Source organism: Actinospica durhamensis, assembly GCF_018139695.1.
GTDB lineage: Bacteria > Actinomycetota > Actinomycetes > Streptomycetales > Catenulisporaceae > Actinospica > Actinospica durhamensis.
Map to the genome: position 1 here is coordinate 1 of NZ_JAGSOG010000039.1, position 44,032 is coordinate 44,032.

General features: G+C 69.9%; 42 protein-coding genes. 28 read left to right on the top strand and 14 right to left on the bottom strand.

Going from position 1 to position 44,032, the window contains the following annotated elements; translation table 11 throughout:
* On the top strand, nt 1–606 hold a 606-nt coding region (locus tag KDL01_RS10795), incomplete at its 5' end, for an SDR family NAD(P)-dependent oxidoreductase (RefSeq protein WP_212528274.1).
* A 28-nt stretch (nt 607–634) separates the two neighbouring features.
* Here the strand turns inward: KDL01_RS10795 and KDL01_RS10800 are convergent.
* Nucleotides 635–1,285 carry a TetR/AcrR family transcriptional regulator gene (locus KDL01_RS10800; RefSeq protein ID WP_212528275.1) on the bottom strand — a complete coding sequence of 217 codons (651 nt, stop codon included), beginning with the start codon at nt 1,283–1,285 and terminating at the stop codon, nt 635–637.
* 153 nt (nt 1,286–1,438) lie between these two features.
* Between KDL01_RS10800 and KDL01_RS10805 the strand changes: the two genes are divergently transcribed.
* Nucleotides 1,439–2,413, top strand: a complete 975-nt coding sequence (locus KDL01_RS10805; RefSeq protein WP_212528276.1) for a quinone oxidoreductase family protein — start codon at nt 1,439–1,441, stop codon at nt 2,411–2,413.
* A gap of 45 nt (nt 2,414–2,458) precedes the next feature.
* Here the strand turns inward: KDL01_RS10805 and KDL01_RS10810 are convergent, their stop codons facing one another.
* A complete protein-coding gene (locus KDL01_RS10810; protein WP_212528277.1) occupies nt 2,459–2,701 on the bottom strand; it encodes a hypothetical protein in 243 nt (80 codons plus the stop codon).
* A 105-nt stretch (nt 2,702–2,806) separates the two neighbouring features.
* On the opposite strand from KDL01_RS10810, the gene KDL01_RS10815 reads away from it, so the two are divergent.
* Both KDL01_RS10815 and KDL01_RS10820 read left to right on the top strand, forming a co-directional pair.
* Nucleotides 2,807–3,508, top strand: a complete 702-nt coding sequence (locus tag KDL01_RS10815; RefSeq protein ID WP_212528278.1) for an RNA polymerase sigma factor — start codon at nt 2,807–2,809, stop codon at nt 3,506–3,508.
* Between the two features lie 61 nt (nt 3,509–3,569).
* Nucleotides 3,570–4,187: a hypothetical protein gene (locus KDL01_RS10820; RefSeq protein ID WP_212528279.1), complete on the top strand. Its 618-nt coding sequence runs from the start codon at nt 3,570–3,572 to the stop codon at nt 4,185–4,187.
* Between the two features lie 92 nt (nt 4,188–4,279).
* Here the strand turns inward: KDL01_RS10820 and KDL01_RS10825 are convergent, their stop codons facing one another.
* Nucleotides 4,280–4,984 carry a hypothetical protein gene (locus KDL01_RS10825; protein ID WP_212528280.1) on the bottom strand — a complete coding sequence of 235 codons (705 nt, stop codon included), beginning with the start codon at nt 4,982–4,984 and terminating at the stop codon, nt 4,280–4,282.
* A 264-nt stretch (nt 4,985–5,248) separates the two neighbouring features.
* On the opposite strand from KDL01_RS10825, the gene KDL01_RS10830 reads away from it, so the two are divergent.
* From KDL01_RS10830 to KDL01_RS10850, 5 genes are all read left to right on the top strand, one after another.
* A complete protein-coding gene (locus KDL01_RS10830; protein ID WP_212528281.1) occupies nt 5,249–5,758 on the top strand; it encodes a SigE family RNA polymerase sigma factor in 510 nt (169 codons plus the stop codon).
* Nucleotides 5,759–5,770: 12 nt separating this feature from the next.
* Nucleotides 5,771–5,998, top strand: coding sequence for a hypothetical protein (locus tag KDL01_RS10835; protein WP_212528282.1), 228 nt, complete (start codon nt 5,771–5,773; stop codon nt 5,996–5,998).
* Nucleotides 5,995–6,450 (top strand): hypothetical protein, encoded by a 456-nt coding sequence (locus KDL01_RS10840; RefSeq protein ID WP_212528283.1) that lies wholly within the window; start codon nt 5,995–5,997, stop codon nt 6,448–6,450. Before KDL01_RS10835 ends, KDL01_RS10840 begins: the two co-directional genes overlap by 4 nt.
* Before the next feature lie 434 nt (nt 6,451–6,884).
* On the top strand, nt 6,885–8,132 hold the full coding sequence (locus KDL01_RS10845; RefSeq protein WP_212528284.1) for a DUF2079 domain-containing protein: 1,248 nt from the start codon (nt 6,885–6,887) through the stop codon (nt 8,130–8,132).
* Complete coding sequence (locus KDL01_RS10850; RefSeq protein ID WP_212528285.1) at nt 8,116–8,286, top strand: hypothetical protein; 171 nt, start codon at nt 8,116–8,118, stop codon at nt 8,284–8,286. The genes KDL01_RS10845 and KDL01_RS10850 overlap by 17 nt, the downstream gene beginning before the upstream one ends.
* 23 nt (nt 8,287–8,309) lie before the next feature.
* Here KDL01_RS10850 and KDL01_RS10855 read toward each other — a convergent pair whose 3' ends face one another.
* Complete coding sequence (locus tag KDL01_RS10855) at nt 8,310–8,939, bottom strand: TetR/AcrR family transcriptional regulator (protein WP_212528286.1); 630 nt, start codon at nt 8,937–8,939, stop codon at nt 8,310–8,312.
* Nucleotides 8,940–9,029: 90 nt separating this feature from the next.
* On the opposite strand from KDL01_RS10855, the gene KDL01_RS10860 reads away from it, so the two are divergent.
* Complete coding sequence (locus KDL01_RS10860) at nt 9,030–10,574, top strand: MFS transporter (RefSeq protein WP_212528287.1); 1,545 nt, start codon at nt 9,030–9,032, stop codon at nt 10,572–10,574.
* 36 nt (nt 10,575–10,610) lie between these two features.
* Here the strand turns inward: KDL01_RS10860 and KDL01_RS10865 are convergent, their stop codons facing one another.
* Both KDL01_RS10865 and KDL01_RS10870 read right to left on the bottom strand, forming a co-directional pair.
* Complete coding sequence (locus KDL01_RS10865; protein ID WP_212528288.1) at nt 10,611–11,621, bottom strand: glycosyltransferase family 2 protein; 1,011 nt, start codon at nt 11,619–11,621, stop codon at nt 10,611–10,613.
* Nucleotides 11,614–12,033: a MerR family transcriptional regulator gene (locus tag KDL01_RS10870; protein WP_212528289.1), complete on the bottom strand. Its 420-nt coding sequence runs from the start codon at nt 12,031–12,033 to the stop codon at nt 11,614–11,616. Before KDL01_RS10870 ends, KDL01_RS10865 begins: the two co-directional genes overlap by 8 nt.
* A gap of 65 nt (nt 12,034–12,098) precedes the next feature.
* Between KDL01_RS10870 and KDL01_RS10875 the strand changes: the two genes are divergently transcribed.
* A complete protein-coding gene (locus tag KDL01_RS10875; RefSeq protein ID WP_212528290.1) occupies nt 12,099–13,331 on the top strand; it encodes an MFS transporter in 1,233 nt (410 codons plus the stop codon).
* Nucleotides 13,332–13,337: 6 nt separating this feature from the next.
* On the opposite strand, the gene KDL01_RS10880 is transcribed toward KDL01_RS10875, so the two are convergent.
* Nucleotides 13,338–15,842: a glycoside hydrolase family 2 protein gene (locus KDL01_RS10880; protein ID WP_212528291.1), complete on the bottom strand. Its 2,505-nt coding sequence runs from the start codon at nt 15,840–15,842 to the stop codon at nt 13,338–13,340.
* 114 nt (nt 15,843–15,956) lie between these two features.
* Nucleotides 15,957–17,414 carry an MFS transporter gene (locus KDL01_RS10885; RefSeq protein ID WP_212528292.1) on the bottom strand — a complete coding sequence of 486 codons (1,458 nt, stop codon included), beginning with the start codon at nt 17,412–17,414 and terminating at the stop codon, nt 15,957–15,959.
* A gap of 560 nt (nt 17,415–17,974) precedes the next feature.
* On the opposite strand from KDL01_RS10885, the gene KDL01_RS10890 reads away from it, so the two are divergent.
* From KDL01_RS10890 to KDL01_RS10915, 6 genes are all read left to right on the top strand, one after another.
* Nucleotides 17,975–18,949 (top strand): LacI family DNA-binding transcriptional regulator, encoded by a 975-nt coding sequence (locus KDL01_RS10890; protein ID WP_212528293.1) that lies wholly within the window; start codon nt 17,975–17,977, stop codon nt 18,947–18,949.
* A gap of 241 nt (nt 18,950–19,190) precedes the next feature.
* Entirely contained in the window at nt 19,191–21,467 is a 2,277-nt protein-coding gene (locus tag KDL01_RS10895; RefSeq protein WP_212528294.1) for a glycoside hydrolase family 3 C-terminal domain-containing protein, read from the top strand.
* Between the two features lie 145 nt (nt 21,468–21,612).
* Nucleotides 21,613–21,768, top strand: a complete 156-nt coding sequence (locus tag KDL01_RS10900) for a hypothetical protein (RefSeq protein ID WP_212528295.1) — start codon at nt 21,613–21,615, stop codon at nt 21,766–21,768.
* A 281-nt stretch (nt 21,769–22,049) separates the two neighbouring features.
* Nucleotides 22,050–22,928, top strand: a complete 879-nt coding sequence (locus KDL01_RS10905) for a hypothetical protein (protein ID WP_212528296.1) — start codon at nt 22,050–22,052, stop codon at nt 22,926–22,928.
* Between the two features lie 52 nt (nt 22,929–22,980).
* On the top strand, nt 22,981–23,169 hold the full coding sequence (locus tag KDL01_RS10910; protein ID WP_212528297.1) for a hypothetical protein: 189 nt from the start codon (nt 22,981–22,983) through the stop codon (nt 23,167–23,169).
* On the top strand, nt 23,166–23,693 hold the full coding sequence (locus KDL01_RS10915) for a transposase family protein (RefSeq protein ID WP_212528298.1): 528 nt from the start codon (nt 23,166–23,168) through the stop codon (nt 23,691–23,693). The genes KDL01_RS10910 and KDL01_RS10915 overlap by 4 nt, the downstream gene beginning before the upstream one ends.
* Here the strand turns inward: KDL01_RS10915 and KDL01_RS10920 are convergent.
* A complete protein-coding gene (locus tag KDL01_RS10920) occupies nt 23,677–24,609 on the bottom strand; it encodes a S1 family peptidase (protein WP_212528299.1) in 933 nt (310 codons plus the stop codon). The two genes, KDL01_RS10915 and KDL01_RS10920, sit on opposite strands and share 17 nt — an antisense overlap.
* A gap of 271 nt (nt 24,610–24,880) precedes the next feature.
* On the opposite strand from KDL01_RS10920, the gene KDL01_RS45880 reads away from it, so the two are divergent.
* Entirely contained in the window at nt 24,881–25,318 is a 438-nt protein-coding gene (locus tag KDL01_RS45880) for an SMI1/KNR4 family protein (RefSeq protein ID WP_212528313.1), read from the top strand.
* Nucleotides 25,291–25,500 carry a hypothetical protein gene (locus KDL01_RS10930; RefSeq protein ID WP_212528300.1) on the top strand — a complete coding sequence of 70 codons (210 nt, stop codon included), beginning with the start codon at nt 25,291–25,293 and terminating at the stop codon, nt 25,498–25,500. The genes KDL01_RS45880 and KDL01_RS10930 overlap by 28 nt, the downstream gene beginning before the upstream one ends.
* A gap of 43 nt (nt 25,501–25,543) precedes the next feature.
* Here the strand turns inward: KDL01_RS10930 and KDL01_RS10935 are convergent, their stop codons facing one another.
* Nucleotides 25,544–26,098: an acetylxylan esterase family protein gene (locus KDL01_RS10935; protein ID WP_438801956.1), complete on the bottom strand. Its 555-nt coding sequence runs from the start codon at nt 26,096–26,098 to the stop codon at nt 25,544–25,546.
* A 472-nt stretch (nt 26,099–26,570) separates the two neighbouring features.
* Between KDL01_RS10935 and KDL01_RS10940 the strand changes: the two genes are divergently transcribed.
* The 5 genes from KDL01_RS10940 (at nt 26,571) to KDL01_RS10960 (ending at nt 30,000) form a co-directional block, all read left to right on the top strand.
* Nucleotides 26,571–26,720 (top strand): hypothetical protein, encoded by a 150-nt coding sequence (locus KDL01_RS10940; RefSeq protein WP_212528301.1) that lies wholly within the window; start codon nt 26,571–26,573, stop codon nt 26,718–26,720.
* Between the two features lie 51 nt (nt 26,721–26,771).
* Complete coding sequence (locus KDL01_RS10945; RefSeq protein ID WP_212528302.1) at nt 26,772–28,394, top strand: amino acid permease; 1,623 nt, start codon at nt 26,772–26,774, stop codon at nt 28,392–28,394.
* Between the two features lie 91 nt (nt 28,395–28,485).
* On the top strand, nt 28,486–29,394 hold the full coding sequence (locus KDL01_RS10950; protein ID WP_212528303.1) for an acetamidase/formamidase family protein: 909 nt from the start codon (nt 28,486–28,488) through the stop codon (nt 29,392–29,394).
* Between the two features lie 82 nt (nt 29,395–29,476).
* Nucleotides 29,477–29,746, top strand: a complete 270-nt coding sequence (locus tag KDL01_RS10955) for a type II toxin-antitoxin system Phd/YefM family antitoxin (RefSeq protein WP_212528304.1) — start codon at nt 29,477–29,479, stop codon at nt 29,744–29,746.
* Nucleotides 29,743–30,000 (top strand): type II toxin-antitoxin system RelE family toxin, encoded by a 258-nt coding sequence (locus tag KDL01_RS10960; RefSeq protein WP_212528305.1) that lies wholly within the window; start codon nt 29,743–29,745, stop codon nt 29,998–30,000. The genes KDL01_RS10955 and KDL01_RS10960 overlap by 4 nt, the downstream gene beginning before the upstream one ends.
* A gap of 142 nt (nt 30,001–30,142) precedes the next feature.
* Here KDL01_RS10960 and KDL01_RS10965 read toward each other — a convergent pair whose 3' ends face one another.
* Both KDL01_RS10965 and KDL01_RS10970 read right to left on the bottom strand, forming a co-directional pair.
* Nucleotides 30,143–30,835, bottom strand: a complete 693-nt coding sequence (locus tag KDL01_RS10965) for an ABC transporter ATP-binding protein (RefSeq protein ID WP_212528306.1) — start codon at nt 30,833–30,835, stop codon at nt 30,143–30,145.
* Between the two features lie 32 nt (nt 30,836–30,867).
* Entirely contained in the window at nt 30,868–32,349 is a 1,482-nt protein-coding gene (locus tag KDL01_RS10970; protein WP_212528307.1) for an FtsX-like permease family protein, read from the bottom strand.
* 356 nt (nt 32,350–32,705) lie between these two features.
* Here KDL01_RS10970 and KDL01_RS10975 point away from each other — a divergent pair, with 356 nt between their 5' ends.
* The 3 genes from KDL01_RS10975 (at nt 32,706) to KDL01_RS10985 (ending at nt 36,597) form a co-directional block, all read left to right on the top strand.
* Nucleotides 32,706–34,766, top strand: coding sequence for a SpoIIE family protein phosphatase (locus KDL01_RS10975; protein WP_212528308.1), 2,061 nt, complete (start codon nt 32,706–32,708; stop codon nt 34,764–34,766).
* Between the two features lie 249 nt (nt 34,767–35,015).
* Nucleotides 35,016–36,110 (top strand): hypothetical protein, encoded by a 1,095-nt coding sequence (locus tag KDL01_RS10980; RefSeq protein WP_246576264.1) that lies wholly within the window; start codon nt 35,016–35,018, stop codon nt 36,108–36,110.
* A 115-nt stretch (nt 36,111–36,225) separates the two neighbouring features.
* Nucleotides 36,226–36,597 (top strand): hypothetical protein, encoded by a 372-nt coding sequence (locus tag KDL01_RS10985; protein WP_212528309.1) that lies wholly within the window; start codon nt 36,226–36,228, stop codon nt 36,595–36,597.
* Between the two features lie 133 nt (nt 36,598–36,730).
* Here KDL01_RS10985 and KDL01_RS10990 read toward each other — a convergent pair whose 3' ends face one another.
* Both KDL01_RS10990 and KDL01_RS10995 read right to left on the bottom strand, forming a co-directional pair.
* Nucleotides 36,731–37,273: a nucleotidyltransferase domain-containing protein gene (locus tag KDL01_RS10990; protein WP_212528310.1), complete on the bottom strand. Its 543-nt coding sequence runs from the start codon at nt 37,271–37,273 to the stop codon at nt 36,731–36,733.
* 615 nt (nt 37,274–37,888) lie between these two features.
* On the bottom strand, nt 37,889–38,035 hold the full coding sequence (locus KDL01_RS10995) for a hypothetical protein (RefSeq protein WP_212528311.1): 147 nt from the start codon (nt 38,033–38,035) through the stop codon (nt 37,889–37,891).
* 1 nt (nt 38,036) lies between these two features.
* On the opposite strand from KDL01_RS10995, the gene KDL01_RS11000 reads away from it, so the two are divergent.
* On the top strand, nt 38,037–43,940 hold the full coding sequence (locus tag KDL01_RS11000) for an RHS repeat domain-containing protein (protein WP_212528312.1): 5,904 nt from the start codon (nt 38,037–38,039) through the stop codon (nt 43,938–43,940).
* Nucleotides 43,941–44,032: the final 92 nt, after the last annotated feature.

Sequence of the window (44,032 nt, forward strand, 5' to 3'; positions counted from 1 at the left end):
GTCGGGGAGGGCGGGGCGACGGTGGACGTGCCGGCGGACAACATCCGCCACCAGTTCGAGGTCAACGTGGTCGGGCCGCTGCTGCTGACCCAGGGGATCGCCAAGCAGATGGTCAAGCGCGGTTCCGGCCGGATCGTGTGGGTCTCCTCGCGCGAGGGCCTGAACGTGAACCCGTTCACCGGGATCTACTCCGCCTCGAAGCACGCGATCGAGGCCATCGCCGAGAGCATGGCCGATGAGCTGCAGGAGTTCAACATCGAGGTCGCGACCGTGAACCCGGGCCCGTTCCTGACCGGATTCAACGACCGGATGTTCCAGACGTGGGAGAGCTGGCAGGACGACCCGTCCGAACGGCTCTACGACTACGCGAAGCTCGCCTTCCCCCGCGCGCAGTTCGATCCGGAGCCGGTCTACGCCACGCTGACGGCGGTCGCCGCGGGCGAGGTCGACACCTACCGCAACCTCGAGCCCGCCTCGATGCTCGAGGAGACCAAGAGCCTGATCATGGCGCCCTGGGACCGCAAGACGAAGGCGAACCTGGGGAAGCGGCCGGACAAGCTGCAGGCGTCGTTCGAGATGAAGCCAGAGACGCCCGTATCGAAGTGACGCGTGCGGCTTCGAGCCCACGCCGCGGTCAGCTCAGGCCGTCGATCAGGGCGGTGGTCAGGCGGGTGAGCGTGGGTTCGAAGTCGACACCGCCGTGCGCCATGGAGGGCTCTTCGGCGTAGAGGCGGGTGACGGTTTCGGCCGGGTGGCCGGCCTGCCACAGCGGTGCGGCCATCGCGATGATCCCGACGATCAGATCGTTGGCTTGTGCCTCCTGGAGCGGGCCGGCCGCGGCGACGGCCGCGGTGAGGTCCTTCACCGCGGCGGTCGCGACGCTTTTGAAGGCGAGTACGCGCTCGTAGGAGACGTCGCGTTCGAGGCTGAGCGTGACGTGGGTGAGCAGGTCGCAAAACAGCGGGCGCTCGACGAGCGAGGCAGTCAGGATGCGGGCCAACTCCGCCGAAGCGACTTCGCGAAGGCCCTCCAGACGTGCGGATACGTCATCGGCCCACTCGGCGTATCCCTCCTCGGCGAGGGTGAGCAGGATCTCCTCGCGCGAGGCGTAGTAGCGGCGCACGGCGGAGGAGTGCACGCCGGCCTGGGTGGCGATCGCGATCAGCGTGACCGCACGGACGCCGTCCCTGGCACCGAGGGTACGGGCCGCCTCCAAGAGGTCCCCGGCCCGCTGCTCCTTGTGCAGGCGCGAGTAGGCCCGCTGGAAGGTGCTGGCTTCAGGCATAGGGCGAGTCTAGCAACGCACTTTCGTTGCGTTGAGTAACGCAATGGCGTTGCGTTGGACAACGCAACGCCATTGCGTTATCTTCGAGGAAGCTCGGGGCGCGGGGGCGCCCGAAGAGAACACGGCACCCGAAGAGAACACGTGGGAGTTTCCATGCATGCGATGATCATCAGTGCGTTCGGCGGGCCCGGGGTCCTGGTCTCGGCGCACCTTCCCGACCCGAAGCCGGGCCCCGGACAGATCAGCATCGACACCAGCCACGCCGCGGTCGGCCTGGTCGACGTCTTCTTCCGCCGCGGCGACCTGGCCCGCCCCGGGTTCCCCGAGCCGCCGTTCGTGCCCGGCCTCGAGGTCGCCGGAACCGTGCGTGAACTGGGCGAGGGCGTCACCGGATTCGAGATCGGCGAACCCGTCGTGACGCTCTCGCAGATGTCCCTGGGCGGATACGCCACGGTGACCCTGGCCGACGCGGCGATGACCGTGTCGCTCAAGGGCGGCGGCGTGGACCCGGCTCAGGCCGTCGCGGTCCTGCCGAACGCCACCACGGCGTATCTGGCGCTCACCCGCGTGGCGCACCTGATCGAGGGGGAGAGCGTGCTGGTGCACGGCGCGGCAGGAGGCCTCGCGGCCGCCTTCCCCGCGGTCGCGCGCTCACTGGGCGCCTCGCACATCATCGGCACCGTCTCCTCGCAGGCCAGGATCGCCGACACCACACACCTGGACTACGACGAGGTGTTCACCAGCGACCGGTTCCTGCAGGGGCTGGACGGCCGCCGGATCGACGTCGTCGTCGACCCGGTCGGCGGCCGGGTCCGCACCGCGACCCTCGACGCGCTCGCGCCGCTCGGCCGCATCCTGCTGGTCGGCCACGCCGCCGCCGACCCGGACCTCCCGCTGACCGGCGACGAACTGTGGCGCAGGAACGCGGGCATGCTCGGCTTCTCGGTCGGCCCCTTCCTCCAGGCCGATCCCGCCGCCGCCCGCCCGGCGGCCGAACACGTCGTCCCCCTGCTCGTCACGGGGCGGCTGGCCCAGCGCGTGGACGAACTCCCGCTCACCGAGGCGGCGGAGGCGCACCGCCGGCTCGAGGCGCGCGAAGTGCCCGGCCGCATCGTCCTGGCCGTCTGACCAACCGGTGCGACCGGCCGCCGCGGCGCCGCATGCGGGTCCTGCTCAATCCGGGCGCGTCGCCAGCGGCGCGTCGGGGTGGTCCCTGTTGTAGATGTCCGTGCACTCGTCGTGCCGGGGGAAGGTGTCCTGCGCGCCCCAGCTCGCGCCCTGCAGCTCGAGTTCGACCGGGAAGCCGCACACGGCCAGGCGCTCGCCGCCCCCGGTCTCCATCTCCACCACATGCCACTCGTCGTCGTTGAGCGGCACCGAGCCGTATGACCAGCGGTAACGTCGCGCGTTCTCCATTCGGCCATTATCACCAGGGTGCTCACATGCCGCGACCGGACGGGTCCCGCGCGGATTCGGCGGGATAATCGGGAACCGCCCGACCGCCGCGGACATAACGAGGGTATGAGCTTGCCCCGAGAGGGACCCGCCGAACAGGTGCTGTGGCGCGACGCGCTGTCCGGGTCGGTCGACGCCTGGAACGAGCTGTTCGTCCGGCATCATCAGGCCATCTACAACTTCTGCTTTCGGCGCGTCGGCTCCTGGACCGCGGCGGAGGACCTCGCCTCGACGGTGTTCCTCGAGGCCTGGCGGCGCCGAGGCGAGGTGGCGCCGGAGATCGTGACGGCCCTGCCCTGGCTCTACGGCATCGCCACCATGCTCACCCGCAACCACTACCGCACCATGCGGCGCTACCGGGAGGCCCTGGCGCGGATCCCGCCGCCGGAGCCGGAGAACGACCCGGCCGAGACCGTGGCCCTGCGCGTGGACGCGGAACGCCGGGCGCGCGTGCTCGTCTCCGTGCTCTCCCGGCTCGCGCGCGAAGACCGCGAGGTGCTCGAACTCGCCGCCACCGAGCGGCTGAGCCACGCCGAGATCGGCATGGCGCTCGGAATCCCGGTGGGAACCGTCAAGTCCCGGCTCTCCCGGGCCAGGCGGCGGCTCGCCGAGCGGATGGAATCAGAACCGGAACGCGGGCCGCGCCGAGGCGGGCGCCGCACCGACAGCGTCGAAGGAGGTCCCGATGAACACCGAGACATGGTCGCTTCCCGAACTGCCGATGCCGCCCGGCCGGTTCGAGGTACGCCGGCAGGCACTGACACGTGAACTGACACGCGACCAGTTCGCGGTACCGGCCCGGCAGCCTTCACGTCGTCTCCTTCGTCGTGTGGCGATCCCGGCCCTGGCCGGGGCAGGCGTGGTGATCGCCTTGATCGCCGCGCCGAGGGGCGGTGGCAGTACGTCGGTCTCCTCGTGGACCGCGATCCCGACCCCGCTGTCGGCCAGCGCGCTCTCCGCCGCCGAACAGGCCTGCCAGGCCAAACTGGCCGGTGAGCACTGGCCGATCTCGGTCTCGGCGATGGAAGGCGTACTCGGCGAGCGGCGGGGCAGCCTGACCGCCGTGATGCTGCGCGGCGCCGATCAGTACGGCATGTGCGTCGGTGACACGGCGGACCCGATCTTCGTCGGAGTGGGCACGACCGGGCCGTTCACGCCGGCGCAGCTCCTCGTCCTGGACGGCGATCCGGGCAAGCTCAACGGCTCCACCCCGTTCCGGCTCGTCTACGGCCAGGCCGCCGCGTCCGTCCACGACGTCGTCATCCAGACGACGGACGGGTTGCAGGTACACGCCTCGCTCGTCGGCGGCCGGTACTTCGCCTGGTGGCCCTCCGGCGCGGACCCGGCCTCGATCACGGGGTACGCCGCGGACGGGCAGATCCTCAAAACCCTGAGTCCGACGCCGACCGACGCCACCCCGGCGGCGAGCCGCGAGGGGCGTGGGTGAGCACCGAGGCGATGCACCTGTGCCTCGACACGCCGCGGCGTGTCGAGGCACAGGGCCGGCTGAGTCAGGTCAGCTCGGGCACGGACCCGGGATCAGGAGCCGCCGCCGTTGTAGTCGATGACGCCGCTGCCGAGGAACTGGTACTGCTCCCACGGGAAGTCCTCAGCCACGCAGCTGCCCCACACGGGTACCCATGCGTAGCAGAGCAGATACTGGGTCTTCACCTGGTAGAGGTTCCAGCCGACGCCGTAGTTCGGGTAGTTGTTGCAGCCGAGGTATTGGTAGGTCGGGTAGTTCTGGTAGCCGTAGCAGTTGGACGTCGCGTAGGTCACCCACGTCCCGCCGCCACACCAGGTCACGTCGGTCTTCCCCCACAGTTGGAGCCCGGAGAAGGTGCCGTAGCCGAACCAGGTGGACCAGCAGCCGGAAGCGGCCGGGCTGATCGTGCCGGCCGGGCGCTTGACCGCGGTGGTGGAGCCCACCGCGACCGCCTGGCCGGTGGCCGTGGTCGCGATCCGCGGCGTGGTCACGGCCAGGTTGTTCACGTCGACGTACTTCGTGAGCCCGTCGGCCTTGATCTGGGCCGCGGTCAGCGCCTGGGCGTGGAACACGCGCCCGGACCCGTCGGTCCAGGTCACGACCGTCGGCGCGGTCTGCGCCGCGGCGGCGGCGGAGTGGGTGGCGGAGGCCTGGGCCGCGGCGTTCGCCGGCCCGGCCAGGGTCAGCCCGAGCAACACCGCGGCGAGTACGGCCAACAGGCCGAGGGCGCGGTGCGAGCGAGTCGGGGTGGGTCTCATCTCGAGGTTTCCTCCAGTCGTGGAACTTCTGCGTCGCACTCGGTCCGGAGCCGCGGACGCGCGGAGCGCGGGACTCAGGGTGCTGCTAGGTTGGAGCAGAACCGGATTTCTCATGATTCACACCGAGAAATCGTGATCTCGAACTACTCGCGGCTCTCGTAGCTATACATGCGGTGGGTCGGCGGTTTCGCTGCATCGCCGCCGCGGTGATTTCTCCGGGCCCCACGGCTCGGTGCGGTAAGGGGGGAACAGGGGGAGGCAAGGATGGACGAGGACAAACCCGGGGAAGATAAGGACGACGGTTTCGCGCAGTTCGTGTCCGAGGTCCGGCCCGGCCTGCGCAGGCACGCGTATCTGTTGTGCGGCGACTGGCATGAGGCGGAGGACCTGGTGCAGAACACTCTTCTCGCGGTGCTGCTGCGGTGGGACCGGCTGCTGTGGCCCGAGGCGGCGCGCGGGTACACCCGCACCACCTTGTACCGCACCTTTCTCAGTGAACGCAGACACGCGCGCTGGAGCACCGAGACCTCGCGGGCCGAGGTGCCCGAGCGCGCCGCGGACGAGCAGTTCGACGCGGTCGGCGACCGCCTGATTCTGGCGGCCGCGCTTCGGGAGCTGCCTGCGCGTCAGCGGGCTGCGGTGATGCTACGTTACCTGGAGGACCTCGACGTCACCCACACCGCTCAGATCCTCGAGTGCGCGCCGGCGACGGTCAGAAGCCAGACCACCAGGGCTCTCGCCTCAATGCGGGCATCCCTGAGCAGACAGGGCTAGAGCTGGACGGACATGGCCGACGAAGAGCCGGAGACAGTACACGAACTGCGCAGGCACTACCACGCCTTCGCGGCGCGAGCGCTGCCGGATCCACCGCTCTCGGACGAGGAACTCGTGGCCGAACTGCGCGCCAGGGCGAAGTCCGAGGCGGGCTCGGGACGGGAGCGGGCGCGGGAGGAACCGCAGCCGACCCAACAGGCGAACGGCCCGGAGACCGGGCAGAGCGGGGTGGGAAGTTGAGCGGACACCTGATACACCGACATCGGCACCGGGCCGTCGCGGCCGGGATCGCCGTGCTCGCCTCGGCCACCGCCGGCGGCTGCGCGGCCGGCGCGTCGGGCGGGGCCGGCCCGACGGGTTACGCCGCGCCGACCAGCACCGCGCGCGCGGGCGCGGTCACCGAGCCCACGCCGAACCTCGATCTCAAGACCCTGCTTCAGCAGCCGGCCACCGCCGGCAGCGCCGAGGTGGGCAGCTTCGTCGCCGCGAGCGGCCAGGTGTGGATCGACTTCAGCTGCGTCGGCAACGGCACCGCGAAGCTCTCCTACCAGCCCGTCGGCTCGCTCGACATCCCCTGCGCCGACGGCGCCGTCAACGCGACCCGCAACCAGGTCGCCTTCCCGGCCGGCCAGGTCACCCTGAAGGTACAGACCTCGGACACGGTGCAATGGAGCATCCTGATCCAACAGTAGGCGCAGCGTCGGCCCGGAGCCCGGCCGGCCGAGCCTAGGCGGCGCTCCGGAACCGGGCGCGGGCGGCGGCAGTGGCCGCCAGGACGGACCCGTTGGGGTGATTCCGCGGGGTGTCGAGATGTGCTCCCGTCTGCATGCTTCTATCGTCGGCTGCGTTGAGCTCGCCGTGAGTGCAGGTACCGGTTGAGAAGGTGCGCGGGGGCGGTTGGGGATCGACAGCACTCGCACAACCGCTGTACTCGACCCGGACAGGACCCCTCGTGCCCGTTCATCTGACATCACGACGCCACCTCGCACCGGGTTCCGTCCAGGCTGCGCCCCCGTCAGCGGTCGGCCCCGCCCGTCTGCTGTCGCCGCTGGATCCGACTCGGTACTCGTCTTCGCTGCGCTGCCTCGTCGCGTCGGCGTTGCGCAGTCCGTGTACGTACCTGGTGGTGGCGGCGATCCTTGGCTACGGCGTCTTCGCCACGGTCGAGTACGAGCGGCTCGGTGGTCTGGTGGGCGCTCTGGACCTCGGCATCTTCTACGAGGCGGTGTGCGGCTGGGCCTTTCACGCCGACCCGTACGTGGCGATCAAGGGGTCGTCTCAGCTCGGTGATCATTTCACGCCCGCCTGGGTGCTGCTCGCGCCGTTGCTGCGGATTCGCGATTCGCCGTACATGCTGGTGCTCGCGCAGTTCGTCCTGCTGCCGCTGTCCGGGATCCCGGTGTACGTGGCGGTGCGCCGGATGGTCGGAAGGTGGCCCGCGACCGGGGTGACCGCGGCATACCTCGCCAGCAGCGGCCTGCAGCACGCGATCGCGTTTCCGGTGCACGAGGTGATGTTCGCGACGCCACTGATCGCCTGGGCCCTGGAGCGGATACTGGCCGGACGGTGGACCTGGGCGACGGTGCTGATGTGCAGCCTGTGCCTGGTCAAGGAAGACCTCAACCTGATGACGGCCGCCTTCGCCGTGGTCGCGCTCTGCCACCGCCGATGGCGCCGCGCGGCGTTCCTCGCGGTCTGGGGTCTCGCCGCGTACCTGATCACGGTCAAACTCGTCATCCCCGAGTTCTGCCCCGCGGGCTACACCTACCTCGACCAGTACGCCTCCACGCTGCAGGCGACGAACTCGGTCCAAGACCTGATGCACATCGTCGAGCACCCCCTGCGCGTCCTTCACCTGCTTTACGACAACCAGACCAAGCGCGCGCTCTGGCACCTGTTGATCGTCCCCGTGCTAGGCCTCTGCTTCGCCTCGCCGCTCCTGCTCCTGGCGGCGCCCAACCTGCTCTCCCGGCTGCTGTCGTCGGATCCGAATGTGTGGACCTCGCACTACCACTACGACGCCCCACTGATGCCGATCATCTTCATCGCGGCCGTCGACGGGCTGATGCGGATCTGCCGCTGCGTCGGTTTCCTCATCGATGAGCGGGCCGTGCTGGCTGGACAGGGTCAAGCCTGCCCTCCGGTACGCAGGCGCCGGCTTCGCCTGCTTGTCTCTGCTGATCACCTTCCAATACATGGCCAAGTTGCCGATCGGCGAATGGATCAAGAAGCCTGCCGCGTACGAGGCGAGCGCGAGCTGGAACAAACAGGTCGAGGGAGCCGTGCAGGCCGTGCCGAGCGGCGTGACCGTCGAGGCGACCAACCGCCTGGCCGTAGCACTCCTGGAACGCGACACCGTGACGCTGACCTCTGACGATCCGCCCGGCACCTGGGCGGTACTCGACCTCGCGGCCGAGGGCGGCAATACGAACGCGCACGCGGTGCCGTACGTCCAATCGCTGCTGTCCGACGGATGGAGACTGGTGAAGCAGGACGGCTCGATCGTCGTACTACACGAAGAACGCTGACGCGGGCCCGGAAGCGTGTCCGGCTACCTCCGGCCGGTGTGGGGGAGCGCTGCGCGGCCGGGGTGCGGGCCGAACAGGACGGCGCGCAGGGCCGGGGCGTACATACGGACGATCTCCTGGGAATTCATCGAGGCGATCGGTTCGAGGCGCAGCAGGTAGCGGGTGAAGATAAGTCCGCCCATCTGTGCGCCGAACAGCGCCGCCCGGCGCCCGCCCTCGACCCCGCCGAGGCGCTCGGCCAGGTGGGCGAGCAGCTCGCCGTGCATCGCCTCGCGCACGAGGTCGCTCATCCCCGGGTCGAGCACGACCCCGCGCAGCATCGCCACCAGCGGCTCGCCGGTGCGTGGATCGTCCCACGCCTGCAGCAGCGCGGTCAGCGCCCGCTCGGGCAGCGTGGCCAGGTCGCCGGGAAGTTCCTGGCGGGCGACCTCGAGCGGGTTGGCCGTCAGCGCGAGTGTGGCGCCGAACAGCCCGCGCTTGGAGCCGAAGAAGTAGCTGATCAGCGCGGCGTCCACGTCCGCCGCACCAGCCACGGCGCGCATCGTGGTGCCCTCGTATCCGTTGGCCAGGAACAGGCGCCGGGCCGCGTCGAGGATCTGCTCGCGGGTGTCCGGGGCCCCGGCCCTACGCCCGCGCCCGGAGGATTTATTCATCACGGTTGAAATGGTGGGCCCGTAGGCGCGAGCGTTCAAGTGCGGCCCGCACCGGGCCGGCACCGAGCCGCCCCACCCGAGGAGACCGCGATGCCCTCCGCGACCGTACCGATCCCCGCACCCGCGTCCGGCCCCCGGGGCTTGGAGGGCGGTGGGCGCGCCGGCGCACGTCCGGCTCGGCACGGCCCGGTGCTGGCGGTGACCTGTCTCGCGTTGGGCACCGTGGTCGCGGCGATGGCGTCGCTGAACGTCGCGCTGCCCTCGATCGCCCGCGAGACGCACGCCGGGCTGACCCAGCTGACCTGGATCATCGACGCCTACAGCCTGGTGTTCGCCTCGCTGCTGCTGCCGGGCGGCGCGCTCGGGGACCGGTTCGGGCGTCGCAGGACCCTGTTGATCGGCCTGACGGTGTTCGGCGCCGCGTCGGCGGCGGCGGTGTTCACGGCCACCCCGGCCGTGCTGATCGCGATCCGCTGCCTGCTCGGCCTCGGCGGGGCGCTGGTGATGCCGGCCACCCTGTCCACCATCACCAGCACCTTCCCGCGCGAGCAGCGGGCCCGCGCGGTGAGCGTGTGGGCGGCGGTGGCCGGGGCGAGCGCGATCGTGGGCGTGCTGACCACCGGCGCGCTGCTGACGGAGTGGTCCTGGCGCTCGGTGTTCCTGCTCAACGTGGTGCTCGCCGCGGCCGCGATCGCCGGCACCCTCGCGGTCGTGCCCGAGTCGGCCGACCCGCAGGCCCCCCGCGTCGACGTGGTCGGCGCGCTGATCTCGGTGGTCGGCCTGTGCGCGCTGGTCTACTCGGTGATCGAGGCGCCCGGGCGCGGCTGGGCCGGCGCGGCCACGCTGGGCGGGCTCGGCGGCGGGCTGGCGGTCATGGCCGTGTTCGTGGTCTGGGAACTGCGCCGGAGCGACCCGCTGCTGGACCCGCGACTGTTCAAGAACCCCGCGTTCGCGGCCGGTACCGCCTCGATCACGCTGCAGTTCTTCGCGTTCTTCGGCTTCATCTTCGTGATCATGCAGTACCTCCAGCTCGTACGCGGGGACAAGCCGCTGCTGGCCGCGGTCAGCGTGCTGCCGATGGCGGCGGGACTCATCCCGGCCTCGCGCCTGGCCCCGCGGGCCAGCGAGAAATTCGGCACCCGCGCCTGCTGCGCGCTGGGGCTCACGCTCGCGGCGCTCGCCCTGGCCTGGCTCGCGCAGATGGACGGGACCTCCGCCTACTGGCACCTCGCCGTGGGGCTCGTACCGCTCGGGGCAGGGATGGGGCTGGCGATGACCCCGGCGACCACCGCGGTCACCGACGCCCTGCCGCCCGCGCTCCAGGGCGTGGGCAGCGCGGCCAACGACCTGTCCCGCGAGGTCGGCGGCGCCGTGGGCATCGCCGTGCTCGGCAGCGTGCTCAGCGCCGTCTACCGGGCGAACCTTCCGCTGCCCGGCGTACCCGTGGCCGCGGCGGATGCGGCCCGCTCCTCGCTCGCGGTGGCCGCGGGCATGGGCGGCCAGGTCCGCGCCGAGGCTCAGGGCGCCTTCCTCGACGGAATGCAGGCCGCACTACTCGGCGCGAGCGCGGCCGCGCTGTGCGGCGCACTCGTGGTGGGCGTGCTGCTGCGTCGGCGCAGCAGCACGGCGGATTAGCCGCGAGCCGGCCGGTGCGGCCGCCGCCGATACCCGTCAGGACTCGAATTCAGCGTCCTTGGTGGACTCCGCGCGGCCCCAGCCGGGCGTGCCGCGCAGGCCGCGGTAGCGACGCAGGAGGTCCTGCTGGGCGAGGCGGTAGAAGATCAGCAGGAGGAGCCTTCGAGGGGTGCGACAGTGTGCGCGGACGCGTGCGTCCTTGTTGTGGGAGTACGCCCACGCGAAGACCTCGCGGATGCGGTCGGCGTGGTCGGGGAAGAGCGCCAGGGTGCGCTCGACCCCGGCGAGGATGCGCAGCTGCTGCCCGATCCACTCCCGGTAGCCGCAGGCCACGTTGAAGTAGACGACCGAGCCGGGTGGCTGGAGGATCTCGCCGCCCTGCGCAACGGTCCAGTAGTTGATATAGGCGTCGTCCGTGATGCCGGAGTCGTCCGCCGGGAGCTCGGGGTAGTCCTCGACGCGCAGCGCCGAGCAGGGGCCGGGGGTGAAGAGGAAGAACTCGGAGGCCGGTTCGTACGGCAGCCGGAAGACCGACTGCCACCACCAGGCCCACAGCGCACTCGGCAGCCGGGCGTCCCGGCGGAACGCGCGCAGCGGGCGGGTCGGGGCCAGGATCCTGGCCCCGACCACCACGATCCTCTCGCGGTCCGCCCGGACCAGCGCGTCGATGTTGCGGGCGAGGGTCCCCGGCTCGAAGAGCACGTCGTCGTCGACGACGAGGAAGGAGGCGGCGCCGATCCCGCGCGCGTAGCCGATCAACTCGCCGAGGGCGGCGTTCTTCCCGGCCGGTCCGCGCACCAGCAGGTGAGTGCCGAGCCCTGGTGCCTCGGCTGCCAGCTCCTCCAGCGCAGTGGTCAGGCTGCTTCGATGGTGCCCGTCGGGATCGGGGCCGTTGAGGCAGGCGACGAGGACGACGTCGTGGGCCGCGGCGAGCGCGCGCAGCTCGGGCGCGATCCGGTGCAGCGAGCGGGAGATGTAGCGCCCGCTCGCGGTGGTCGGGAGCGCCACGACGACCGTGCCGGGCGGCCGGAGGTCATTTTCAGCCATCAGAGCATTGGTACCACAATGCCGGTGAATCCGAGTCGTTCGAGGTGTCTGCCCGTTTGCGCCGCACCTCGTCGAGGTATTCGGACACCGCATCGCGGTTGCGTTCCAGACAGTGGATGCGTTGGGTCATGCGGTCTCGCTCGTCCTCGAGGGCGGCGAGCATCTCCGGCGTGGCATCCTCGAAGTGGATGGCGCGGGGCTTGTTCAGGCAGGGCAGGATCTGCTTGATCAGCCGGGTGGGCAGCCCGGCGTCCAGCAGTCCACGGATCTGCAGGACTCGGTCGACGAACGCTTCGTCGTAGATCCGGTATCCGTTGGCCTCCCGGCTGGAGACGATCAGCCCCTGATCCTCGTAGTAGCGCAGCAGACGCCGCGACGTCCCCGTGCGCTGTGACAGCTCCCCGATACGCATGACGCCATCGAACCACGTCGCCCGCCTTGACATTCACATAGATGGCAAGGTTTCAGCATTCCCTCATGCGAAGTACCGAGACACCTGCCGTGACGCCCATGGCACCGTCCGCGGCCGACGCGCCGCCGAAGACCGGGCTGCCCATGGCCGCACTGCTGGCGCTGGCCCTCGCCGTGTTCATCACGAGCCTGACCGAGACCCTTCCGGCAGGGCTGCTGCCGGCGATGAGCGCAGGCCTGCACGTCGGCGAGTCGGCCGCCGGTCAGACCGTGACCGTCTACGCGCTCGGCACGGTGCTCACGGCCATCCCGCTCGCGGCCGCCACCGCCACCTGGCGCCGCAAGCGCCTGCTGATGACCGCGATGCTCGGCTTCGCCGTGGCGAACGCCGTCACCGCGATGTCCGCGAACTACCCGCTCACCCTGGTCGGCCGCTTCGTCGCCGGGGTCGCGGCCGGCGTGGCCTGGGCGCTGCTGGCCGGCTACGCCGCCCGCATGGTCGCACCCCGACTCGAAGGCCGCGCGATCGCCGTCGCGATGGCGGGCATCCCGCTCGCCCTGTCCCTGGGTGTGCCGGCCGGGACTCTGCTCGGCCGGCTCGAGGCCTGGCAGGCCGCGTTCCTCACCATGAGCGGGCTCACCCTGATCCTGCTGCTGTGGATCTCCGCCGTCGTACCCGACCACCCGGGCCAGAAGCAGGGCGGCCGGATCCCCGTGCTCCAGACCCTGCGCGTGCCCGGCGTCGCGCCCGTCCTGTTCGTCACCCTCGTCTTCGTGCTGGCCCACACCGTCCTCTACGCCTACATCGCCGCGTTCCTCCAGCACATCGGGCTCGGCGCCCAGACCGACGTGGTCCTGCTGGTCTTCGGCGTCGCCTCCCTGGTCAGCATCTGGGTCGTCGGCGCCCTCATCCACCGCCACCTCAGGGCCCTCACACTCGCCGCCACCGTGCTGGTCGGCGTCGCCGCCGCCCTGCTGGGCGCCGTGGCCGGGCTCCACGCGATGGTCTATGTCGCCGCGGCGCTTTGGGGATTGGGCTGGGGCGGCGTCCCGACCCTGCTGCAGAGCGCGGCAGGCCGCGTCGGCGGACGATCCGCCGACGCGGTTCAAGCCATGCTCGTCACCCTGTGGAACGCGGCCATGGCCGCCGGCGGCATCGTCGGCGGCGGCCTGCTGTCGCTGGCAGGGGTCGGCGCCATCCCATGGTCGGTTCTGATCCTCCTCGTTCCAGTCCTGATAGCCGTCATCGCGTCACGCGAACACGGCTTCCCCACGGAAGGGACCACCGGCGCGAGCTGACTCACACTAGGCGGTGATGACCGTGATGACGGCGTGCACCGGTTCGCAGTCCGGCGCCACGGCGGCGACGCGGATCTTGCCGGGGCCGGTGGGGCGCAGCACGGCGAGGGCGCGTCCGTCGTAGGTGAGCTGTTCGGCGGTGCTGAAACCCTCCTCGGGCGCGGGGTTGGCGCTGCCGAAGCCGACGAGCACGCCGTCGCCGGTCACCTCCAGGGTCACGGTGCAGTCCGCACCGACGTGGCGTACGCCTTGTGCGTCGGTGAGGGTGAGGCTGAGGAAGACCAGTTCGCCGTGCCGGTCCTGCACCTCCACGCGGTCGGGCGTGAGGGCCAGTTCGGCCGGGCCGCTGGCGGAGGCGAGCAGTTCGCGTCCGGTCTCCTGCCCGTTCCGGTAGGAGACGGCGAGCAGTTCGCCGGGTTCGTAGACGGTGTCGAACTCGGTGCGGAAAAGGTGTTCCTGTCCGGCGGGCCGGCGCCCGAGTGAGCGGCCGTTGAGGAGCAGTTCGACCTCCTCGGCGGCGCTGTAGACCTCCACGGTGACCGGCGCGCCCTCACTGCCAGGCCAGGTCCAGCTCGCGATCGCGTCGTGCCAGGCCCACGGGCTGCCGATGAACCGCTTGCCGTAGGTGTGCGGGCGGCGTACCGCGATGTAAGGGTTCTCCCGCAGGCCGAAGACGATCTCGCGGTAGTAGGAGGCGGGGCGGCGCTCGCCGGTGATGTCGATGTCGCCGCAGTCGGCGAGCAGGTGGGGATAGGGCCCGGCGGTGGTGGGGCGGGTGGTCTCGTCGTCGGCGTACTGAGGGCGCCCGAGTCCGGCCTCGCCGAGGTAGTCCCAGCCGGCCCAGGTGAAGTCGCCGAGCAGGTGGCCATGGCGCTCGACCAGCGGCCAGTACCGGCCGATGCGGGTGGGGAACGTCTCGGTGCCGAGGATGACCCGGTTCGGGAACAGTTCCCGGTCCAGCTCGTAGCGGCTGTCGCTGTAGTTCATCCCGGCCACGTCCAGCACGCTGTAGGACTCGGCGGTGCGGTGCGTGACGAGTTCGGAGGCGGCGATGGCGTTCATCGCGTCGCCCGCGTCCGCCATGAGGGTGTTGATGCCCTTGCCGTCCTCGGCCCCGTTCTCGGACGCGTTCTCGGCCCCGTTCTTGGCTTCGGTGGCTTCGGCGGCCTGTTCGGCTCCGGCGCGCAGGCTGCCGAGCTCGGCGATGACGGCGAGCATGTTGTTGACGGCGTTGGTGACGTAGCGGGTCGGGTCCAGGGCCCGGACCTTCTCGGCCAGGCGCCGGCCCCAGGCCGCGCCGGCGGGTGAGCCCGCCTCCGGGATCTCGTTGCCGATCGAGTACATCAGGACGCTGGGGTGGTTGCGGTCCTTGGCGACCATCGCCTCGATGTCGCGCTCCCACCACTCCGGGAAGTCCAGGCTGTAGTCGAAGCCGCTCTTGGCCGAGGTCCACATGTCGAAGGCCTCATCGACGACCAGCACGCCGAGCCGGTCGCAGGCCTCGAGCATGGGGACGCTCATCGGGTGGTGGGACATGCGGATCGCGTTGAAGCCGGCGTCCTTGAGCAGGCGCACGCGGCGTTCCTCGGCCGCGGCGTAGGTCGCCGCGCCGAGCACGCCGTTGTCGTGGTGGACGCAGGCGCCGCGCAGCTTCACGGTGCGTCCGTTGATCCGCAGCCCGTGCTGCGGGTCGAGCTGCAGGCGGCGGATACCGAAGGTGGCCTCTGCGTCGTCGATGCGCCCGTCCTCATCCAGGCTCAGTACGGCGCGATAGAGGTGCGGGTTGTCGGTGTCCCACAAGGCCGGTGCGGAGATGTAGAGACGCTGACGTACGGTCGCGGGCTCGCCCGGCAACACGGTGACCGTGGCGGTGTCCGAGGCGACCGGGGCGCCGTCGGGCCCGTGGACCTCAGTGGCCAGGCGCACGGTGCGGATCGCGATCGAGTCGTTCTCCACCCGGGTGGTGATCTCGACGACGGCGCGGTCGGCTTCGATGTCGGGCGTGGTCACGGTCACCCCGTCGGCCGCGATGCGCACGAGGTCGCCGACCAGCATCCAGGTGTCGCGGTAGATGCCGGCGCCGGTGTACCAGCGGGCGTCCTGGTGTGCGCGGGATTCGACGCGGATCTCGTTGTCCTGCCCGTAGCGCAGATAGGGATCCGCGGTGACGGTGAAGCCGGAGTAGCCGTACGGGCGCTGTCCGACGAAGGCGCCGTTGACGTGCACGACCGCGTCGCGGTAGATGCCCTCGAACTCGAACAGGACGCGCTTGCCGCGCAGGTCTTCGGGCACGAAGAAGCTCTTGCGGTACTCGAACACGCCGCCCGGGAAGTAGCCGCCCGCGCCGCCCTCCATCGTGGGTTCGCCGTCCGGCGCGATGCGCTGTTGTCCGATCATCGCGTCGTGCGGAAGGGTGACCGGCTCGAACGGGACGACGGTGCCGGAGAGTTCGGCGAACGGGTTGACCTTGGGGCGGGTGCGCCAGCGGTCGTTGAAGGACGTGCGGATCATCGGTTCTGCCCTGTCTTTCCCTGGATGGCGGGCGGCGGAGGAACGGGCCGGCCCCGGGTGCCGGGGCCGGCCTTACGCGGTGCGCTGTGTCGGAGCGCGCTGGAGCGGCACGGGTCACACGGCCGAGGAGGCCTCCAACTGGTCGGCGGCACGGGCCTTCGGGATGATCAGCGTGAGCAGGGCGCCGAGGACCATGCAGCCGATGACCAGGTAGTAGCCGTGGGTGAACCCTGAGTCGTGGTAGAACTGCGTGCCCTGCAGCACAGTGCCGCCGTGGGCCATCACCACGAAGATCAGCTGGGAGGCCAGGGTCTGCGCCACGCCCTGGATCAGCCATTCCGTGCCGTTGGCCAGGGCCTGCTCCTGCGGTGCGACGGACTCGACGATCATGATGGGCATCACCGACAGGACCAGGCCCATGCCCGGGCCGGAGACCAGGCCCATCACGATGAACTCGGCGACGGTGTAGTGCCAGTGCGAGCCGATCGCGTATCCCACGGCCATCAGGACCGTGCCGAGCGCGAGCATCAGGCGCGAGTCGAAGCGGCGGGCGAGCTTCCCGGCGAAGACCGCGACGACGATGACCAGCGCGCTGGTCGGGGCTCCGGCCAGAGCGCTGCGCGAGACCGACCAGCCGAGCCCGTCGGAGACCATCGGGATCTTCGGCATGAGCGTGAGCAGCTGCACGACCGTGCCGACCGCGTAGGCCGCGCCCGCCGCGAGTCCGGTGGCCACCAGCACCGTCCACACCCGGCGCCGCCTGATCAGCGCCAGCGGCACCAGCGGATGGGCGATGCGGCTCTCCACGAACACGAACACGATGACGGCGACCAGGCCCGCCCCCACGTAGGCCAGCAGCTTGCCGCTGCTCCAGCCCCAACTCGAGCCCTCGCCGATCGCGTAGACCAGGGCGGTCAGACCGCCGCCGAGCAGGATGCCGCCGAGCCAGTCCATGCGCGCGTCGCGCTCACGCACCGGGCTCTCGGTCAGCCCGAAGACCTGCAGCAGCAGGCACGCCCCGGTGGAGATCACCAGGAACCACAGCGCTCCCCGGAAGCTCCAGGAGTCGATCAGCCAGGCCGACAGGAACGGCCCGGCCACGCCGACCAGGCCGATGCTGCCGGCGAGCAGTCCGCTGGCCGTCTTGACCATGCGCTGCGGGAAGGCGTCGCGCGCCATCGCGTAGGAGACCAGCGCGCTGGTGACGTAGACGCCGGTGAGGAAGCGGCCGGCGAGCATCACCGAGTAGTTCGTCGCGAGCGCGGCGATCACGTCGCCGACCAGGCCGACCGCGGTGCACACCACCATCGTGCGCTTCTTGCCGTACGCGGCGGCGCACTTCATCGTGAACGGCGTCAGGAACGTGCCGACCAGCACGGGCCCGAGGGTGAACCAGGCGATCTGGGTGGTGCGGAAGTGGATCGCGACGGAGGCCTGGGCGTTGCCGAGCAACAGGCCCGCGATCGGGTTGAGCGCGACGTTCCAGACCAGTGCTATCAGGACGACGATATGGCGCGCGGATATCGGCGCGCTCTCGGACTGCCGTTCCGGGGCGATGCTGACGGCTGACATGAGGGCCTTTCGGACAGTGGCGGGCAGGAGGTGAGCTGCGAGGTCGGCGGGGTGCGCGTCGCGGCGGGAGCGCACGGGACGCGGGAGGCGGGCGACCGGAGGGTCATCCCGTGCGGGCTCCGGCCGCGTCCGCCCCTGGGACCGGGTGCGCGAGTTGGCGCGCGGGCGGGCGGGAGGCGGTGCCGACGTCAAACTCTGTGGCCACGAGACTCTCCTTCGAGTCGTGTCAGAAGGCTGCGGAGAGCCCGGAGCGGCGGCCGCGCACCGCGGGAAGCGGGTGGCGGCAGGAGCGGGCTCCGGGCGAATATTCGATTACCCAACGTTACTGATGCGCGTCACTGGCGCGTGTCAGTATCTAACAGCAGTCGGTTGAGATCGACAAGGGCCGTCGGAGTCACGAAGAAGTAACGGCACGCGCGTCGGCGTCGGGTCGGCGGCTGCGGCGTTCCGGTTCGGCGAAGGGCCAGGCCCGCTAGACTGACGCGCGTCAGCCGGCGAGCGCGCCGGAACGCACGGACACGGGCACGCGAACACCGACATGCGCACAGCGCCGGAGGATCATGACACCCGCGAAGCGGACCACGAGCGCCGATGTCGCGCGGGTCGCCGGAGTCTCGCGCACCACCGTCAGCTACGTTCTTAATAACAGGCCCGGCGAGGTGATCCCGGAGGACACCCGGCGCCGGGTGCTCGAAGCCGCCGAGCGCCTGGCCTACCGCCCGCGGGCCTCCGCGAGGACCTTGGCCGGGGGACGTAGCGACATCGTCGTCCTGTCCATCCCCGACCTGCCGATCGGCCCGAGCATCAGCCGGTTCGTGGAGGAGTTGGCGACCTCGCTGGCCAAGCACGGCCTGACCCTGTTCACCCACCTGATGAGCGCGCACGGCCGCCCGCTGGCCGACGTGTGCGCCACCGTTGAGGCCGCGGCCGTACTCGGCTTCGGCTCCTTCGAGCCCGAGACGGTCGCCGCGCTCCAGCGCCTCGGGGTGGCGATGGTCGAGCCGGTCGACGCCGACTACAACGCCTCGATGGGCCCGATCGGGCGCTTGCAGGCCGAGCACCTGATCGAGCGCGGACACCGGCGCCTGGGCTACGCGCTGCCCGCCGAGCCGGGATTCCGGCAGATGGCCGAGGGGCGGCTGCGCGGAGCCGCCGCGGCGTGCGCCGCGGCCGGGCTGCCGGCCCCGGTCGCGCTGATCGCCGACCCGGAAGCCGCCGACGCCGAACAGGCGGTGAGCCAGTGGCGCGAACTGTCCGTCACCGGCGTGTGCGCGTTCAACGACGAGGTCGCCTTCGCCGTGCTCGCCGGGCTCCGGCAGGCCGGCCTCGGCGCCCCGCAGGACATGGCCGTGATCGGAGCCGACGACATCCCGACGGCGCGATTCGCGACCCCGCCCCTCTCGACCGTCTCGATCGACCTCGCCGAAGCCGGCCGGCACCGCGCCGAACAGGTCGTCACCGGCCTCGCGGGTGAGCGCGTCGATCTGTCATCCGCCCTGGTCAAGGTCGCCCTGGTGCACCGCGCCACCAGCTGAACCGCCGTCCCCGCGGCGCAGGCGGGCCGACCGGCCCTTCGCGTCGTCGGCCGCGGATCTGGACGTGGCTGGATGTGCCGGGACGTGCTTTTACCCGCCCGGAGTTGCCGAGATCGGTCGACTGCGGTTAGCTAGTGACGCGCGTCAGTGACGCGCGTCAGTGCTTGCTTCCGTGTATCCGCGCCTCCGCGTTCCCTGGCCCCCTTGGCCCCCTGGCCCCCTTGGCTCGAAGGAGAGTCCCATGCCCGATCCGACCGGCACCGCCGACTTGCTCGCAGCACTGTCACTCGAGGAGAAGGCCGCGCTGGTCTCCGGGCGCGGCGCCTGGGACACGGCAGCGTACGAGCGGCTGGGAATCGCCTCGATCACGCTGACCGACGGGCCGCACGGCCTGCGCCTGGCGGCCGACGAGGAGGGCACGGGGGAGTTCTCCCTGTCGAACGCCGTGCCCGCCACCTGCTTCCCGACCGCCTCGGCGCTCGGATCCTCCTGGGACCCGGATCTCATCGCACGGGTCGGCGAGGCTCTGGGAGCCGAAGCCCGGGCGTCCGGTGTCGGCGTACTGCTCGGGCCCGGGGTGAACATCAAGCGTTCGCCGCTGTGCGGGCGCAACTTCGAGTACTTCTCCGAGGACCCGGTGCTCACCGGCCGCCTCGGAGCCGCGCTGGTAGGCGGCGTGCAGAGCAAGGGTGTGGGCGCCTGCGTCAAGCACTTCGCCGCCAACAACCAGGAGACCGAGCGGCTCCGGGTGAGCGCCCAGGTCGACGAGCGCACGCTGCGGGAGATCTACCTGCCCGCGTTCGAGCACATCGTCACCACCGAGCAGCCGGCCGCGATCATGGCCGCGTACAACCGGGTCAACGGCGTCTACGCCACGCAGAACCGCATGCTGCTGACCGAGGTGCTGCGCGAGGAGTGGGGATTCCAGGGCGCAGTGGTCTCCGACTGGGGCGCCGTCGCCGATCCGATCGCGGCGATATCCGCGGGGCTGAACCTCGAAATGCCAGGTACCCACGGGGTCAGCGCCCGAAGGATCGTCGAAGCCGTCAAGTCCGGTGCCCTGGACGAAGCGGCGCTCGATCGCGCCGTGGCCGGCGTACTGCGCCTGGTGCAGAGCGTGCCGCACACCCGTGACGGCGCGGACAAGGTCGACTTCGCCCGCCACCACGCCCTCGCCCGGCAGGCCGCTGCCGAATCCGCCGTTCTGCTCAAGAACGAGAACAGCATCCTGCCGTTCGATCCCGAGGCCCAGCTCAGCATCGCGGTCATCGGCGACTTCGCCCACGAGCCGCGCTACCAGGGCGCGGGCAGCTCGCTGGTGAACGCGACCCGGGTGGAGAACGCGCTCGACGCCATGACGGGGATCGCCGGTAGGTCCGTGACCGTGACCTACGCGCGCGGATTCACCCAGGCGCAAGACGAGCGGGAGCCGGAGCTGCACGCCGCCGCCGTGGCCACCGCCGCCGCGGCCGACGTCGCAGTGCTCTTTCTTGGCCTGCCCGCGGGCGACGAATCCGAAGGCTACGACCGCACCCACATCGACCTGCCGCAGGACCAGATCCGCCTGCTCGAGGACGTCGCCGCAGTCAACCCGCGCGTCGTCGTCGTGCTGGCCAACGGGGGAGTGGTCCGGACCTCGACCTGGGAACAGCACGCCTCGGCGATCCTCGAAGGCTGGCTCGCCGGGCAGGCCGGCGGCGCCGCGATCGCCGACCTGCTGTTCGGCAAGGCCAACCCCTCCGGCCGACTCGCCGAGACCGTGCCGCTGCGCCTCGAAGACACCCCCGCCTACCTCAACTTCCCCGGCACCACCGACTCCGTCCTCTACGGCGAGCGCATCTACGTCGGTTACCGCCACTATGACGCCAAGACCCTGCCGGTCTCCTACCCGTTCGGCCACGGCCTGTCCTACACCACGTTCGCCTACTCCGACCTGCGCGCGAGCGTCGAGGGCGAAGGTGACGACGTCCGGATCCGGGTCTCGCTCACCCTCGCCAACTCCGGGACCCGTGCAGGCAAGGAGGTCGTGCAGCTCTACGTCGGTGACCCGATCGCCGGGGTCGACCGGCCCGCGCGAGAGCTCAAGGCGTTCGCAAAGGTAGAGCTGGCACCGGGCGAGTCACGAGACCTCGAGTTCGAGCTCGGTGCCCGGGACCTGTCCTACTTCGACGCCTCCGAACACCGCTGGATACTCGAGGCCGGCGAGTTCGAACTCAGCGTCGGCGCCTCCTCACGCGACCTGCGCCTGTGCGAGACCGTCACCGTGGACGCGCCCCCGCGAGCCCGACGCCTCAGCCTCGACTCGACCGTCGGGGAATGGCTGGCCGATCCCGTCGGCGCCCCCGTCCTGATCAGCACGCTCTCGGGCACCGGATCGTCCTTCCAGAACCCCGAGATCCAGCGCATGGTCGCGCAGGTGCCGCTCGGCAGGCTCGTCACCCTCACCGGCGGCCGCATCGACGCCGCGAAACTCGACCGTCTGATCGCGATCACCTCCCCGGACACGCCGAGCCGCTGACCAAGACCCGCTGCGTACCGATGCGCAAGCCGCTGCCCGGCGCGAGAGAGCGCCGGGCAGCGGCCAGTGGGGTGACCCCAACGAGGATCAGCTCGCAATCCGGCGCCCGAATCGGGTGAGGGCGAGTGCAGCTCGGGCGATCAGAGTGATTCTTCTTGGGCACGCCCACGCCGCGACCGATGCCGCGTCCCCGGCCATCCGCAAGGAAGCGATCAAGACACTGATGGATCTGGGCCCCGAGTTCCTGGATGCGATCCTCGAGACATTCGCCGCCGCGGGCGCAACGCGCTCCGAGCCGTAGGGCGCTGCGCGGCGCGCCCGGTATCTCGCGAGGATCGCCGACCGCCGCTCGATTACGGCCGCCTCTTTTCCAGGGAACCTGATGCCGACTCGCCGCGTCGAACCGGCATCAGCTCTCGAGTTCGTACGAGGGCGGCGATATATAAGGGGACAGCGATGAGGCGAGCAATTCTGGCAGGTGTCGTCTTGGCGACGCTGATGGCGAGCGGGTGCGCGAGCGCGGTGACGGTATCGGACGTGGGCGAAAGCCGTGCCATACCGACGAGCGGGTCGGTCGCACCGGTGCAGACGAAGAATGACTGCGCCGCCTACGCGCAGTCTGTGAAGTCCGGCGGCGACGGCGCGCAGTCGCCGGCCGGCACGCTTCCGGCAGATGCCCACCCGGTCTCGCTGCTCGAGTGCGTCCAGGCCGAGCAAGACGTCGCCGGCGAGGGCGAGTGGCAGGTCGTCAACACGGTCAGGTCGACCGGTTCCGTCGACGGTTTCGTCAATGCTCTGCGATCCGCCTACGTCAGGCCTCCGCAGTCGAGCCCGACGGAGTCCATCGCCTGCACCGCCATCGGCTACGTCCAGCAGTGGATCGTGCTGGTTGACGGCGACGGCACAGCCTACCGGATCGCCATCCCGTTCTGGGGTGTGTGTCCGGCACCCGATCCCGCTGTGCTCAAGGCCTTGGCGGCCGTGAAGACCACAATCGCCTCCACCGAGCGAATCCGGCAGACGCTGTCGGCGGGAGCGCAGTCGAGCGGATGCGACCAGCAGTTCGCTGAGGTGGCGTTCGTGTACGCGCAGGTGAACAGCTCGGGGACGAGTGCTCCCTTCTTCTCGGGGACGAACTCCGTCAAGACCTTCCGCGTCTGCTTCTATAAGCTCGCCGGCGCCTACGACAAGATCAAGCCCGCCGGCGAGTTCGAGTCCGCCGCGACGATCAGCGGCGGCCAAGCGGCCCTCGTCTACGACGGCCTGAAGAGCGCTCCTGTCGCCGCCGGGAAGAACTGCGCCGCACCGGCGACCGAGTACGCCACCCTGTTCGCCAATGCCGACAGCGGAAACTGGAGCGTGGTGGAACTCGGCGGCTGCCGGCTCGCGGCGCCGGGTTCGGGCCCTGACCGGCAAGCTCCCTCGTCCGTCATCCAGGCCCTGCTGGCGGCGAAGAAGTAGCAGCCACGGTCCGCTCCTGTCCGCCACGGTCCGCTCCTCGCCGCAGCGGACCGTGGCGGAGATCGCCGCGCAGCCGGGCGTCAGCGATCAGATCCCGCGCAAGTGGATGGACCAGGCCCGGATCGACGCGGGCGGGGATCAGGGCGGCGCGTTGACCACCGCTGAGCGAGACGAACTGCGCCGACTGCGCGAGGTGGCCGAAGCGCGAACTCCCCGGAGCAGGGAGACGGCCTTCCCATGACGTTGCGCCTCTTCCTCGTGGATCTCACGAGATCCAAGTATCAAGGATTTGGTAGTCGCGGGGAAGGTCGCCTCTCTGATCCTGGATGGCACGCTGATATCGACCGACCGACCGACCGGCTGGCCGAGCCAAAGGTCTCGAGGAAGGGCCGCGAGATCGACGCGTGGTACTCCGGGAAGAGCCGGGAGTTCGGCGGTGTGATCCAGGCGCTGATGGATCCGGTCGGTGAGCCCTTGTGGGTCTCGGACGTGCTTCCGGGCTCCACACGCGATGTGACCGCGGCCCGCGAACTGGTCCTGGCGATCGCCTGGCATTACACCGCCGAGATGCCGATCCTGGCCGACTGCGGGTACGAAGGCGCAGGCTGTCGGCGTGCTCACCCGGTCCCGCACCGCGCCGACGGAATCCCGAGCCGCCCTCGCCGTCGCGCGATTCGAACACAAGATCGCGAGCTGACTCTCGCTGGGATCACCTCATTGGGCGGATGGTGTGACGAAGTGGTCTTACTCAGTCTGAAACTTTGAGCGTGGCGCCGTAGGCCTGCAGGGCGGGGATGATCGGCTGATAGAACGACTGGGGTGTACCAGCCGCGCAGTCCACTGATCCGCCCGAGGTGATCCCCAGGGCAATTCCCTTGTCGAAGAGCGCACCGCCCGAATCCCCCGGCCTGGCGCACATGTCTGTTTCAATCATGCCCTGCACTCGCGTGCCATTGACATAATTGACGGTAACGTCGAGGCCCGTGACCATTCCAGCACTCAAGCCGCTGGTAGAACCGGACTTTTCGACACTCTCACCCACATACGCGTTCCCGGCAACATAGACCCGCTGCTGCTGGCCATCGTACAAGTTGACGGCCGCGGGCGAGGCCGCTGCTGCGGTGTAACGGGCGAGCGCGTAGTCAGGGTATCCCTTGGCAGGGTCGTTGAAGCTGGCATTGACCGTCGTCGCGACCGTGATCCCGAAGTTCGCCTCCCACGTCGAATTCGCCCATGCATTGTCGCCACAGTGTCCTGCTGTCAGAAATCCGTCCTGCCCCTCGCGCGTCAGGACATTGAAAGCCGCCGAGCAGCGACTCCGCGGCCTGTAGATGGCGTCACCGCCAACGAATCCCGGGCGTAGGTCGCCATGGAATGTCGTCACGGTGATATGGGCACCGGTGTGGGCCTCATCGGCGGCTACGGCGCTTTCGATCGCAGCGATCTCGTCAGGATCCGCGTTGTCACTGACTTCCACCACGACGTGGTCGGGTGCGGTCACCCCAAAGGCGGTGTCGGGATAGTAATCCTGGGCGTCAAGCTCGTGGATGGCCGCCCCTGCCGCGCCAGCCGCCCCCGGCGTCGCCTCGACCGCTGAGGCGGGAACGGCAGCGGCGATTCCGGACACGGTGACCACGGCGGTCGCGGCAAGCGCGACGGCACAGCGCGTAGCTAATCTCATGACCCTGACTGTCGCATGGCAATGCTTTTGACCAGCCCGGACACCCGACGGGCTCGGACACAAAACACCCGGTCGGCCGCGGCCCACGGCTCGCGCCGGATTTCGCCGGAATGGCGGATGCTGTGCCCTGGCCTGTTCGGGTTCACCTGGCTGCCGCTCGCGCGTATCCGGCCAGCTCTATCCCGGTCACTACGAGCAGGCGTAGAACGCGGTCGTCCTCGACGCCGACCCGCCGGCGACCGTCCGGCGCTGCCGCCGGCACCCCGGCTGGATTCCCTTCGCCGCCGACGAGAGCGGCAACTGTCTCGCCGTGGACATGGCGCCGGCCCGCGACGGCCGTCCGGGCCAGGTCATCGCGCTGGGCAGGGACCATCTGGACGGCCCGACATACGTCGCCGAGTCGGTGACAGCGCTCCTTGAGCGGTCCCTCGCCCTCCTCGAGCAAGGCTCTTACACAGTCGCGGACGGCGGAATCTACCTGGCCGGGCTCAGATCGTCTCGCAGCGCCGGAAAATTCGTGGGCGAGATGCCGGGCGAGGCGACAGCCCAGCTCCACGCCGTCTATCTGAAGGGCCGAGGTCCGGTCAGCTTGGCTCCCCTGGCGGGCGCGGCGAACCTGAGATTGCTGCAGGGTGTGGTCGAGGACTTGTCCCCGGTCGCCGCGTTGGCAGCGTCGCGGACATGCCCGACCTGCGCTACCTCGCGCTGAACGCGGCGCAGTGGATGACCCTGGCGGATCAGGGAACGTCGGCACCACACCTGGCCGCCGCCAGGTCGGTCGTCGCGGACGCCACCCTCGACATGGCACTGGCATGGACAGCCCGCCTCGGTCTCGACACCTCGTCCGCGCTGCGTGTGGGCGGCACCCTCACCGACAACAGCGCCACATGACCATGGCTCAACGCTGGAGCCGGTGCTGCCGGTCCCGCTGGCGTCAGGATGTGCTCGCCGTGCCGAGGCTACCCAGGTGGCGGGCGAAGAATCGGATCGAGCTGTCGATTTCGAACGAGGGGACTCCGAAGTGGCCGCCAGGGTTGGCGTGCAGGGTTTTCTCGGCTGAGCCGAGCGCGTCGTACAAGTTCATGACGGAGTCCCGGGGATTGCCTTGGTCGTCCCACTGCAGCAAGAACTCGACCGGAACCGTGATCCGCGCGGCGATGTCGAGTAGCCAGTCGCTTCCGACGAGGCCGAGGACCGCGGCCGTGATCCGGGGCTCGGCCGCGACGAGGCGTATGCCCATCTCGCCGCCCTGGGAGAGACCGTAGTATCCGACGGGCCGGCCGGTGCCGACGCAGTCCAGTTGCCGGAGTGCGTCGAGGGTGGTCTGCCAGTCGGGTATGAGCTGCGACGCCACGGTTTCGTTGAGGGCGGGCCACGCCGGGCCCAGGGGCTCGCCCGCCGCCTCTCGTTCCTTGATGAGCGCGACCAGCCGCCGGATCTCCGGGTGCTCCGGCCTGTCGCCGGTTCCCGGCGCGTCGATGGCGGCCACGGCGAAGCCGCAGGTGGTGACGTAGGGGAAGGCTCGGGAGACGACCTCCCATCCCTTCTTGTGCTGACCGCCGCCGTGTCCGATCAGGACCAGCGGACGCGGGCCGGAGCCCTCGGCGGGCGTCCAGAAACTCCGGGGATGTCTCCGATGGTGAAGAGCCGCTCGCGGATTCCGTCCGTGACGGTCTCTGAGGTGATGTGCACTGCGGAATTACATCAATATTCGTACTGGGGCCGCCAGCCATTTATCCGTTATCCGGGCGGACTGTCTGGACCGGACGGACCGGGAGACGACGGCGGTGTCGGTCCGGGGCGGAGCCCGTGGTCCTCCGGGACCGCAACGCGCCCCAGTTTTTCCTCGGTGACTATTGCGTCGCAGTATGCGATCGTGATATCACTTCACTCGATCATCAGGGTACTTTCTCACTGGCGATCGAAGGCGCCGCGGGCTGGGGGGACGGAGCGGTTTGCCGGTGTTCAGTCCTCGGTCCCCGCGACCCCGCCTCGATCCCGACCCGCCCTTCGACGACACGGACCCGCGCCGTGCGCGCGAAGCGGCCATGGGCGACTCGGAGGCGGTGCGCGACCTCACCGTCGCGGCCGCCGCGCACGATCAGACCTGATCAGACCCTTTATCTTCCCCGTCAGCGCTCTCACCTTCCGGAGTGACCGCCATGGCCGACGAAGCGAACCGAATAGACACCACGCAGGCCGCCCTGGCAGGCGATGCCGCCGACACCGACGAGCTGCACCGGCTCGGCTATCCCCAGTTGCTCAGCCGGGGCCTGACGGGCTTTCGCAACATGGGCGTGGCCTTCTCCATCATCTGCGTGATCGGCGGCGTGTCGATCATGTACTCCACCGGCATGAACGACGGCGGCCCGGCCGACCTGTTCTGGGGCTGGATCCTGGTGTCCGGCCTGATCCTGGCGCTGGGCGCGGCCATGGCCGAGGTCTGCTCCAGCTACCCGACCTCCGGCGGCCTCTACTACTGGTCGGCGAAGCTGGCCAAGCGCAACGCGCCGGCGTGGGCGTGGTTCACCGGCTGGTTCAACGTGCTCGGCCAGATCGCGGGCACCGCGGGCGCCTCCTACGGCGCGGCGTTCTTCATCGTCTCCTTCGGCGTGCTCGAGGGCTGGTGGTCCTACACCACCGACCACGTCGTGCTGGCCTACCTGATCGCCACCGTCGTGCTCGGCCTCGTGGTCACCTTCGGCCGCAAGCTCGTCGGCATCATCGGCGCGGTCAGCGTCTGGTGGCACACGCTCTTCGCGCTGGTGATGATCGGCGCGCTGATCTTCGCGCCCTCACACCACCAGAGCGCCGGGCAGGCCCTGACCCACTTCGTCAACGGCACCACCTTCCACTGGCCGATCTACGCGGCGCTGCTCGGCCTGCTGGTGGGAGCGGAGACCTTCACCGGCTACGACGCCTGCGCGCACCTGACCGAGGAGACCCGGCAGCCCGGCCTCGCCGCGCCGCGCGGCATGGTCCGCGCCATCGCCATCGCGGCCGTGCTCGGCACCCTGCTGATCGGGTCGCTCAACTTCGCCGTGCAGAACTACCAGCGCGAGGCGGCGGGCACCAAGACCGGCAACGCGGTCAGCGACATCCTGGTGGACGCGGTCGGCCTCGGCTTCGGCAAGGTGCTCGTCGCCGCGATCGTCATCGCGCTGCTGTTCTGCATCAACGGCAACCTGACCTCGAACTCGCGGATGATCTACGCGTTCTCCCGTGACTTCGCCCGGGCCGACGACGGCCGCACCCACCCGGTCTCGCGCAAGCTCAGCGAGGTGCACACCGCCAGCCGCGTGCCGCGCTACGCCGTCTGGGTCGCCGTGCTCGGCGCCTGCCTGCTCGGGGTGCTGAACCTGTGGAGCACGGTGGCGTTCAACGCCGCCATCACGATCAACGTCATCGGCCTCTACACCGCGTACGCGATCCCGGTGTTCCTGCGGCTGCGCCGCGGCGAGGAGTTCCAGCGCGGCCCCTGGCATCTGGGCAGGTGGTCGAACCTGGTCGGTTGGACGGCGGTGGTCTGGGTGGTCGCGGCGGACATCCTGTTCGTGCTGCCGGCCACCAACCCGGTCTTCGCCAGCGCGACGTTCCCGTACACGCTGCCGGTGTTCGTCGTCGTGATCGGCGGCGCGGCGCTGTGGTGGCAGCTGTCGGCGAAGAACTGGTTCGCCGGCCCGCGCTCGCTCGGCACGCCCGAGCAGCTCGCGGCGATCGAGCAGCAGCTGGTCACGGTCCGCGAGCCGAGCACTGTGGCGAGCCCGGAGGCCGCGGCCGGCTGAGGCCCGGGATACTCGATCGACTCGGCACGACCCCTGACGCGGCGGCCGGGCCCCGGCCGCCGCGTTCGCGCGACTCGAAGGAGCAGCAAGGATGCACCTGGGAACCGACACCGTCCACTACGCCTGGGACAACGAACTCGCGCCCGCACTCGAACTCGACGGATCCGGCACGGTCGAACTCGACCTGCTCGACTCCGCCGCGGGCCAGTTCGGCCCGACCTCCACCGCGGACAGCCTCGGCGCCCTCGACTTCGCCCGGGTCAACCCGGTCACCGGCCCGATCCTGGTACGCGGCGCCGAGCCGGGCGACGCGCTGCTGGTCCGGGTGCGGGAGCTCTCGACCGGCCCGTGGGGCTGGTCCGCGAACATCCCCGGCTTCGGCCTGCTGGCCGAGGACTTCCCGGACGCCGCGTTCGTGCACAGCCGGATCGACGAGAAGGGCGTCGAACTGGACTTCGGCCCGCTGCTGCCCGCGCTGCCGATGATCGGCACCCTGGGCCTGGCCCTGCCCGAACCCGGCCGCCACCCGCTGCTCCCGCCCTCGCGCTTCGGCGGCAACATGGACATCCGCCAGCTCGGCCGGGGAAGCAGCGTGCTGCTCCCGGTCGGTGTGCCCGGCGCGCTGCTCTCACTCGGCGACGCGCACGCGGCGATGGGCGACGGCGAGATCTGCGGTACGGGCGTGGAGACCTCGGCGCGCACCGTGCTCGAGATCGAACTCGTCAAGCACCGCCCGATTCCCTCGCCGATCCTGGAGACCGCGCCCGCCGCCCGCCGCTCCGGGCCCGCGCTGGTGACCACCGGTATCGGCCCCGACCTGCGCGCCGCCGCCCGCGACGCCGCCCGCGCCTTGGTGGACGAGACGGTCAGGCGCACCGGCCTGAGCCCCGTGCACGCCTACGTGCTCGCCTCCCTGACCGCGGACCTGATCGTCAGCGAGATCGTGGACCTGCCGAACTACGTCGTCTCGTTGCACCTGCCGAGCGACGTACTGGGCTGAACCCGCGCGGCGCGCGCGGCCGACCGGGGCAATCCGGGCCGACTCGTTCCGATCCCGCCTCCACGCGTGTAGCGTCATGCGTATGACCGACACCGATCACCGCTCCATCGAGGACGCGAGAGCACACCTGGGTCGGGTCGTGCGCGACGCCTCTGCCCACGGCCGCCGCACCGTGATCATCGACGGTCACGACGCGGCCGTGGTCATGTCGCGTACGGAACTCGAGAACCTCGAGGACGCCGCCGCGCTCGCGCAGTGGCGCGCGGCCGGCTCGCCCATCGCCGGCACGCTCGAGGACCTGGCGGCCGAGCTCGGCATCGAGGTCCCCGACGCGCACGAGCGCGTGGCGTGAGGCTGGAGATCGGGCCGCTGTTCAAGAGCGCCGCGGTCGAAGCGGCGAAGGAAGACCAGGACGGCTTCGCCGAGCTGCACAGCGTGCTGCGGCTGCTGCCGAGCAACCCGCGGCCGGACGACTCCGCGGAATGGAGCGTCGACGACTTCGGCGAACTGCGCCGCCTGCGCTACGCCGGATACCGCGTGCTCTATGTGATCGACGAGGCGCAGGATCGAGTGGTGTTGATCCGGCTCGGTCGGGACGCCACATAGATCGACGCGCGGGCCGGGCGTGAAGTGCCCTGGCCTACCCGGGCCCCTGGCCTGCCCTGACTTGCCCTGACCGCCGAGAGCGACGAACTCGCTGCCCGAAGGCATTCGCTCTACATTCGCTCTCGGCGGTCGGGCCCGGTCCTCAGCCGTCGACGCGCTCCCGCTTGATGGTGAGCTTGCCGTGCTTGATCTGGGCGAGCCGGGGCACGCGCTTGGAGAGCGCGGAGTCGTGGGTGACCATGATCACCGTCAGGCCGCGCTCCGCCCACAGCCGCTCGAGCAGGGCGAAGATGTCGTCGCGGGTCTCCTCGTCCAGGTTGCCGGTGGGCTCGTCGGCGAGGATCACCTTCGGCTCCTTGACCAGGGCCCGGGCGATGGCGACGCGCTGCTGCTGCCCGCCGGACAGTTCGGTCTGCAGATGCCCGAGCCGCTCGCCCAGGCCGACCTCGGTCAGTGCCCTGACTGCCCGCTCGCGCCGCTCGGTGGCCGGGATGCCGAGCGGGACCAGCGCGGTCTCGACGTTCTCCTGCGCGGTGAGCGTGGGAATGAGGTTGAAGCCCTGGAAGATGTAGCCGAAGTTCTGCGCGCGCAGCTTCGTCAGCTGCATCTCGCCCATCTTGGCCAGCTCCTGGCCGTCGAACTTGAGCGAGCCGCCGCTGGGCCGGTCGAGGCCGCCGAGCAGCTGGAGCAGGGTGGACTTGCCGTGGCCGGTGGGTCCCTGGATGGCGAGCATGTCGTTGTCGGGGATGACCACGTCCACGCCCTGGAGCGCGTGGACCTTCTCACCCTTGCGCTTGCCGTCGTAGACCTTCGTCAGCCCGCTGATCTCATACATCGATCTGAATCCTTTTGTTCGAGGCGCGGGGCCTAGGCGACCTTGCTCAGGGCGTCGGCCGGGCGGAGGGAGGAGGCGCGCCAGCCACCGAGGGCGCCGGCGATCAGTCCGCCGAGGACCGCGAGCGCGACGGCGATCAGCAGGATGTTCAGGTGCACCGGCGCCGTCAGGTGCACCGTGATGTCGTTGGCCGGCTTCCTGAACCGGCTGGCGCCGCCACCGCCGCCGAAGCCGCCCGTGGTGGTGCTCGCGCTGCTGGTGGAGGCCGCGGCGGTGAGCTGGGGGGCGACCTTGTCGATGACGAGGGCGCCGGCGAAGCCGAGCCCGATGCCGAGCACTCCGCCGATCAGGCCGGTGACGATGGACTCGCCGAGCACCTGGCGCACCACCCGGCGCGAGGTCCAGCCGATGGCCTTGAGGGTGCCGAACTCGCGGGTGCGCCGGCCGACCGCGGACATCGTGAGCAGCGCCGCGATCAGGAAGGCGGCCGCCAGGACGCCGATGACGAGCCACCTGCCGAGGTTGGTGAGCAGCGAGGCGGTGGAGGAGAGCGAGCCGGAGACCGAGTCGGCCAGCTGGGCCGAGGTGGAGACGGTGGCGCCGGAGGCGGTCTTGCCGATCTCGCTCGCGACCGCGCTGATCTGGGTGCTGCTGGCCGCCTTGACGTAGACCGTGGTGACCTTGCCGGTCTCACTCGAGATCTTCTGCGCCTCGGCCAGCGGCAGGAAGTAGTCCTCGTCGGAGGACGTCGTCACGATGCCCACGACGGTGAACTTCGTGCCGCCCAGCGTCTCGGTGGCGCCGACCTTGATGTTCTGCTGCGTCGCGTAGCTCGAGTTGACCACGGCGACCGCGGCGCTCGAGTCGGCGGCGCTCAGCTCGCGTCCGGAGGCGAGGGTGACCGAGGACATCGGGCCGATCGTCATGTCGGAGACGTCCACGCCCTGCATCGTGGTCTGGTTGAAGCTGAAGTTGCCCGACGGACCGCCGGCGCGGAAGCCGCCGCCGGAGCCGCCGCCGTAACCGGAGCCGGAGCGATCGCTACGGCCGGTGGACCCGGTGGACCCGGTGGTCGAGGGCGCCTGGGTGAAGCTCTGGGTGAGCTTCCCGCTGACGTTGAAATCGGTCAGCGAGAGGCTGCCGACCGCGTCGGAGACCCCGGACAGGGCCTTGACCTTGGTCAACGTGGTGGTGGCCAGCGTGCCCGAGCCCATGGCCACCCGCGCGGTGTCCTGCGAGGCGGTCGTGGTCTTGGTGCCGGTGGTCGTCTGCGCCTGGCCGCTGAACCCGAAGCTCTGCGCCCCGCCGGAGCCGCGGGTGGCCGGCTGGGTCACCGTGATGTCGGTGCCGACGCCGTAGAGCGACTTGAGCACGTCCGTCTGCGCCGCCTTGACGCCGTCCGAGGCGGAGCTGACCGTGATGGCCAGACCGATCCCGAGGGCAAGGCCGAGCGCGATGACGAGGGCTTGCCGAGCGCGTCTGCGCAGCTCACGGCCCAGATAGGTGAAGAACATCGGTGGTCCCTGATCTCTGGTGACAGTCGAGGAGAAGACTCCGAGGCGGACCGAGACCGCGTCGGCTTACGGCCCGGAATCTCGCTCAATCACCTTCGCCGAATGTTAACCACCGATGAAATTGCTCTCAGGATCTGAGCTTCTTATGGGATCCTTGGCTTGATCTCATCTGCCCCTCCGCCGGCGCCCGGCGTCGCCGCGGTGGCGAGGGCAGACGCACTCGCGCTCGCCTCAAGGGCCCGTGCCGGTGGCGGCGGCACGCCAGGAATGCTTTGATCGCAGGGTGAATTGTTCCTTATCGTCACCTAGGAGGCGCTATGGGCGCTGCCGGTGATGGTGGGGGCGGCGAGCGTGGCATGCTGGAGACGAGCGAGGTCGATGCGGCTGTCCTGGCCGCCCTCTTCGACTCGCCGATCAGCCTCTACGTGCTCGACTCCGCACTGCGACTGGTCCGCTTCAACCCCTCCGCGCGACGCTTGCGTGACTTCCCGATCGCGGGCGTGATGGGGCAACCCGTCTCCGAGGTGCTGCGCCTGTTCGACCTGGACCAGCCCGAACGGGCGGCGCAACTCGCCCGCGACGTGCTCGAGACGGGTACGCCCGTGCTCGACGAGTGGTTCACGGCCCGCAGCCGGGACCCGGTGGTCGAGTCGGTGCATTCGGTCGCGTATTTCCGCCTGCACGATCGCGAAGGCGGGGTCCTGGGGGTGCTCGTCGCCGTAACCGACGTCACCACGAGGGCCGCGGCCGAGGAGCGGGTGCGACTGCTCAACCTCGCCAGTACGCGGATCGGCACCACCCTGGACGTGTACCAGACGGCGATGGAAATGTGCGATGTCAGCGTGCCGCGCTTGGCCGACGCCGTGGCCGTCGACGTGCTCGACTCGCTGCTGCGCGGGGAGGTGCCGCCTCCCGGGGCGGTCCTCAAGGGGCAGTCGCTGCGGCGCGCCGGATTCTTCTCCGTCTCCGGCAGGCAAGGCGTCCCGGCGGTGGGCGAAGGTTCCTCCTACCCCTACGACACGCCCTACGACCGTGTTCTGGCGACGTTGCGGCCGCAGCTGATCCCGCAGCTCGACCCCGATGCCCTGTGGCTGGAGCGCGATCAGCGGGGCAACCGGCTGCGCGACGCCGGAGTGCACTCCATGATGTCGGTGCCCCTCTCGGCGCGCGGCTCGGTTCTCGGCCTCGCCAGCTTCTACCGCTGGCAAAACCCCGTGCCTTTCGACGCCGCGGACCTGGAACTCGCCGAGCAGGTCGGCGCGGTCGCGGCGCTGTGCCTGGACAACGCTCGGCTCTACACCCGCGAACGCTCCGTCGCACGCCTGCAGGGGGCCTCCGGCCGGCGACCGGGCGAAGAGTCGGTGCGCTCCGCCGTGGAGACCGCGCACGCGTACCGGCCGGCCGGGGCAGGCGGAGCCTGGTTCGACGTGATCGCCCTGTCCGGTTCCCGCGTCGCTCTCGTGGTGGGTGACAGCACCGGGCTCGGCGCGCACGCCGCCGCGGCGATGGGCGAACTGCGCGCCGCGAGCGCCGCGCTGTCCGGGCTGGACCTGCTGCCGGACGAGCTCCTCGAACGACTGCACGTGATGGCGGGTAAGCCGCACCGGCGTGAGGCCTCGACCGACGGCTCGGCCGAGGGCGAAGCCCGGCGCGAGACCTGCTTGTACGTCGTCTACGATCCGGCGACCCGGATCTGCTCGGCAGCCAGCGCGGACCACCCACCGCCGATCGTGGCCTACGCCGACGGACGCGTCGAGGAGTTGGACGTCCCGCAGGGGCCACCCCTCGGCCACGGTGCGGCACAGTACGACGCATCCGAACACGAGCTGCCCGAGGGCGCCGTCCTGCTGCTGCGCAACGACGCGTTCATCCAGACCGGCTGGGACGGGGCCACGCCGCATTCCGCGCTGTTGACCAGTGCCGCCACGTCGCCCGATGTCTCGCTCAAGGACGTGTGCGACGCGCTCATGAACGCCGCCGCCTTCCCGCCCGAGCGAGACGCCATCGTGCTTCTCGCCCGCACCCACGCGCTGCACCCCTCGCAGACCGCGTCCTGGACGCTGCCCGCGACCTTCGAGGCGGCCGGACAGGCCCGCAGGCTGGCCACCACGCAGCTCAAGGACTGGGGGATCGAAGCGCTCAGCGACAGCACCGAACTCGTCGTCAGTGAGCTGGTCACCAACGCGCTGCGGTACGCCGAAGGGCCCATCGGCCTGCGCCTGATCTGCGACCGCACCCTGACCTGCGAGGTCACCGACGACAGCAACACCGCGCCCCGGCTGCGCCGCGCACACGACGACGACGAAGGCGGCCGCGGACTGTTCATCACCGAACAGCTGACGCAGCGTTGGGGCGCACGCCCGAACCGGCAGGGCAAGACGATCTGGGCCGAGCAGCCGCTCGAATCGACGCCGTGAAGGACTGGGGGGACGTGGAGACGAAGGGTGCTTACGGCACCCGCGTGCTGCGGATTTCGGGGTTACGCCGGGGAGGCATCTGAGAGACATCTGAGAGGGCGCTACCATCGGCGGGTGTTTCTTCCTCGGCGCCTCGCAGCCACATCGACGCTCATAGCCGGCCTGACCCTGGCCGCGGGTTCGCTGTCCGGATGCGGCTCCGCCGCCGCTCCGGCCGTCTCGGCGGCGGACTCGCATCCCGTGAGCATCATGACCACGACCCCTGCGACTCTCGCCTCGAGGCCGGCGTCCGCCTCGCCGCCGCCCAGCCCCTCGCCCCGGCCTAGCGCCGCGCGATCGACCGCGGCCGCCGCGTTGCCGGCTCCCGGAAACCCCGACGGGCACGCGACGATCCCGGCGGCAGCCGATGCGGTCGACACCTCGCACCCGACACGAGTGGTCGGTGACGGGACCGCGTCGAGTTGCACGTCCGCGGCCGTGGTCAGCGCTGTGGCAGAGGGCGGCGTGATCACCTTCTCCTGCGGACCGGCCCCGGTCGTCATCACCATGGCCGCCACGGCGAAGGTGGTGAACTCCGCCCAGACCGTCGTGCTCGACGGCGGCGGCAAGGTCACGCTCAGCGGCGGCGGCAAGCGCCGGATCCTGTACATGAACACGTGCGACCAGGCGCAGACCTGGACCACCTCGCACTGCCAGAACCAGGAGTATCCGCAGCTGACGCTGCAGAACCTCGTCTTCACCGACGGAGACTCCACCGGCCAGGACGCCTTCGGCGGCGGAGGCGGCGCCGTCTTCGCCAGCGGTGGCCGGCTGAAGATCGTCAACGACCGCTTCACCGGCAACCGCTGCGACTCCACCGGCCCCGACCTCGGCGGCGCCGCGGTGCGCGCCCTGGAGCAGTACGACAATCTGCCGGTCTACGTCGTCAAGAGCACCTTCGGCGGCGCCCCCGGCCTAGGCGGCGTGTGCTCCAACGGCGGCGCGCTCAGCAGCATCGGCGTGTCCTGGGACGTGCTCGACTGCGTGATGACCTACAACCAGGCGATCGGCGTCGGCGCCAACCCGGCCCGCAGCGGCACACCCGGCGGCGGCAGCGGGGGAGCGATCTACAACGACGGCAACACCTACACCCTGACCATCGCCGGCTCGGTCATCGAGCACAACCAGGCCAACGAGGGCGGCGGCGCGGTGTTCTTCGTCAGCAACGACCGCACCGGCACCCTGACCATCGACGACTCCACCCTGAGCTCGAACGTCAACAAGGGCTTCTTCACCGCCGGGTATCCCGGAGTCTTCTTCCTCGGCCACGGCAGCCCGGTCGTCGACGGATCCAGCCTGGAGTGAGCAGCGCTCTGGCCGGTGCTCGGGGCCGCGCGTGAAGCGGCGTCGCAGAGCACGCTTGCCCTGGTCGCGCCGAAAAGCGATTCCCTCCCGACCCGGCACCTGCGAGGATCCGGCCATGAACACCCGCGAACCTGACTACATGAGGCTCTTGGTCGAATCGCTCGAGATCCTTGCTGCCGACCCGCAAGTGCAGATCGCGTTCATCGACAAGCCCGGACTCAGCGCGGACGACCTCGCAGAAGACCACGTCGCCCCCGCGGGGAACGCCAAGTGGATGCACGCGGTGGGACTGATCAGCCTCGAGGTCAGAGTGCGGGCTGAGCGCATCGACGAACTCTTCACCGCGATGAGCGGCGCCGCCAACGCCGAGCGATGGACCCACCTCGCCCTCCAGACCGACCCCGGCTGGGCCGAAGTACGAACCCTCGCCCGCGAAGCCCTCGCCATGCTCCAACCGGGTGCAGTCGGCACCGAAAACGTGCGCTGACCGGCGGACAACCGAAGACCCTCTAAGGAGCCTGGGCGGCTCTTCGTCCGCTCACCCAGTTCTCTGGCTGGCATCCGTTCTCATCGACCGGAAGTTCGAATCCGCCGTCGGACACCTCGAGGTACAGGCGTCCTCATCCAGTTCGGCCGTGCTCACCGCTGGGCTGGCTGGTGCGAAATGGTTCGGGCACGGTGAGGCCGAAGTGGGCGCAAAGCTGGGTGACGTCAGAGACGTCTACGGCGCGGGTTGGGTAGCCGGTGTGGCATCGCAGTGCCCACTCTGGGGCCTCGCAGCGGACGACCGTTTCGAGGATCCGGCCTTCGCCACGGAGGTCGGCCGTGGTGAACTGGGCTCCGTCTATGACGCTGCCGTAGTGAACGACTCCGTTGGCGAGTTCCTCGTACAAGTGGAGGTCGACTCGCAGGTGCTCGCCGTCGTGGAGCACGAAGTTCCATGGCCGGTCGCCGCCCCAGGGCAGTACGCGGTCGATGCCGAGGCGCGAGAACGCGGCGATCAGCGGGTCGAGGTCGGCGGCGGGAAGCCAGAGGTCGAGGTCGGAATGTTCGCGCGTCTGCCTGCCGATCAGCGCGTCTACGGCCCATCCGCCGCCGACGCAGGCTCGAACGTCGTGAGCGTCGAGCTCCGCGAGCACTGACATCGCCGACTCGGCTGCCATGACGTGGTTGTGCATCCGCCGCCTCCGATCTGCTTACGCTTGCAGCACGGTGAAGTTTGGTGAACCGAAATGCCAAGTATCATACTCGATTACATTCTCATGAAAATGGGCTAAGTTAGACAGCTGAGATTTGGTGCGGTGGGGTCTGTCAGGACCCAGGCTGCCCAGACACGACACGCCTCTGTGATCGAGATCACACCCCCCTCGACGCCCCGCCATGGGGCCTGGCCTGCGTAAGACGGCCGCGGCCTTGATCAGAGAACTGCTGGTGAATCAGGGGTTCCATAGTCTGTGGTTCATACTTTTCGCAAGCGAAATGACCGGCATTGAGGTCAGCTTGCGAAATATCTCGGCACTCCGTGCATTGTCGGGGGAACGGTCGGCGGCTAGCTTCAAAGCTCGCTGACACAGTCTCACAGTGGACTGTCTCGGAGTTCATGAAATACCCACAGAGGAGACAGAGCCCTTGCGTGCCTTTTCTCGTCGATCGTCTGCCGCGTCGGGGCGCGGCGGATGGCCGGCATTGACCCGGAGCGCCGGTTGGACGGCGGTGGTCGCGTTGGGTGCGGCGGTCGCCGTCGGCGTGGCACCGGCCGCTTCCGCTCACAGCAGCCCTCAGACCACCGCCACGACCTCGTGTTCGGCCACTTCGGCCCAGGACTCCACGTCCGCGGCCATGCTGGCGAAGAAGTGCGACAAGTCCGTGACGATCGCGTCCGCGCAGACGGCGTACGCGCGATTGTCCGCCAACGCGGACGGCACGATGACCTACACCTCCTCGGCCACGCCGCGTTGGGCAGAGCAGAACGGTTCCTGGGTCGCGGCCAGCGCCGATCTGGTGCCGAACCAGGACGGGACGTTCTCGCCGAAGGCGGCCGAGGCCGGGCTGAGGTTCTCCGGCGGCGGTGACACGGCACTGGCCACGGTGTCCTCGTCGCAGGGTTCGGTGACGGTCTCCTGGCCGTCGGCGCTGCCCACGCCGACGGTGGACGGTGCGTCCGCGACGTACCCGGACGTGCTGCCGGGGGTGGACCTGGTGGTGACGGCCGATGTCACCGGCGGGTTCGAGGAGTCGCTGATCGTCGAGAACGCGGCCGCCGCGAAGGACCCGGGGCTGGCGAAGCTGGTGCTCGGCATGTCGGCGAGCAAGGGCCTGACGACGAGCGCTGACAAGTCCGGGCGGATCACGGTGAAGAACGCGAAGGGCCAGGCGGTCCTCGCCTCGGCCGCGCCACGCGCGTGGGACTCGTCGCGGCACGCCGAGCCGGTGGCGGTGCCGGTGTCCTACAGCGGGGGCAAGGCGACGCTGAGCGCCCCGGCCGCGCTGCTGGACTCCGCGAGCACCGTCTTCCCGGTCACGATCGACCCGTCCTACACCGTTTCGCAGGCGTGGGAGGGCTACGGGGAGGACCAGGCCGCGTATCCGACCTCGGAGGAACTCGACGCGACGTGGAACGGCGACGTCTCGGTCGGCTATGACGGCGGCGGGATCGACCGGGGCTACTACGTCTTCGGCCTGCCCTCGGCCGCGGACGGCTCGACCACGGACGTGCTCTCCGCGACGGTGACCGCGACCGCGGTGACCACGTACTCGAGCACCTCCCAGGCACACGATCTCGACGCCTACTACACCAGCCAGTATTCCTCGACGAGCAGCTGGGACAGTGCGCCGACGAACGTCGCCGGGCCCGAGGCGGTGGACTTCACCACCACCTCCACCACCCCGAACCAGGCCGTCTCGATCAACGTGGCCTCCTGGGTGCAGACCGACCTGCAGGCCTCCGGCTGGCAGTTCTCGCTCGGCCTGCTCAACACGGACGAGGCCGACACCAACGGGTTCGTCGAGTTCGGCCCGAGCCCGACGCTCTCGATCACCTACGACCACGCGCCGTACGGCGCCGGCAGCATCGCGCTGAGCCCGGAGAACTGGGCCGCCGACGGCAACCTCTACACCTCCTCGCTCACCCCGACCTTCCAGGCCGCCTCCACCGACGCAGACGGCGACGAGGTCGCCTACGAGTTCAAGGTGGAACAGGGCTCGACGGTCGTCGAGGACGGCACCAGCGGCTACTTCGCCTCCGGCGCCACCGGCTCGCTCGCCTCCACCACGACTCTGGCGAACGGCACGACCTACCAGCTCTACGTCCGCCCGTACGACGGCACCGAATACGGGACCTGGTCCTCAGCCTTCGCCTTCACCACGGACGCGACCGCGCCGGGAGCGCCCGCGGTGTCCTGCACCGGATACCCCTCCGGCTCCTGGTCGACGCTGACATCCGGCGGCACGGCCTGCTCGGTGTCCGACTCGAGCTCGTATGTCGAGGGCTACGCGTATGAACTCCAGGACGGCAGCGCCGCCGGCACCTGGTCTTGGATCACCGGATCGTCCGGCTCGATCTCGATCGACCCGGAGAGCAACGGCCTCTACACCTTGACCGTCTCGCCGCTCGACGACGCGGGCGTCTACGGCGCGTCCACGACGTACGTGTTCGGTGTGGGCGCCGACGGCGCGCTGCTCTCGCCCGGCGACGGATCGCAGACCGCGTCCTCGATCAGCCTCCAGGCGGCCGCGCCCGGCTCCTACACGAAGGCCACGTTCGAGTACCGGCTCGGCACCACCGGCTCGTTCACCGCGATCCCGGACCACGTCGTCTACGACTGCGGCTGCGCGGTGACCTGGCCGGTCTCGACGAGCACGAACGGCGCCGGCATACAGACGGACCAGCTCACCTGGTACCTCGACCGCACCATCGCGGACGACGGCCTGGTCCAGGTCGAAGCCGTGTTCTCGGACGCCGCGGGCGACACCCTGACCACCCCGGCCGTGTCGGTCACGCTCTCCCGGACGGGTTCGGGTGCTGATTTCGGCACCACGACGGCCGGTCCGGTGACGGTCGGCTTGCAGTCCGGCAACGCCGCGCTCTCCGCCGACGACGTGAGTGTGTCCTCGTACGGGGCCGCGCTCGGGGTGTCACGGACGTTCAACTCGGTCAACCCGACCGTGTCCGGGATCTTCGGTCCCGGCTGGGTCGCGAGTGTCGGCTCGACACAGGCCGCGTCCTGGTCCTCGATCCAGGACGACAGCTCGTATGTGGTGCTGACCGGCGGTGACGGGTCCACGTACACCTTCACCGAGGGGTCGACGAGTGGGACGACGATCTCGTACACCGCCGACGCCTCGGCGGCCTCGGACAGCCTGACCCTGACGAAGAACACCTCCACCGACGTGTTCGACCTGACGGGCTCGAACAACGAGGTCACGGCGTTCGCGTACGTCTCGGCGAGCGCGGACTACGTGCCCGCCACGATCACGTCGCCGGGCACGACCTCGTCCACCGGCATCGTCTACAACTCCTCCGGCGACCCGGTCCTGGTCGTCGCCCCGGACGCCGCCTCGTCCTCCGCGCCGACCACGGCCTGCCCGAGCCCGGCCTCGTCCTCGACCTGGACGGCCGGCTGCCGCGGGCTGTCGTTCACCTACAACAGCTCGGGTGACGTCTCGGAGATCGACTTCGTGTACGTCGACAACTCCGGCACCTTCCACGACACCGCCGTGGCGAAGTACGGCTACGACTCGGCCGGCCGGCTGACCTCCGAGTACGACCCGCGCCTGTCCACCCCCCTGGTGACCGGCTACACCTACGACGAGACCTCCACGGACGCGGACTACGGCCGGATCACGGCCTACTCCCCGGCCCAGGCCTCCGGTTCCAGTGCGCTCGCCTCGTGGCACTTCACCTACGACGACACCGCCACCGACGTGAATTACGGCAAGATCCTGACGGTCTCCCGGGCACACTCCTCCACCTACGGCGGCGGCACCGCGACCGACACGATCGACTACAGCGTGCCGCTCACGACCTCCGCCGGCGGCCCGGTCACCATGGACGCCGCCACCGCCGCGACCTGGAGCGAGTCGGACGTGCCGACCTCGGCCGTGGCCATCTGGCCCGGCGGGTACACCCCGTCCTCGACCACCTCGCCGACCGCGACCGACTACGAGTACGCCACCATCGACTACTTCGACGCCAACGGACGCCAGGTCAACACCGCGACCTACGTCAACGGCGCCTGGACGGTCGACACCACCCAGTACGACGCGAACGGCGACGTCACCAGCACCCTGACCGCCGCAGACCGCGCCACCGCGCTCAGCGCCGCATCCCCGGCGGCCGAAGCCCTGGCGCTCTCGACCGTCAACGTCTATGCCTGCGACGACTTCGGCACCGTCGGCACCTGCACGAGCGCCGACCAGCAGTACGAGGTCGAGACCGACTCCTACGGCCCCGCCCACAGCGTGAACGTGGACGGCACCCTCGAGACCGCCCGCGACCACACCGCCACCAGCTACGACGCCGGCGCGCCCAACAGCGACACGGACGCGAGCGGCGCGCCCTACATGCTCGCGACGAGCCAGACGACGTCCGCGAGCATCGGCACCTCCATACCGGGATCCGCCACCGTCGACGCCCGCACCACCGAGCACCTCTACACGGTCGGAACGGACACGACCGGGTGGACGCTGGGCGAGCCGTTGGAGACCGTGACCGACCCGAGCGGCCTGGACATCGTCTCGACGACGACGTACAACGAGAACTCCGCGCTGTACAACGGAGACGGCCTGGCCGTCGACTCGGATCAGCCCTCGGATTCGTCCGGCGGCACCGCGGGGGACACCCACACCGTCTACTACACCGCGGGGACCAACGCGCAGGTCTCCGCCTGTGGGAACAAGCCGGAGTGGGCGAACCTGGTCTGCGAGACCTACCCGGCCGCGCAGCCCTCCGACACCTCCACCATCCCGACGGATGCCTACACGTACAACGACTACCTCTCGGTGCTCACCGAGACCAAGGCGTACGGTTCGACCGGCACCGAGACGATCACCTACGCCTACGACGGTGACGATCGCAACACCGGTGAGGCCATCACCGTCTCGGGCACCGGAATGGGCACCGCCCCGGCGGCGACCGCGACCGTCTACAGCACCGACACCGGTGTGCGGACCGATGCGGAGACGCTCAACTCCTCGGGCGGGGTGGCCACTGACATCGAGCAGAGCTACGACGACTGGGATCAGCTGGTCTCGTACACGGATGCCAACGGCGAGCCGAGCACGTACACATACGATCTTTCCGGAGACGTCCTCACCAGGGCCACCCCCTACGACACCGACACGGTCACCTACGCGCCCGACGGCGATGCCGTCAGCGAGGCGGACAAGCTCGCCGGCACGTTCACCGCGACCTACAACCCGGACGGCGCCCTGCAGACGGAGACGTATCCGGACGGGACGGTCGCGACCCGCACGATCGACTCGACCGGCACGGCGACCGAGGTGGCCTACACCAACAGCGACTGGGCCGGCCCGATCACGGACTCCGTCACCCTCGACGCACAGGGTGACTGGAGCACCGAGAGCACGCTGAAGGACACGAAGTCGTACAGCTACGACAACGACGACCGTCTCACGCAGGTCCAGGACACGGACGCGGGATCGTGCACCACCCGTGCCTACACCTACGACGCGGACACCGACCGGACGAGTCTGACCACGTACGACGCCGCTTCGAGCGGTGCGTGCCAGACCACGACCGCGGCGTCGGACGAGACCTACGCCTACGACTCGGCCGACCGCCTCGCATCCACCACCGAGTCCGGCACCACGTCGGCCTACACCTACGACACCCAGGGAGACGTCACCACCACGCCGTCGGCCGACGCGGGCGGCTCGGGCAGCCTGACCGCGACCTACTACGCCGACGGCCTGCTCGACACCCAGTCGCAGGCCGGGGTCACCGACACCTACACCCTCGACGCCACCGCGGAGCGGTACGCCACCAAGGCCGACTCCTCGACCGGATACACCACGGTCGACGACTATTCCGATGACGGCGACTCGCCGGCCTGGACCAGCACGAACGGCTCCTGGACCGCGATGGTCATCGGGCTCGACGGCGGGCTCGGCGCGGAGGTGACCGAATCCGGGACCGTCACGCTCGACCTGGCCGACCTCCACGGCGACGTCATCGCCACCGTCAACCCCGCCGCCGACACCGGCCCCTCCGCGACCTCCACGTACACGGAGTTCGGATCGGCCGAGACCGGCTCCACCACCGCGGGCGGATACGGCTACCTCGGCTCCGACCAGCGCGCCGACTCGGACATGGGCGGCACAGTCCTGATGGGCGTGCGCGTCTACGACCCGAGCACGGGCCGTTTTCTGGAGGACGACCCGATCTTCCAGGGGTCCGCGAACGCCTACGACTACGTCGACCAGAACCCCGTCACCGGAACCGACCTCGGCGGCACCAACGGCGGCTCGAACGGTTCCATGTGCCTGCAGACCAGTGGCACCTCGGCCTACTGCAAGTACTTCTGGGACTATGCGAAGACGAAGTCGTTCATCCTGAAGCTGACCCTCATCTCAACCGGGTCGCAGATGGTGGCGCTGTTCGGCGAGTTCCTCGGACCGATCGGAGAGGTCATCGGGGCCTTCCTCGAGATCTTCGGCCTCGGGGTGGGGGCGGTCGCCTCGCTGCTGTCCCATCTGAACGAGGGGAAGGGAATCGTCATCCAGATCAACAAGGTCCGGTATCGCTATTGGTTCTTTGGCTGGCGTTACACGGGATGGGTATGGCGCTCGTTGAGCATCAGGAGCCAGTAGGCGAAGGCGCGTCCTGAGATTCTCGCCTGGCGGCCGGGGCACCGGCCTCGGCCGCCGGGCACCCGTGCGGACGAGGCGGGGCGGGGTGGGGG

Coding starts and splice junctions, on each gene's coding strand:
- KDL01_RS10980 (WP_246576264.1), top strand. CDS start 35,016: ATGACCACGACCCCTGCGACTCTCGCCTCGAGGCCGGCGTCCGCCTCG.
- KDL01_RS10985 (WP_212528309.1), top strand. CDS start 36,226: ATGAACACCCGCGAACCTGACTACATGAGGCTCTTGGTCGAATCGCTC.
- KDL01_RS10970 (WP_212528307.1), bottom strand. CDS start 32,349: ATGTTCTTCACCTATCTGGGCCGTGAGCTGCGCAGACGCGCTCGGCAA.
- KDL01_RS10805 (WP_212528276.1), top strand. CDS start 1,439: ATGCATGCGATGATCATCAGTGCGTTCGGCGGGCCCGGGGTCCTGGTC.
- KDL01_RS10915 (WP_212528298.1), top strand. CDS start 23,166: ATGACGTTGCGCCTCTTCCTCGTGGATCTCACGAGATCCAAGTATCAA.
- KDL01_RS10930 (WP_212528300.1), top strand. CDS start 25,291: ATGCCCGACCTGCGCTACCTCGCGCTGAACGCGGCGCAGTGGATGACC.
- KDL01_RS10825 (WP_212528280.1), bottom strand. CDS start 4,984: ATGAGACCCACCCCGACTCGCTCGCACCGCGCCCTCGGCCTGTTGGCC.
- KDL01_RS10965 (WP_212528306.1), bottom strand. CDS start 30,835: ATGTATGAGATCAGCGGGCTGACGAAGGTCTACGACGGCAAGCGCAAG.
- KDL01_RS10895 (WP_212528294.1), top strand. CDS start 19,191: ATGCCCGATCCGACCGGCACCGCCGACTTGCTCGCAGCACTGTCACTC.
- KDL01_RS10975 (WP_212528308.1), top strand. CDS start 32,706: ATGCTGGAGACGAGCGAGGTCGATGCGGCTGTCCTGGCCGCCCTCTTC.
- KDL01_RS10875 (WP_212528290.1), top strand. CDS start 12,099: ATGCGAAGTACCGAGACACCTGCCGTGACGCCCATGGCACCGTCCGCG.
- KDL01_RS10855 (WP_212528286.1), bottom strand. CDS start 8,939: ATGAATAAATCCTCCGGGCGCGGGCGTAGGGCCGGGGCCCCGGACACC.
- KDL01_RS10990 (WP_212528310.1), bottom strand. CDS start 37,273: ATGGCAGCCGAGTCGGCGATGTCAGTGCTCGCGGAGCTCGACGCTCAC.
- KDL01_RS10880 (WP_212528291.1), bottom strand. CDS start 15,842: ATGATCCGCACGTCCTTCAACGACCGCTGGCGCACCCGCCCCAAGGTC.
- KDL01_RS10950 (WP_212528303.1), top strand. CDS start 28,486: ATGCACCTGGGAACCGACACCGTCCACTACGCCTGGGACAACGAACTC.
- KDL01_RS10945 (WP_212528302.1), top strand. CDS start 26,772: ATGGCCGACGAAGCGAACCGAATAGACACCACGCAGGCCGCCCTGGCA.
- KDL01_RS10830 (WP_212528281.1), top strand. CDS start 5,249: ATGGACGAGGACAAACCCGGGGAAGATAAGGACGACGGTTTCGCGCAG.
- KDL01_RS10885 (WP_212528292.1), bottom strand. CDS start 17,414: ATGTCAGCCGTCAGCATCGCCCCGGAACGGCAGTCCGAGAGCGCGCCG.
- KDL01_RS10865 (WP_212528288.1), bottom strand. CDS start 11,621: ATGGCTGAAAATGACCTCCGGCCGCCCGGCACGGTCGTCGTGGCGCTC.
- KDL01_RS11000 (WP_212528312.1), top strand. CDS start 38,037: ATGACCTACACCTCCTCGGCCACGCCGCGTTGGGCAGAGCAGAACGGT.
- KDL01_RS10920 (WP_212528299.1), bottom strand. CDS start 24,609: ATGAGATTAGCTACGCGCTGTGCCGTCGCGCTTGCCGCGACCGCCGTG.
- KDL01_RS10890 (WP_212528293.1), top strand. CDS start 17,975: ATGACACCCGCGAAGCGGACCACGAGCGCCGATGTCGCGCGGGTCGCC.
- KDL01_RS10810 (WP_212528277.1), bottom strand. CDS start 2,701: ATGGAGAACGCGCGACGTTACCGCTGGTCATACGGCTCGGTGCCGCTC.
- KDL01_RS10955 (WP_212528304.1), top strand. CDS start 29,477: ATGACCGACACCGATCACCGCTCCATCGAGGACGCGAGAGCACACCTG.
- KDL01_RS10815 (WP_212528278.1), top strand. CDS start 2,807: ATGAGCTTGCCCCGAGAGGGACCCGCCGAACAGGTGCTGTGGCGCGAC.
- KDL01_RS10860 (WP_212528287.1), top strand. CDS start 9,030: ATGCCCTCCGCGACCGTACCGATCCCCGCACCCGCGTCCGGCCCCCGG.
- KDL01_RS10800 (WP_212528275.1), bottom strand. CDS start 1,285: ATGCCTGAAGCCAGCACCTTCCAGCGGGCCTACTCGCGCCTGCACAAG.
- KDL01_RS10870 (WP_212528289.1), bottom strand. CDS start 12,033: ATGCGTATCGGGGAGCTGTCACAGCGCACGGGGACGTCGCGGCGTCTG.
- KDL01_RS10835 (WP_212528282.1), top strand. CDS start 5,771: ATGGCCGACGAAGAGCCGGAGACAGTACACGAACTGCGCAGGCACTAC.